Here is a 54331-nt window from a genome sequence, read left to right on the forward strand (position 1 = left end):
TGGCCCGCGAAATGCATAACCATTGTTGCACTGGCCGCGGGGTGCTGGAGCAAGACGAACGTGACCAACTGGATCGATTCCGGCGGCGATGAGCCGCGTCTGTACGGTGCGCGTCCCACGAATTGCAAAAGCGAACAACGGCGGATTGGCGATGCGATACGCCGGGCAAACCTCACGAGGCTGGCGCCCGCGTTGGCTTTGATCGCGCTCGCAGCCCCCTCGGGGCACGCGCGCGACCGCGGGCAGTTCGCCAACACCAATCCCGAATTGAAGGCTTGGTTCGACAGTCTGCGCAGCGGCGAGGGGCCCTGCTGTTCCGATGCCGACGGTTCGGCGCTCTCGGACTCCGACTGGGACAGCAAGGACGGGCATTATCGCGTCCGCGTCCCGCGCTATGGCTATGCGCTCGATGGCCAGCAGCAGGAGCTCGTCTGGGTCGACGTGCCCGCGGAGGCCGTGATCTCGGAGCCGAACCGGGTGGGACGCACCATGGTCTGGCCGATCTACGGCTACATGGGTGTCACCATCCGCTGCTTTATGCCCGGTAGCATGACTTAGCCTTCGGGCGTGACGTCGTCGCCGGCTCGGTGCCTGGACGGCGGGGCGCCCCGTCGCGTCAGGTATATTTCTTGTCGCGCTCGAGCAGCTCGATCGAGATGCCTTCGGGCCCGCGGATGAAGCAGATGCGTACGCCGGGACGAATGGTCGTCGGCTCGCGCGTGAACGTGACACCCTTGGCCTTGATCTCGGCGGCGACCGCGTCGATGTCCTTCACCGTCAAGCCGAAATGGTCGAGGCCCTGATGCGGGTGCGGAGGTGGCGGGCTGACGGCGCTGTCGCCCTCGAGTGGCGCGATGAAGATCCTGGCTCCGCCGAGGTTCACGTCGATTCGTCCCGGCGCGCGCACGATCTCGCCACCAAGGATGTCCTGCAGCCAGGCCGCGGTGGCCTCCGGATCGGGGCTGCGCAGATGGACGTGATCCCAAGCGACGGCGAACGGCATTTCATAATCTCCCAACGGGTCTTTTCGATGCTATGGCGCATGCTAGCAGTATCGCCGGTGGCCACCACCGCCGTTGCCGACTCGCATGACGTTGGGGGAACCTTAGTTCGTCGCCCGAATTAAGGTAAGCTGTGACTAAATCCATCTTCGATGGTGCTGCGGTCGCGATCGGTGTGCAACCATGAATGCGAGGCTCGACCGACTCGGATTGGGGCGCTTGGCCGGCACCGGCGAACGACTGGCGCGGGCGGTGACGATTGCGAGCGTCTCATTTGGCCGAAGCCTTCTATGGCTGCTGGCGGCAATCATCGTCGGTTGCGGCATTTGGATGCTGCTACCTCTCTCCAAGGGCAACAGTGCTGAGCCGGTGAGGCCTGAGCTGGCGGCTGTTGAAGCGCCTCCCTCCGGCGATGCGTCCAAAGTAGCCTCGCCAGTGTCCGAAGCTCAGGTGCCGGCGACAGCAGAACTTGGTCGTCTCAGGATTTCATCACAGACCTGGCGTCGCGGCGGCCTCGGCTCCAAAGCCCTGGTGACGTTCACGCTGCGAAACGACAACGACTATGCCGTAAAGGATGTCGAGATCGTCTGCGCCTTCACGCGGCGCGATGGAAGTCATCTGACCGACCGCAGCCGCGTGCTGGCGGATCCGGTCAGCATGAAGAGCCGCAAGACCTTTGTGCGTATCCCGATCGGCTTCGTTAACGTGAATGCCGATCAGGCAAAATGTTCCCCGGTTGCAGCACGCCGTGCTTGAAGGCGACTTGTCCCGGTAGCTGAAAAGTTACCTTCTGCGGTCCTTGGCCGAAAACTATGCATCACCATTTGAACCGAACGGCTGGGCCAGGAACCAATTGGAAGATCGCCTGTTGAGGCGAGCAGAGCCCACGCGGGGATGCGGGGGGCGGAGCGCGGCCAATGCCCATCTTTAGGTATTTCATCTTTGTCGGTGGAGCTTTGCTCACACTGCTGTTCGCGGCGGATTTCGTTTTCCCGGCGACGCCCGTAGCGCAGGCCGTCGCGACCGCAAGCAACGACCAGCCGCTGATCCGAATCCGGTCCGACCGCCATCTGCCTGAGCGCGTCGTCCTCGACACCAGCCAGCCGACGATTGTCGCACCCGCGGTTCAGACTGCCGCAGTTGCGGCTCCCCAGCCACCGGTACAGGAGAGCCTGTCGCCGGCTTTGGCCGAGATGTCTGCCAAGACGCGGGTGCGCGAGACCTTCGCCCAGTTCACGCCAGAGCCGAGGGCCGGGACCGCCGCAGCGAGGAAGTCCGACGCGGGCCAGCCCCAGACGTTCCAGGCCCAAGCGTCTCCTGTCCAGGCTCAGCCCAAGCGTAAGATCGTCAGGACGCAACCGGCGCATCAGCCGGGCCGCCCCATGATGCTGGTCGCTCAGCAGCCGCATTTCGGCCTCTTCAACACGACCTGGTAACAGCGCCTTCGGCTGCCTCGATCGAGGTGGGAAGGGCTTTTTATTGGCCGGCCTCTCTGCTAATTCGAACCAATCCGACCGCCGTCGGGTGTACTGGCTCCTCGCCAGTGCCGGCCGGCGGATCTCGGTGGCCCGCTACTCGGGCCAGGGCGCTCGTAGCTCAGCTGGATAGAGCATCGGATTTCGATTCCGAGGGTCGGAGGTTCGAATCCTTCCGAGCGCGCCAGTCCTCTTTGTTCCATATATGTTCTAAAGCGGCGAGGATGCCGGGTCACCGCCGCGAGGGCTTGCGGCGTCCATCAGCCTGCCGGGACACCACTTTGCCGGCCGCGTGCCAGCGTGTCGGAGGGCGCCTCGTGGAAGATCGCGCGGTAGGCTGCGGCAAATTCGCCGAGATGATGGAAGCCCTGGGCACGTGCGCAGGTGGCCACGGTGACGCCGCCCTTGAGGAGGCGGGCGCGGGTCGCCCACAGCCTCTTCAGGCGAATGTACTGGTGCAGGCTCATGCCCCGCACCTTGCTGACGGCGCCGCCGAGCGTACGGATCGAGACGTCGAACTCGCGGGCGAGATCGGCTGTATAGATCGGTGCGGTCGGATATGTAGCGACGTAGTCGTCGATGCGCTGCACGAGCTTGATCGCCCGCTCGCTGTGGACCGAGGTGCTCCGATCCGACGTCGAATCGATTCGAAACAAATCGTCGAGCGCGAGCAGCAGGCCTTCCTGCAGATGGGCCGCAATCTCGGTCGTCTCGAACAGGTCTGGCTGCACTGACGCGGTGCGCAGGATATCGAGCAGGAGCTGTCGGGTGTGGAGCAGGGCGGGCCGGTTCGCGACATGGGCGCGCAAATGGTCGGCGCGGTCGAACCAGCCCCGGTCTCTCAGCTCGGGGGAGAAGATGATCATGGCGTGATGATTGGTCCGGGGCTCGACGAAATGGCACTCATCGTTGCCGTGGAGGGCAGCGAAGAAGCGGGCGTCGAGATCCACACCTTTGAAGTTGACCTGAAGATCGTCGCTCATCGACAGGATCACCATCCCGCTCGGCATGCGATAAGCGGTATCTAGGATCCGCGCGAACGATCTCATCACGATGATGCGGCACGCCGGCAGGGAGACGATGGCTCGGGCCGCCGCGAAGTTCGGGATGTCGAGCGGAATGCTCCTCGCATCCTCCATCGTCTCAATCGGCCGAAACGCATCGACATCGGAGAAGCCGATCAGTTGAAGCGCAGAGGAGGGAGCGAGGTCGTCGAACAACATGATTCTGGCCGGCCGCTGAAATGAGACAATCAAAGGAACATCGCTGCATCATCAATGGCGAAGCATCGAGTTTCAGTAAACCGAATTTCAGGGCCGTAGTATTGCGGACATCATGCCATGAGGTACGTTGGATCATCGCCGTTTCTCAACGCTCTGCACCTTCATGTTGACAGCACCGAAACACGATCGGTTAAATCGTCATAAGTGACCTTTTCGGCTGATCTCATCTTTGATCTAGATCAAACATGAACGGCTTGGGGCCAGTGATCCACTGCGCAAGACATGATCTCGCAAAAGCGAAGGGGCCCGAAGGCCCCTTCAAACGTCACCAGCGGCGATAGCCGTAGTACCCATAATGGCGCGGCCCGTAATAGCGCGGCGGCCCATAGTACCGCGGGCCGTAATAATATGGCCGCGGCCTGTAGTAGTAGCCATAATAGTTCGGCCGCCACCAGCACCGTCCCCAGGCGTCGCAGACCATGCGGACCTGCTCGACGCCGGAGACCTGCGGTGTCGCAGGTGCAGGCGCGATGGGCATGGCGGATGCCGTCGACGATGCAACGAGGGCGCCGAACAGGAACGCGGCCAATCGGCCAGTCGTGAGGTTCATGATGTCTTCCTTCGCTTACGCGATGCAGGATATCGAGGTTGTTCTGATCAAATTGTGGCCGAACCGAAATGTAATACAGATGAACAGGCGAGCTGACCCTTACGTCACGGCTCGGCAGCGGGCCGTAGGCCGGGCAGGCCGTGTCGTGACTTGAGCTTGATCCTGCGCAATTCGCAAGTTTGCCTTGGCTCTTACTGTCGCCGTCATGGCAGCGGCGTGGTGCCTGCTGCCGGGCAAGGTGAGCTGAATGCGAGTCATTCCAGATCTGTCGATCTCGCCGGAGAAGGTGTTCTTCGTCATCTCGAAATCGCGCCGGTCCGACAGCGAAGCGGGCGGGGGTGGCGTCATCCTGGACTTCGGCGACGACGACATGAGCTACGGCCGCGGTGGGCGCGGCGAAACAACCGACCGTGCCGAGCTCGCGGGCTTCATCCGCGCTCTCAATGTTGACGAGCAGATCGATCTCGTGGCGCTGACCTGGCTTGGCCGCGGCGACGGTGATCTCTCCGATTGGCGTCAACTGCGCGCCCAGGCCGCCCAGGCGCACAACCAGCGTACCGCCTCCTATCTGATCGGTACGCCAATGCTCGCCGACTATCTGGAGGAGGCGATGACGCAATTCGGCAAGTCCTTCGAGGAATTCGAAGAACAGCTCTGATGCCGGATGCGGCGTCTGCAAGTGAAGGAGAAGTTGCGATGGACAAGATGAGAATGGACAAGGGTGACTGGCTGGTCGTGTGCGACGGGCGCAAGGCGCTCATTCTGGAAAACCTCGGCGACGAGATGTTTCCGAACCTCCACACCAGGGAGGTGCACGAGCAGCCCAATCCCGCGACCGCCGCTCAGGGGGCCGACGCGCCGGGCCGGTTGCATGGCGCGGTCGGCGGCGCACGCAGCTCGGTCGAGCAGACCGATTGGCACGACGAGGCCGAGCGCGCCTTTCTGCGGAGCCTAGCCGGCCGGCTCGATGCCGCCGTCAGCTCCGGTGAGACGACGGCCCTGACCATGGTGGCCTCGCCACGTGCGCTCGGCATGATCCGCGCCGACTATTCGGACGGGCTGCGCAAGGCGCTTCAGGGGGAGGTCGGCAAGGACCTCGTCAAGCTGCCGGTCTACGAGATCGAGAAGCAATTGCTGCGGTCGGGCGCCGCCAAATAGAGGAGCCGCAGCGGCCGCGGCGCCTCAGTAGCAGGGGTGCCGCCGGCCGTCCTGACCAATATAAGCGGCCGCGCTGCGGTAGCAGTGGTTGGTCGCCGGGCCGTCATAGTAGGCGAAGGTGCCGGGGGTGATACCCGGGCCGTAATTGTGCAGGTAGCTGATCGGGTAGGGCAGCGGGCTCGCGTAGGAGCGGTGGTACCGGTGGCGGCCGTTCGCCTCCGCGAGGGCGGGGGCCAGGACCGCAGCCGTCAAGGCCGCAACCGCGGCGACACGCGTCAACTTGCTCATCTCGATTCTCCGGAACCCGCTCGAATGGGTCAGCCTGTTATAGCAATTTCGAGCGGCCAAGCATCGCTCCGGAGGCCAGAAATCAAGGCCAATCCCGCAGATTTCCGGGTGGGTGTGACAGAATTGCCGGACATGCGGCCAAAGCTGCCCATTTTTGGCCTTTTCGGGATGCTTAACGAATTCCCCACACAAGTATGACCAAAGACTATTCGGTTCAGAATTCTGCCGCCGGCCCCGGGGGGCATTTGCCGGCCCCTCGAGTCCGGTACATTCCTGAAGGCCTTCGCCGTCATCTCGCCATGCGCATCACGCTTCCGAGTCTGCTGTTGCTCTGCCTCGCCGCCGCCACGCCCGCGCGCGCCGAGCTGCACATCACGCGCGACCACGGCGGCTATGTCGAGGAGTACAAGGCCAAGTACAAGCGGGTGCGCGAAAAGGGCGAGCGGGTCATCATCGACGGCATCTGCAATTCGGCCTGCACGCTCGTGCTCGGCATCGTGCCGATGAACAAGATCTGCGTGACGCCGCGCGCGAGCCTCGGCTTCCACCAGGCCTATTACGACAAGGCGTTCACCTTCGGCATCAAGGTCACCAGCGCTGAGGGTACCTCCGATCTCATGTCCTACTACCCCGACACGGTGAAGGACTGGATTCGCCGCAATGGCGGGCTCACCACGGACATGAAGAAGATCAAGAACGGGGTCGAGCTCTGGAAGATCGTCAATCCCTGCCCGGACGAATGGTGAGCGGCTGAGACGGACCGCGATCCTCCGTCGCAGCGCAGCATATCGTCACCACGAAATTCGCATTGCCGCATGGCCGAGGGTCGGGCAATGAGGGCGGCAATGAACCATAATCAAGAAACCCTGGCCGCCCGCGCCGCGCCGATCCTGTTCGTGCTGCTCTGGAGCACCGGATTCATTGGGACCAAATACGTCGTCAACAATGCCGATCCCCTGACCTATCTCGCCATCCGCATGGCGATCGTGGTCGGGCTGATGGCAATCATCGCAGGAATCGCCCGGCCGAAATGGCCTGATAGCGCCGGCATCGCGCACAGCGCGGTCGCCGGAATCCTCGTCCACGGCTTCTATCTCGGCGGCACCGCGATCGCGATCGCGCATTCGATTCCGGCCGGCCTTTCCGCGCTGATTCCGGGCCTGCAGCCGATCCTGACCTCGACCATCGCCAACCGTTGGCTCGGTGAGAAGGTGACGCCGCTACAATGGGCCGGGCTCGTGCTCGGCCTCGGTGGGGTGGTGCTGATCCTGCACAATCGTCCGATGACCGGCGAAGCCGGGCTCGGCTGGCTCGCCTCGGTGGTCTCGCTGGTCAGCATCACGCTCGGCACGCTCTATCAGCGCCGCTATTGCAATCACATCGACTGGCGCGCCGGCAATCTCGTGCAGTACGTGGCGGTCACCATCTTCTTCGCGGTCGGCGCCTTCCTGTTCGAGGATCGCGTGGTGCACTGGACGCGGGAGTTTGTGCTTGCGCTCGCCTGGCTCGCGGTCGCGCTCTCGATCGGATCGATCGGGCTGTTGTACTGGCTGATCCGCCACGCCGCGGCGACCTCGGTCGCGAGCCTGTTCTATTTGGTTCCGGCCGTCACGGCCCTGATGGCCTATCTGCTGTTCGGAGAAAAGCTGGATGCGATTGCCATTGCTGGCATGGCGCTCTGCGCCGCGGCGGTCTTTGTGGTCAATTGGCGGTCCTGACGGCACGCAGTTCGGCTCGCCGGAAACGCGGAAGTGCTTCAACGCCGAGCAAGCGGCGAGGATAGATGCGGGCTGTCTCCGGGCGCGCCCGCACCCGGAGACGTCTTCCGGTGCGATCAGCGCTTGGCCTTCTTGGCCTTCTTCTTCGACTTGCCGGCTTTCTTGGTCGCCTTTTTCGCCGCCTTCTTGGACGACTTCTTTGCGGCCTTCTTCGTCGTCTTCTTCGCAGCCTTCTTGGCTTTCTTCTTGGCCGCCTTCTTCGGCGCTACTTTCTTCGCGACCTTCTTGGCGGCTTTCTTCACCTGCTTGACTGCGGTGACTGCCGCGTCCTTGGTCGTTTCCACGGCGCTGGTGATCGTCTCCATCGCCTGTTCGGTGATCGGCTTCTCGTCGTCCATATCGTCCCCCACGGTTTGCATGGAGCGATGACGATAGCGGGTTTCGAAATTGTGTCAAAGCGACGCTCAACCTTTGCGGATCTTTGCGTAGGCGGCGAGCGCGCGTTCGCGTGCCCTGGCATGATCGACGATCGGTTGCGGATAGGTCTTGCCGATCGTGATGCCCGCGCTCGCAAGCTCGATCGGCGTTGCCTGCCAGGGCCGGTGGATCAGCTTGGCGGGCAGGGCCTTCAGCTCCGGAACCCAGCGTCGAACATAAGCGCCGTCAGGATCGAATTTCTCGCCCTGGAGCTGCGGATTGAATACGCGGAAATAGGGCGCAGCGTCGGCACCGCAGCCGGCGACCCATTGCCAGTTGGCGGGATTGCTGCCGGCGTCCGCGTCGACCAGCGTGTCCCAGAACCAGGCCTCGCCCTCGCGCCAGTCGATCAGGAGGTGCTTGACGAGGAAGGAGGCCACCACCATCCGCACCCGGTTGTGCATCACGCCGGTGCGCCAGAGCTCGCGCAGGCCGGCATCGACGATGGGATATCCGGTGCGCCCGCGCTGCCAGGCGGTGAGCGCTTCATTGTCGGGCTGCCAAGGGAAGCCATCGAAGTTCGTCTGCAGGTTTTGGGTGGCGAACTGGGGATGATCGTGGAGCAGGTGGCGGCAGAATTCGCGCCAGCCGAGCTCGCTCAGGAATTTATCCACACCCTGCCCCCGTGCCGGATCTTCCGCCGCGGCAAACCGGGCGGCGTGCCAGACCTGACGCGGGCTGAGCTCGCCGAAGCGCAGATGCGGCGACAGAAGTGAGGTGCCCTCTCGGTCCGGACGGTCGCGGTGGCCGGCATACATGCGAACTTTGTGCTTGAGGAAGTCGCGCAGGCGCAGCCGGGCGGACGCGGCGCCGGGGGTCCATGCCTCGCGCAGGCCACCCGCCCAATCGGGCGTGGTCGGCTCGAGCTTCCAGCTCTCCAGTCGATCGCTTGCGATGCTCGGTGCAGCGCGAAGCTGCTTCGGCGCGGGCAGGGGCTTTGGCGGGTCGCCGAGTGCCAGTACGCGGCGCCAGAACGGGGTGAACACGCGCAGGCCCCGGCCGTCCTTGGTGCGGATCGCCGCAGGCGGGACCAGCAAGTCGCCCGGAAAGCTTTGCGCGTGCATGCCGAGCTTCGCAAGGGCCGCTTGGAGCTGTCGCTCAACCGCCTGATGAGGCGCCTGCGCGATCTCGTTCCAGTAGACGGCGCGGGCACCGCTCTGTCGCACCACCTCAGGGATCACCTTGGCCGCCGGTCCTCTGCGCAGGACGAGCGAGCCGCCGCGCGCGGCGATCTCGGCTCCGAGCGCCCGCAGCGACTGCGCCAGCCACCAGCGTGCCGCACCGCCCGGCGCTCGCCCCGCCGCCTCGTCCAGGACGTAGAGGCAAAGCACCGGCGCTCCGGACTTGGCGGCGGCGTGGAGGGCGGGGTGGTCGGACAGGCGGAGATCGTCGCGAAACCAGACGATGACGGGCGGGGTCAGGGAAGGCCTCGTTTACCAATTGGAAACCGTACGGCGTGCGGCGGTGGGAACCCGTCGTTAATGCGGCTGTAAGTCAATTGCACCAATATGCAGGAATTACGGGGGTCATTCCATCCATGTCCAATCTTCTAACGGCGAAGTTCCTGCCGCGGTTCAAGCTCGGCACCAAAGCGGTCCTGTGCGCGGTGCTGCTGATCGCAATGAACACGGCGCTCGTGGTCGGCGCCGGCTATTGGTCACTGACATCCGCCTTCACTGACCGCGCCCTGCGCGACATCGAGGTCAATCTGCGCACGCTGGGGCTGGCCTTTGCGGAGACCGTTCCCGAAGCCAAGATCACGATCCGAGACGGCGCGGTGGTCCGCGCCGAGATCCCCAAAATGCCCGACTTCAGGGATCACGCCATCGTCGACCGGGCGGTGTCCTATGTCGGCGGCAACGCGACCCTGTTCGTGTTCGACGCGGCGAGCGGACAGTTCATCCGCCGCTCGACCAACGTGAAAAAGGAAAACGGCGACCGCGCCGTCGGGACCCAGCTGGCCGCCGATCATCCGGGGCAGGCCCCGCTGCGCCGTGGCGAGGCCTATAAGGGGCCGGCCACGCTGTTCGGCAAGACGTTCATGACCGCCTATTTCCCGATCGCCGATGGCACCGGCAAGGTCGCCGGCATTCTCTATGTCGGCATCCCCATGGTGCAGTTCGAGGGCATGCTGTCCCAGGCGATGGAGAGCATGGCGGCCGCTGCCGGGCTTGCCGCGCTTCTGGTGCTGGTCCTGACCCTGCTGGTCGTCCGGCGCATCACCCGGCCCCTGACCTCGGTGACGCATTCGCTCACCGCGCTTGCCAACGGTCAGAGCGACGTCGCGATCGAATGCGAGGACCGTGCCGACGAGATCGGCGAAATCGCCCGCACGGTCGCGGTGTTCAAGAGCAACTCGCAGGAGCGGGCGCGCCTGCGCACTGAGCAGGCAGCGGCAACCGCTGCCGCAGCCGAGCAGCGCAAGGCCGAGCTGCGCAACTTCGTCGAGGGGTTCCGCGGCAGCGTCGGCGGCATTCTCGACAAAGTGCTGGCATCGTCCGGCGAGTTCGAGCGCGCCGCGCGACAACTCACCGACGCCGCGCGCTCCACGGCAGATCTGTCGGCGCAGTCGGCGGGAGCTTCCGAAAGCGCCTCCGAGCATGTGCGTTCGGCGGCGTCCGCTTCCGACGAGCTGTCTCAATCCATCTCCGAGATCACCCGCCGGGTGCAGGAATCGAACGAGATCTCCGCCGAGGCGGTGCGGCAGGCCGAAGCGACGGACCAGCGCATCGCGCAGCTCTCGGAGGCCGGCTCGCGCATCGGCGACGTCGTCAAGCTGATCACCTCGATCGCCGAGCAGACCAATCTGCTGGCGCTGAATGCGACCATCGAGGCTGCACGCGCGGGCGATGCCGGCCGCGGCTTCGCGGTGGTGGCTCAGGAGGTCAAGACGCTCGCCGGCCAGACCGCGAAGGCGACCGACGAAATCTCGAACCAGATCGAGAGCATGCAGCTTGCGACCGAGGAATCGGTCGCAGCCATCAAGGCGATCAGCCAGACGATCGAGCGCATCAGCGGCATCGCAGGCTCGATCTCGGCGGCGGTCGAGCAACAGAAAAGCGCGACGCACAACATCGTGGCCAGCGTGCGCGCCGCGGTGTCAGGCACGGCCGATGTCGCGGTCAATGTCCGTCACGCCGCCAAGGGCGCCAGCGAGACGGGCGAAACGTCGAGCCGCATGTTTGCTTCCGCCCAGGCGCTGTCGGGCGAGAGCCTGCATCTGAAGGCCGAGGTCGAGAGCTTCCTCGACCGCGTGCACGCGGCGTGATTCTGGGTCATCATCCCGGGATGGTCCGAAGGACCAGCCCCGGGATCTCGAGATCTCGGGTTCGATGCTGACGCATCGCCCCGGGATGACTTTTTGGGGCCGCTATCCGCGACCGCCAAAAGTCATCTGGGCTGCGGGACGATGCGGATGTAGGGCTTCGGCTCCTTCCAGCCCTGCGGATAGATCGTCTTGGCCTCGTCGTTGGAGACCGAGCCCGCGATGATGACGTCGTCGCCCTGCGACCAGTCGGCCGGGGTGGCGACGCGATGCTTGGCGGTGAGCTGGAGCGAGTCGATGACGCGCAGGATCTCCTGGAAGTTCCGGCCCGTCGTCATCGGATAGACCAGCACCAGCTTGATCTTCTTGTCCGGGCCGATGATGAAGACGTTGCGGACGGTTTGGTTGTCGGCCGGCGTGCGGGTGAGGGGATCGCCAGAGGTCGAGGCTGGCAGCATGCCGTAGAGCTTGGAGACGTTGAAATCGGTGTCGCCGATCATCGGGTAGTTCGGCGCGGCGCCTTGGGTCTCCATGATGTCTTCCGACCATTTGGCATGACGGTCGACCGGATCGACCGAGAGGCCCATCAGCTTGACCCCGCGCTTGTCGAATTCCGGCTTCAGCTTGGCGAGGGCGCCGAGTTCGGTGGTGCAAACCGGCGTGAAATCCTTCGGGTGTGAGAACAAGAGGGCCCAGCTGTTGCCGATCCAGTCGTGGAATTTGATCTTCCCTTCGGTGGTTTCGGCTTCGAAGTCAGGGGCGGTGGCGCCGATCGGAAGTGTCATGATCTTACCTCATCTCATTGAATCTAATCGAGAATTCGTCTCCGGCCGTCACATCCATTATAAGGGCTTCGCCGGCCTAAGTGAACGCCAACTGAACCGGCTCAAGTAAAATGTGAATTCCTTCTTTGAAGAGCCGATTTTCTAGCAACTTATTGTTACAGCGGCAGCTGCGGCGAAACAGCTCCACCCGGGGTCACACGGTCTCGCTCGCCCCGATAATGCCTTTTATGACTTTCATCACGCTCGCCCGGCGCGTTCTAGAACCAGATTGGTCCTGATAGCGACCAATTGGCAACCATCTAGAAAAGTCGCGATCCCCGTATCGAATCGTTAACCACCCCTTTACGCCGGCATGGAAATGCTGGTCGATCAGAAGAAGTCTGGAAGTGAACTATGTCCGCCGCTGCGCCTAAGCCCACCGAGCCGTCGTCCCTCGTGCCGTCCTGCCGCGATACCGCAGCTCATGCCCTTTCCGTCGTGCGGGACGGCGTGATCACGGGCGAAGGCCCGACCACCAAGGGACGGGTGCATTTCTCCCGTTCGCTCGACGCCGATGACACCGCCTGGTGCGTGCGCATCCTCACCGCCACCGCCGTCAACGACCAGCCGGTCAGCCGCGCCGAGGCCGAAGTTCTGTTCGAGATCAACGAGGCCGCGACGGAGCGCACCGATGGCGGCCGGTTCGACGACCTGCTTGCCAAGGCGGTCGCCCATTATGCCGCGAGCGCCTCGGGCCTGAAGGTGCCGCCGCGCAGCGTCGCGCTGTCGGCCGACACCGAGATCGAGAGCTGGGCGCCGTCCTATGCCTCCAAGGTCAACAGCGAGATGCTGGAGTGGATCGCCGGCCAGATGCGTGGCAAGCGCCAGAACAACCGTCGCCTGATGGCGATGGTGGCGACCTTCCTCGGCGCCACCGCACTGCCTCTGGCAGGCCAATTGCCGAACGTGTTCGACATCGGGATGTAAGGCAAATGGGCCGCGGTCGCGGCTCGCAGCGTCGTTCGGTTTCCTCCTGTCCCGGACGCGGCGCAGCGCGTAAGCGGTGTGGCGCAGAGCCGGGACCCAGGACACCGCGCGGTTCGCTGTGACATGGGCCCCGGCTCTGCAGCGCATCGTCCAAGAGACGCCGCGCTGCGTCCCGGGCACGAGACCTGAGTTTCAGGCAAACAACTGTCTCAACAGCGTCATTGCGAGCGCAGCGAAGCAATCCAGAATCTTTCCGCGGATACATTTCTGGATTGCTTCGCTGCGCTCGCAATGACGGGGCAAGTTGCGACACCGCGTCTCTCCAATTCGCGTGACTCGCAGGCACGCTTCCGCATCCTCGCGGCTCATTTCGCCCGAGCTTTGCCTGTCGTCCGACCCTCAATTGAAAGAGGGCGCAGGGAAGACCGGGTGCCGGCCGGGCACCCACGGTCCACTGTGCGAAAGGTGGCAACGAAGAATTTGCACAGCGGCATACAGGTGAAGCCAAACATCCGGCCTTCCCTGCGCAGTGGCTTTACGGCTTATGTCGTGCTCTCCTCGGGGAGCGATGCACTATTGCCCCCGTCGCCCCGCGGATGGCTGATGCGCTTGCCCGGTGGGGCCGCAACATCACCGCAAGACTTGACGCACAGACCCCGGGCGTCAGGACCACACGATTTTGCCGTACGCCGATGACACCGGTCGCATGCGCGAGGTCTTTGCTCACGGCTCTCCGCCCTGCAAACCCTTTCGCGCCAACGCCATCAGCGTCCACCGCCCCCCGGCCCGCGTTCGTGACGATCGCGATACGCCCCTCTTCCTTGGGCCGGGTTGCGCGACACATAGGCGATTTCCGAATTTCGGTAAAGCGGAATATTTTGGGCCGCGTGCGTTGACCCATAGATTGGATGTTTTGCCCGTCGGGCAACGCAAGGGATGGTAGCTGCAACCATTCAATCCGGCGCGGTCTGCGCCGTCGGTGGATTCGGTGCAAGCGCCTGCGCCGGCTTCGTCGCGGCCGGATAGAGCTCGGTCTTGGCGAGATCGCGGCGGAGCGACGATGGCGCCGCGTGCAGGGCAAAGGCGATCGCGATCTGCGTTCTGTTCTGAAGCCGGTACTTGCGCATGATGTTGCCGATATGCGCCCGCACCGTGTTCTCCGAGATGTTGAGCTCGTAGGCGATGTTCTTGTTCTGCATTCCCCGCGCGATCAGCGTCATCAGCTCCCGTTCGCGCGGCGTCGGTGCGATCAAGTCCTTCGGATCCGAGCTCATGGCTGATGCCTCCCTGGCCTTTGCGAACATCCCGGCATGCTCTCACTCCGTCTTGAGCGCCTCGATCGGGCTCAGCTTGGACGCCTTGTGGGCTGGATAGAAACCAAAGACGAGGCCGGTCGCGATCGAGAAGACGAGAGACAGGCCGATCGCCTGGCCGTCGATCGAGGTGACCCAACCGGCCATGCGGGCGACCGTCATCGAGAGCGTGATGCCGCCGGCGACGCCGATGGCGCCGCCGAGCAGGCAGAGGACGAGCGCTTCGCAGAGAAACTGCAGACGGATGTCGCGCATTCGCCCGCCGAGCGCCCGGCGGATGCCGATCTCCCGCGTGCGCTCGGTGACCGACACGATCATGACATTCATGATGCTGATGCCGCCGACGAGCAGCGAAACCGAGGCGATGGCGACGAGCAGCAGCGCGACGGTGCGGATCGCGCCCTGCTGCGCCTCCATGGCGGCGGCGGGATCCTGGACCTTGAAGTCGTCGTCCTGGCCGGCGGGGATGCGGTGGCGCTGCCGCAGCAGGTTCGCGATCTCCGCGCGCGCGCCCGCCATCTGACCGTCTGCGGCCACCTTGGCGATGATGTAGGCGACCGCGTCGCGGTTGATCTTGCTGGCGCTGCCGAGGAAGCGGAGCTTGGCCGTGGTGAGCGGCACGAAGGCGACGTCGTCCTGAGCCGGTCCCTTGCGGTCGAGCACGCCGACCACCTCGAGCGGGACCTTCATGATCCTGATCTGCGCGCCGATCGGATCGTCGCCGGGTGCGAACAGCTCGCGCGCGACCGTGCTTCCGAGGATCACGACCTTGCCGGCGCCGGCTTCCTCGGTGGCGGAGAAATAGCGCCCGGCCGCGAGCTGCCAGTCGCGCACCATGAAGTGGCCGGTGGTCGTGCCGTTGATCGTCGTGTTCCAGTTCTTGCCCTCGTGGATGACCTGCGCCGTTCCCGCGATGGAGCCGGCTGCGGCCTGGATTTCCGGGATCTGCTCGATAATGGCCTGCACGTCGCTCTCGGTCATCGTCAGCTTGCTGCCGTCCTTGAGACGCACACCGCCCTGGTAGACCGCGCCGGGGGTGATCATCAGCACGTTGGCCCCGATCGAACGGATCTGCTCCTGGAGGCGGAGCTGCGCGCCGGCCCCGATCGCGAACACCGTCACGATCGAGGCGACGCCGATCACGATGCCGAGCATGGTGAGGAAGCTGCGCAGCGGATTGAGGCGCAGGGCGTGCAACGCGATCTGAAAGCCCTGCAGCATCGTCATGACACAGCGCTCCGTTTCGCCAGAGCAGGGGTCTGCGTTTCGTCGCCGACGAGCTCGCCGTCATGCAGGTGGATCGTGCGCCGGCACTGGGCCGCGATGCCGGGATCATGGGTGATCATGACGATGGTCTGGCCGATCCGGTTGAGCGCGGCGAACAGGGACAGGATCTCGGCACCGGTGCGGCTGTCGAGCGCGCCGGTCGGCTCGTCGGCGAGCACGATCAGGGGGGAGGCGATCAGTGCGCGCGCGATCGCGACGCGCTGCTGCTCGCCGCCGGAGAGCTGCCGCGGGAAGTGATGGGCTCGGTGCAGCATGCCGACCGCCTGAAGGCTCGCTTCCGCGCGCGCCATGCGTTCCTTGCGCGCGATGCCGCAATAGACCAGCGGCAATGCGACGTTCTCGATGGCATCGTGGCGGGCGAGCAGATTGTAGGATTGGAACACGAAGCCGATGCGGCGAGCGCGCAGGGACGAGCGGCGATCTTCCGTGAGATCGGCAACGTTGGCGCCCTGAAGATAGACCGCGCCCTCGCTCGGCAGGTCGAGCAATCCGATCATGTTCATCAGCGTCGACTTGCCGGAGCCGGACGGTCCCATCACGGCGACGATCTCGCCTTGCGCGATGTCGAAACTGACATTGCGCACCGCGGCCACCGCGACGCGCTCGGTGCGATAGGTCCTGCTGACCGACTGGAGGCTGATGAGGGGCGCAGCGGCGGTCATGACCCGAACCTGATTCCGAGTATTTCCATGCCCGCCGGGCGGATGGCTTGGCCGACCGCGACCTCGCTGCCCTCGACGAGGTCTCCGCTCCGGAGCGCGACCTGCTCGGTGCCGGCGGCGCCGACCGTGACGGCGACGCGCTGCAGCGCGCCGCTGGCGGTGCGCACCCACACGCCGCTGCGTCCGGTGTCCGGCCGCGTGCCGGTCGGCTGGAATCGCAGCGCTGCAAGCGGCACTTTCAGCACGTCGTCCTGGCGTTCGATGACGATCTTCACCAGGGCAGTCATTCCCGGCAGCAGCGCGCCGTCGAGGTTGGCGGTCGCCAGCACCACGGTGTAGGTGACGACGTTCTGCTGGGTCTGCGGCGCCTTGCGCACCTGGCGCACCACGGCCTCGAAGCGGCGGTCCGGGTAGGCGTCGACGGTGAAATGCGCGTGCTGCACGGGCGCGATGCGGCCGATATCGGCTTCATCGACCTGCGCGTGAATCTCCATGTCCTCCAGGCGGTGCGCCACCATGAAGGTGGTGCGCGCTTCAAGTCCGACCGCGAGCGTCTGCCCCTCGTTGACGAACCTGCCGACCACGACGCCGTCGATCGGCGAACGGATCATGGTGCGGTCGAGATCGGCCTGGGCTGCGGCGAGGACGGCGGCTTTCTCCGGCACCGCCATGCGAGCCTGCTGCAGCTCCGCCTCGATGCGGCGGACGTCGGCCTGCGCACCCTCCACCGAATAGGAGTTGAGGGACATCAGGATCTCGGCTTCGCGTTCCTGGGCGAGGCGCGCGGTGAATTCGGTCTGTGCGTCGTCGACCGCGGTCGTCGCCACCACGTTCTGCGACTGCAGCGCCAGCTTGCGCTGCAGCGTCTTCTGAGCCGAGGACTTCACCGCCTGCGCGCTCTCGAGCTTGGCCGCGAGCACGTCGCGGCTGCCCCTCGCATTCTGCAGATCGATCCTGGCCCGGTCGAGCTTGGCCCTGGCGATGTCGACCAGGGCATTGGCGACGGCCAGCGACGCCCGGGCCTCGTCGACCTTGGCCGCAAAGCTGCGCGGATCGATCAGAGCAAGCGGCTGATCCCTGGTGACGGTGTCGTTGAAGTCGACATAGACGCGGGCGAGCTGCCCCGACAGTTGCGATCCAACCTCGATCGTCTTGACCGGCTGCAGGGCGCCGGTGACGGTGACGGTCTGCTCGATGCTGCCACGCTGGATCGAGGCATAGCGGAACAAGGGGGCATCCGATCCGATGGTCGGCGCTTCGCGGCCGCCGGGCACGAGCAGCCGCCTGGTCTGCTCATAGGCGCGAGCGGCCGTGTCCGCCGCGCTCCCGGCAGCGCCGGCGATCGTGCCCGGACCGGCGTAGAGGATCGCAGCGAGGCCGCATGAAGCTCCGAGCAAGGCAAATGCTGGCACAAATCGCATATCAAAACTCGCCGATTGAATTAATTTCGGGGAATCAGGAAAAAGTGGCAAGCTCGCTATGGTTGTAAAACGTCTAAGGTTGTATCGAATGTCAGTATGTCGTCCTCGCCGGGCTGACGGTCGGGCGTGGCGCATCATCCAGTGGTAAAGCAGGTGGGATGCTACTTTTCGTGATTTGATCAGGATGCATACGGAGCGTATCGATATGAGGCGCGCGGTATCGATCTCGATAAGCTGACTGAACGTCCCGTCTGATCCGGCCGGAGCGGCCAGCAGCTGGCGTCGAGCCGACACATGGGTGGCGATGCCATGATGCAGCCGGCGAGACCACGACGCAGCATTGCCGCATTCTCGATGTCGGTGCGCCCCGATGCCGCCGGCGGTAAGATCGACGTCCTCCCATCACGAAGCCCGATATGTGAACGCCTTCACTCGCCTCCGGAGCGTGTTGGCCCTATGACATCGAACCGGCAGACCGGCGCGCTCGGCTCGATCTGCGCGAATCATCCAAGCACCTTGATCTCGCTTGCAAGAAGAATGGATAGCTCGTTGCCTTTTCATCGAGCCCCAAGCCGGGGAGCCCATTGCCATGAATTCGGACCAAGCCACAGTTTATGTCGTTGACGACGAAGCCCAGATTCGAGCCGCGATCGGAAGTCTCTGCGAGGAGACCGGGCATCAGGTGAAGTTGTTCGCCTCGACCGACGAGTTCCTCACCGAGACCGTTTCGCCCGGGCCGTCATGCCTCGTGCTCGACGTGAGGTTTCCCGGCACGTCGCCGACCGGGCTCGAGCTTCAGCGCCGGCTGGCCGAGACGGGCGTGTCCATTCCGATCGTCTTCATCAGCGGCTACTCCGACGTCCGCGTCTCGGTCGAGGCGATGAAGCGCGGCGCGGTCGAGTTTCTGCCAAAGCCGTTTCGCGAGCAGGAGATCCTCGATGCGATCAGGCACGGCATCGAGCGCGACCGCAGGCGGCTGCAACGCGAAGACAGCGTCCGTGAAGCCCGCCAACGCGTCGAGACGCTGACGGCCAGAGAGCGCGAGATCATGCTGCTGATGGCCGAAGGGCTCGTCGCCAAGCAGATCGCCGCACGACTCGGCGTGAGCGAAGTGACCGCGAAGGTCCATCGCGCCAGGATGATGCGAAAGCTGCAGCTGCGTACGCCGATCGAGGTGGTGCGCCTGGTCGACAGCATGGGGCGCCAAGCCGAGACGACACGCAGCGTCTAGTCCGTAGCGACTAGCATGAACTGCAGTCTGTCGCGCCGGCCAGGATCGGTTCAGTCTCACCCCTACGATGTCGGCCTCTTTCCGGGAAGGCATCCGAAACCAGTCAGACAACTTGGCCAGAAAGGGATACTCCATGCGTAAATTGTTTTTTGCTTCCGTTGCCGTGTTCGCTCTGTCCTCCGCAGCTCAGGCCGCCAACACCTCCACCACGGTGCAGGTCGGCGTCGTGAACTCTTCGAGCGTTTCGCAGCAGGGCCTCACCAACTCTACCTCGTCGACCAGCCAGCTCGGCATCATCAACGGTGCGACGACGATGCAGGGCACCAGTGCTGCCTCGCTCAACAACGGCAGCACCGTGAACCAGATCGGCGTGCAGAACACGGCGGCCACCGGCCAGGTGGCGCTCGGCAACAACGGCAGCGCGATCACCCAGAACTCGTTCGGGCCTGCCGCGCTCCAGAACAACTCCGCCGCCGTCGGCCAGCTCAGCGTGTTCGGCATCAACGGCAGCACCGTCTCGCAGACGGCGAACTGAGGCACGGTTGGTTTAGGTCGGACGCACCCAGGTTGGTGCGTCCGGGCCACTCTCTAGAGCACCGCTACCGGGCAGGACGGTCAATTGCGACGCCGGCTCATTCTCGCGGAGGACAGGACATGCGGATCACCTATTTCATTGCAACTCTCGCAGCATTCGGTGCACTGACGGCAGCCGATGCCCGGGCCGGCAACTCGGCCAGCGTGCTGCAATTCGGCACGACCAACTCTTCGTTCATTTCGCAGAGCGGCGGCACCAGCAACAGCGCCACCACGATGCAGTTCGGCGCCACCAATGCCGCGACGACCTTGCAGACGGGCTCGCTGCTCACCGTCAACACCTCCGTGATCGGGCAGGGCGGCACCACTGCGACCGCAACCAATACCGCGCTGACCGGCCAGGTTGGCGGCTCCAATTCGAGCCTGATCGGCCAGATCGGCGCGAACAACACCGCCGGCGTCGGACAGCTCGGGATCCTGAACGGATCGACTGTCCTCCAGCAGGTTCCGTGAGCAGATCCGAAGTGGTGAGGCATGTCATGAAACGTCATCTCGGCGGCGCATGTGCCGCAACGCTCGCTCTATACCTGGCCGGCGCCCTTTCGGCGCAAGCGCAGACGGCCGACATCAAGACCATCGTGTCGGTCGGCGGGCCGCCCGTGGTGCTGAACCAGAACAGCCAGCTCAACATGGCGGGCGTGTTCATGATCGGGGGCACGACCAGCGCGACGGTCACCCAGAACGGCACCAACAACGCCACCGGCGTGCTGCAGTTCGGCGGAACGAATTCCGCATCGATCGGGCAGGCCGGCGTCAACAACTTCGCCTATGTCGGCCAGGCCGGCCAGTCGGCGACCAGCCTGATATCGCAGCTCGGCGCGATGAATGCGGGCACGGTGGCGCAGTTCGGCAAGTCAACGCCTCGACCATCGTCCAGACCGGTCCCTGACGCGCGAGCGATCTCGCCAGTGTCGACAACGAACGGGGAAGCGCGATGCGAGGTGGCAGACAGGTGCTGAGGCGGGCTTTGGCCCTGGCGGCGATGCTCGCCGCCGTCGGTGCGGCGACGCCGGCAAGCGCGGGGACCGTCCAGCGCAGCGTGACCAACCGGAACGTAAGCATCCAAACGGTCGTGCAGTTCGGCGACAATGTTCAGCCTGTCACGATCGAGGAGAACAGCCGCATCAACATCGCGCGGGTGATCCAGATCGGCGGGACCGGCACGGTGGACGCGACCATCATCCAGAACGGCACGCACAACTATGCCAATGTGATCCAGGTCGGCGGCACCACCAATGCGGCGATCGGTCAATCCGGGGTGAGCAACACCGCCGAGATCACCCAGATCGGCAATTCCACCAACGCGCTCCTGCTCCAGATCGGCGACATGAACACGGGAGCGGTGAGGCAGTTCGGGCGTTTCAACTGGCTGGCGATCTTCCAGTTCGGCCGATGATGGAGGTGTAACATGAAGCTGCTTCTGCTCGCATCCGGACTGGGATTCATGAGCGTGGTTGCAATGGCGCCGGCCGGCGCCGGCGACGGTCACACCACCGTGGTCCAGGACGAGAACGGCACGTCGGTGATCACGCAGAGCGGTGATCCGGCGGAGGCCGAGGTCACGATCGACAAGGAGCCCGGGCGCACGACGGTCACCCGCCGCAGCGGCGGCAACACCGCGATCGTGACACAGGGCAGCGCAAGCCCGCAGGACATGCTCGACTGGCTGCGCAAGCTGAAGGGCCACTGACGCGTGAAGCCATTGAAATAAGAGAGGAATTCCGGGCGTTCTGCCGCACCTTGTTCCCGGCTATTCGCGTGCCTTAACCAATAATTAATTATACGTTTGCGGGTGGGCGACAGCCCGGCCTAGCCTCCTTTCGGGGGGCCGCTATCGCGAAGCCAAACGAGTGTGGTGCGTATCATGATTGCCAGATCATATGGGGCGTTGTTCGCCTCGCTCAGCGCAGCTGCGCTGCTGCTTAGCTCCAGTGACAGTCCTGCCAGAGCTGCTGGCGCCACAGCGTCCGGCGTCGCCGCAGTTGCTGCCCCGCCGGCTGCGGCACGTCCGCCGATCGGGCCGGGCGCCAGGTTCCATCGCCGCAGCGCTCCCTGGGTCTATTGGCCGGGCGGCGGCAGCTACTTCTACGACGGCGCCGGCTACAGCCAGCCCTTCGCCGATGTGAACCAATCGCTCTCCGCCGATGTGCGCTACACCTACACCTATGATGTGCCCTGGGACTGGACGCATCGCTATCCGCCGAACGTCGTGCCGTCCAATCGGCCCTACGTGCCGAGCTGCCCGACGGAGCAGGTGACGGTGCCCGGCCGTGGCGGCAGCGAGCACACCGTCAACATCATGCGCTGCTATTGAGCTAGCCGAGTTCGAAGCTGGTGACGCCGAAGACGCGGTCGATGCGCAGCGGCGCGATCGGCCCCGTATACATCCGCGCCGTCTCGAACACCGGCTCGAGGCCGAGCTCCTCGGCGAGCGCGATCGCGACGGGATTGACGGCGGGGACGTCGAGGAAGACCTCGCCGGCGCCCGCGCTTCCGAGCAGCGCCTGCACGACTTGATCCGCGGCGGCGCGATCGTCGGCGACGAGCGGGCCGATCTTGTAGCCCGTCCGGCAGGTCCGGATCACACCCCATGCAGCGAGCCTGCCCTCGCGCAGCAACGCGCGGCCGACATGACCTCGCGTGTTGATCCAGGCGCGCAGGAAGGCGCTACGCGCGGCGGGGAATACACGGGCGTCATCGGCGTCCACCAGCGCAAACGGGACCTTGTCGAGCGCAACGACATCGGCAGACGGCTTGACGGATCCCGCAACGGTGCCGCCATAGCGGATATTGGCGTAAGCGAGCTGGAAACCCGACTTCTTGTAATTCTCCTGCTGCGCCACGACGCCGTCGAGGCCGATCACGCGCGCGCCTGCATGCGCGATCGCGGCATTCCAGATGCGCAGGCCATGGCCCGCGCCGCGAAAGCGCTCGCGCACGATGTAGAAGCCAAGGAAGGCGAAGCGGTCGTCGTAATTGACGCAGGAGACGGTCGCGACCGGCTCGCCGTCGATCTCGCCGACGAAGAAGCCTCGGGCATCGGGGATCGCGAAGCAGGCGGCATCCGCCAGCCCCGGATTCCAGCCCTCTGCAGCGGCCCAGTCGACGGCGAGGGCGATTTCGTCGGGGCGCAAATTGCGGATCTGCAGATCACTCATTTCAAGCGCCTCATGATGGATGTCTTCGGCCATGGACCTCCCGACGGGTCTGGCTGTAGAAGGCCTCATGATAGGCCGAGCCTGCGGCTCGCCTCAACTGAAGGGATCATCGGATCATGGCAGTAGAGAAGGTTGCGCTCGTCACCGCCGGCGGCAGCGGCATGGGGGCGGGGGCTGCGCGGCGGCTGGCGGCGGACGGGTTTGGCGTCGCGATCCTGTCGTCCTCGGGCAAGGGCGAGGCGCTGGCGGCCGAGCTCGGCGGGCTCGGCGTTACCGGCTCGAACCAGTCGAACGACGACCTGAAGCGCCTCGTCGAGGCTGCGATGGCGAAGTGGGGACGGATCGACGTTCTCGTCAACAGCGCGGGGCACGGGCCGCGTGCCCCCATCGCCGAGATCACCGACGAGCAGTGGCACACCGGCCTCGACACTTATCTCTTGAACGTGATCCGTCCGACCCGACTGGTGACGCCGCTGATGCAGGCGCAGAAGGGCGGCGCCATCATCAACATCTCGACCGCCTGGGCGTTCGAGCCCAGCGCGATGTTCCCGACCTCGGCGGTGTTCCGCGCAGGGCTCGCCGCCTTCACCAAGATCTTCACCGACGCTTACGCGGCCGACAATGTCCGCATGAACAACGTGCTGCCGGGCTGGATCGACAGCCTGCCGCAACAGGACGCGCGGCGCGACAGCGTGCCGATGAAGCGCTACGGCAAGGTCGAAGAGGTCGCGGCGACAATCTCGTTCCTGGCCTCCGACGGCGCCGCCTACATCACCGGCCAGAACATCCGCGTCGACGGCGGGCTGATGCGCTCGGTCTGAGCGGCGGCCTCAATGTGAGGCGATGAGCCGCGCCAGCTCCGGCAGGATCTTGTAGCGGGCGATCTCGTGCGGATACTCGCCGCGATTGGCCAGCAGGACGATGCCGATCCGCCGCGCCGGCACCAGGCCGATATAGCCGGAGGCGTTGTTGAGTCCGCCGGGCTTGTCGACGATGGTGACGCCTGGAACGCGCACGGTCTCCCAGGCCAGGCCCTGTCCGAATCTTTCGTCGACGCGGAAGGCCTCGCGCTGCGTCAGCCGCAACGCCTCGCGCAAATGCGGGTCGATCGCGCGGCCGTCGACGCAGGCGGCCGCGAAGGCGGCAAGGTCGCGGGCGGAGGCGAACATCTGGCCCGTGCCGGGAAAATCAAAGTAGCTCTGCTGGTTGCCGATCGGCCCGATCGCCATGCCCTGGTCGGAATAGCCCTGGACCACGCGCTGCATCGCCGCCGCGTCCATGACGGCGCGATGGTCCGGACCGCGCTCGGGGAGGAAGGTGGAGCCCATGGCGAGGGGGCGGAGAATGCGGTGCTGGATCAGCGCATGGATCGGCTTGCCGTAGCAACGCTCGAGCACGAGCTGAAGCAGCACATAGCCGGCATGGGTGTAGACGCGTTGCCGGCCAGGTGCGATGCCGGGTGCCGGCGTGAAGGCGTTCAGCAGGGCGATGAACTGCTCGCGCGTAAACTCTTCGTTCGGCCAGGGCGGATGGTCGGTCGGCAGCAGCAGGCCCGACGTGTGCGTCGCCAACTGGCCCACAGTGACGTTGCGGATGTAGTTGCCGCTCAGCTCGGGCAGGTATTTCGGCAGACGATCGTCGAGCCGCAGCTCGCCGCGCAGCACGCCGAGCGCCACGAGCGCGGCCTCGAACGGCTTTCGCAACGAGGCGAGGTTGAACAGCGTGTCGGGCGTCACCTTCCGTCCGGTCGCATCATCGGCGAACCCGTAGCTGAAGAACTCGATATGGCGGCCGGCATAGAGCGCTGCGGCGAGGCCGCCCGCATGGTCCGCCGTCGCGGTCGGCGCCAGCGCGCTGGCGACGATGTCGCGCATTTGCGCAATCATGTCGGAATCGGCCGAGGCGCGGCGCGGGCAAAGCGCCATCGCCATCGCAATGGACGCGGCCTGGGCGAAGCCTCGCCGGGTGATCGGGGATGAGATGACAACGGGCGGCACGTGCTCTGATCGATCATGCTGATGCGCCCCGGACATGGTTTAGCGAGAAGACCGCGAGGTCCCAATTCACGATTGCGCGTTGTGGGTTCCCGTCATTCCGGGCTGCGAAACTGAGCCGTCAGGCTAACAATTGTTGACGGCCGCGACCCCGGCGTGTATAGTTAGCTTCATGGCTAACCAATTATCCAATCTCGACCAGATATTCGCCGCGCTCGCCGATCCGACGCGGCGGGCGATCGTGATGCGGCTGTGCGCGGGCGAGGCGTCGGTCGGCGAGCTCGCCGATCCCTTCGACATGGCGCTGCCGAGCTTCATGAAGCACATCCACGTGCTCGAGACGAGCGGGCTCGTTCAGTCCGAGAAATCGGGACGCGTGCGCACCTGCCGTCTGAGCGCGGATGCGCTTGTCGGCGCCGAGGATTGGTTCCAGCAGCAGCGCGCGGTCTGGGAAGCGCGGCTCGACCGCTTCGAGGCCTATGTGATGAAGCTCAAGAAAGAAAGGGCGGCCGTCAAGCGGCCGTCCCGAACAACCAAACGGAAAGGTTCCTGACAATGACTGGTTCTGCCAACCCCGCTCTGTCGCAATGGTCGCTCGACCGCGAGATCGTGATGTCGCGCGTGATCGACGCGCCGCGCGATCTGGTGTTCGAGGCATGGTCCGACCCGAAGCATCTGCCGCAATGGTTCGGCCCGAAGGGCTTCAAGGTCGAGACCTTCGAGATCGACGTGCGCGTCGGCGGCGTCTGGCGCTTCAACATGATCGGGCCCGACGGTACGGTCTATCCGAACCGGATGCGCTTCCGCCGCATCGAGCGGCCGTCGCTGATGGAGATGGATCACGGTGCAGACCAGGATGACGATCCCCGCATGTTCCGCTTCACCGTCACCTTTGCCGAGCAGAGCAACGGCAAGACCGTGCTGATGATGCGGCAGCTGGCCTCGAGCACCGAGCAGCGCGATGGCATGATCGGTTTCGGCGCCGTCGAATACGGCTACCAGACGCTCGACAAGCTCGCGGCCTATGTGGCGGGCATGAAGCGGTGAAGGCAGCCCCGCCATTCCCGGGCCCTGAGATGGCGAGCCGGGAATGACGGCGTGCGCGAACGCATTCTGATCAAGCCGCCGTCGAAATGGCGGCTTGCCTCGTACAGGTCAGGTCAGCGCGTTGGTGACCGGCGGCTCCTGCATCTGCTCCACTTGCGCGGCGCTGTCGGGACGTGCGGGTCCAAGCACGGGCTCGTCGCCGAGCGGCTCGAAGGCGGGGCGGAAGCTGAATTCGCCGCGGCCGTCGAGCGAGGGACCTTCATTGTAGCGGCCCGGCTGGAGCGGCGCTCCGTTGCGCTCGGTACCCATGAACATGTAGCTGAACTCGGTCGCTTCCTTGCTCCGGTCGAAGCTGTTCGGAATCGGCAGCGCGGCATCTCCGCCCAGCTCCTCGATCACGGCGAGCCATTGCTGTTGATGCATGGTGTCGCGCGCGATCAGGTAGCTGAGCATGTCCTGCATGCCCGGATCGCTCGTGGAGTTGAAGAGGCGCACCGCCAGCGTTCGGCCGGTGGCTTCGGCGGCCACGTTGCAATACATGTCGGCAGCGAGATTGCCGCTGGCATAGATATGCGAGCAATCGAACGGGACACCGTCGGCATTGGCCGGGAAGGCCGCCATGCCCGTCGACAGGATATGCCGATGCAGCATGCCCTCGATCACGTGTCGCGGCCGCTCGCCGCCGGACATCACCGCGCCGACGATCGGATTGCCCTGCATGCTGCTCTCCTGCATCGTCGCCGGTGCATTTTCCAGGTTCAGGGCGACCGCGGTCGAAAGCATCTCGATGTGGCTGATCTCCTCGGTTGCGGTGTTGAGCAACACGTCGCGATATTTGGCCGGACCGCGCGCGCCCCAGGCCTGGAAGAAATATTGCAGGCAGACGCGGATCTCGCCCTCCACGCCGCCGATCGCCTGCTGCAGCTGGCGGGCGAAGATCGGATCGGGCTTCTCGACCCTGACCGGGTATTGCAGTCGCTTGTCGAAATAGTACATGCGCAACTCCTTTTTGTTCTGTCGTATTGGCGCAATGAAGCCCGTGGGGTTGCGTTCCTAATCATCTGCAATCGCAGTTCAGATCGCTTCGAAATTCGCGGACCGCAAAGCCGAAATTGACGCGGTCCCCCACCACCACTTCTATGCGCGTCGATGGGAAGGTACGGCGACCTCGTCGAACAACTCGGCCAGAGCATCGAGCGCAACGCGCATCGCCGGTCCTTGCATCGCCGCGCCATGGCCGGTCACGACGATCTCGGGAGCAAGCGCGGCAAGTTCGCGCACCGAGGTTTTTGCGCTGGCCCAATCCGGCGTGAAATACATCGGCGGCCCGTGCATCTCTGGCGTTTGCGTCATTGCCGCGTAAACTGACTCCTGCCGGGTGGTGATGAAGGCGTCGCCGGCGATCAGGACGCGGTCGCGCTCACGCCAGAGCGAGACATGACCGGGCGTGTGGCCGGGCGTCGGGATCCACCGCCAGTCTTGCATGAAGGGCACGCTGTGGTCCGAGGGCAGATCATAAAGGCGGGATGCGACGTTGACGGGTCTTGTCGGAAACAGCGGAGAGAGCAGGGCGAGCAAGCCGCCACCGACACTCGGATCGGCTGGCGGATAGGATTGCGTGCCGTCGAGATAGGGATGCTCGGCGTGATGCGCATAAACCGGGACGTCCCACTCGTTCGCCAGCGTCTCGAGCACACCGACGTGATCGAAATGAGCGTGTGTCATGATGATGCAGGCCGGGCGGCCGTGGCCGCCGAACCGAGCCTTGGCGGCGGAGCGAATCGCCGGTGCCGCTCCGGGGATGCCGGCGTCGACCAGTACCCAGTTGCCGTCGCCAGCACCTTCGCGGCCGACAAAGATCACGTTGACGATGGCAAGCTGCCGGTAAGCAACGTCGGCCACGATCTGTCGTGTGTTGTCGTTTCGCTCGAGGTCGAATTCGGGGTTTTCCGCCTCGGCCGCCGGGGAAAGAGGAATTTGCGTCTTGCCGGTCCGTGTCGACCCAGTCTGATGTGTCATCGTTCTATCGTGCCCATCCGCCGGATTTTCTTCTGGAGCAGCATCACGCCGTAGAGCAGCGCTTCCGCGGTCGGCGGGCAGCCGGGGACGTAGATGTCGACCGGCACCACGCGGTCGCAGCCGCGCACGACGGAATAGGAGTAATGGTAATAGCCGCCGCCGTTGGCGCAGGATCCCATCGAGATCACGTAACGCGGCTCGGGCATCTGGTCGTAGACCTTGCGGAAGGCCGGGGCCATCTTGTTGGTCAAGGTGCCTGCCACGATGATCACGTCGGATTGACGCGGTGAGGCCCGCGGCGCAAAGCCGAACCGCTCGGCGTCATAGCGCGGCATCGACATCTGCATCATCTCGACGGCGCAGCAGGCGAGTCCAAACGTCATCCACATCAGCGATCCCGTCCGCGCCCAGGTGATCAAATCCTCGGCGGTGGCGGTGAAGAAGCCCTTGTCCGCGAGGTCATCGCGGATCTGCATGAAATAGGGATCTGAGGCGTTGTCCGGCTGCCCCTGGCCCGGACGCGGCACCGGGAAATTGCTGGCGGGTGAAGGACTGTCGGTCATTAGATCATCATTGTCGCTGGGGTGAGGGCGCAACGTCGCGCTGTGACCACGCGCTGCTGTGAACGGCGGGGCGCAGCCGGCGTTCCCGCGGTCGAAGACCACGTTTGCGTTTGGCTATCGCAGGTTAGCGCTGGGTCCTTCGGCCGGAACAGGCAACGAAGACATGGTCTCTCCTGCGGCAATCAGCGGCCGTGTTAGGAACAATCGCCCGTGCTTCCCGGTTGCGCGAACGACGCCAGTCAAATGGAGAACAGGAAAATGGCCAATGCAGCCCGCGATACGTTCGTGGTGGGACTACGCAATGCGCATGCGATGGAAGTGCAGGCGCGAGAGTTGATGGAGCGCCAGTCGGAGCGGCTGGACGAATATCCCGAGGTCAAGGCGAAGATCACGGCGCACCTTCAGGAGACCAATGAGCAGCTGCGTCGCCTCGAAAAGTGCCTGGAAGCCTGTGGCGAGAGCACGTCGAGCCTGAAGGATACGGCGCAGTCGGTGATGGCCAACATGATGGCCATGGCGCATTCGGTTGCCGGCGACGAGATTCTGAAGAACACTTTCGCGAACAACGCCTTCGAGAATTTCGAGATCGCCGCCTACAAGTCGCTGCTCGCGCTGTGCGGCGCGGCCGGCATGCCGGAGGCGAAGGAGCCGCTCGAGACGTCTCTGAAGGAGGAGCAGCGCATGGCGGCCTGGATCGATTCCAATGTCGAGAAGGTCACCATGGAGTACCTCACGCATCAGCGCCAGGCCGCGTAGTTCTTCGCGTTCCTCGCTGACAGCGAACCACCGGCGCGCCCCGCGGCCGGTGGTTTTTTCGCGCCGCCGGGTTCCCTGCCATCTGCGCGTGAGCCTAGGAACGATCGCTGCGATCAGGCTTTGGCAGTGATGACGCACATCATCTTCAGCGATTACCGCAATCCCGCGGCGGAGCAGGCCTACGAGATCGCCTGGGACTTTCTTACGCGAACGGGCGCCATCAGCGACGAATTCGACGCCTGCGTGTTCCTGGCGCAGCGCATCACCGTGATGGTCGAGGAGGGACACACGAATCGGATCCGCATGGCCAACCGCGCGATCTCCGAATACCAGCGCCATGCCGCGGAACGCGACGATCTCATCCGTGGCGGCGGCCGTTACGCCGAAAGGCGTTGAGCGCCGGCGAAGCGGGTTCACTCCCTGGCTTCGTCCGTGACGATGTCGCCGAGCTTCTGCCAGCGCTGGCCGTCGAACTGCACCATCTGGAACTGCTTGTTGACGCGATAGTCCGTCGGCGTGGTCGTGACCGAGATCCCCGGGAGCGTCAGGTCGAGCTCGACGTTCTTGAGGTTGGCCGCCTGTCGCATCACGTTCTCGCGGGTCAGATCGTCGCCGCATTGCTTCAGCACTTGCACCAGGAGCTGCGCGGTGATGTAGCCGTAGACGTTCAGGTTCGAATCCTTGTCGCCCTCAGGATAGTACTTGGCCATGAAGGCGAGGTAGCGCTTCATGCCCGGGTCGTCCTTCCATTCGGGATCCGCGGCATCCTTGACGTATCCGACGCTGATGATGCCCTTGGAATTGTCGAGCCCGGCGGGCTTGAGCACGGCGCTGAGCGAGGAGGCGTTGATGTCGATGATGTGCAGCGCCTTCCAGCCGATCTCGGCGACCTTCTTGATGGCCTGCGCGGCCTGCTTCGGCGTGGTCGCGCTGAACAGCACGTCGGCGCCCGCATCCTTCAACCGCAGGATCTGCGAGTCGATCGTCGGCTCGTTGATCTCGTAGGAGGTCTCGGCGACGACCATGCTCGCCTTGTTGCCGAGGCCCGCCTTGAGGCCGGCGAGATAATCCTTGCCGAGATCGTCGTTCTGGTAGAGCACGCCGATTTTGGCGTTCGGATGGTTCTTCAGGAGGTATTGCGCATAGATCCGGCCCTCGACGAGGTAAGAGGGGTTGAAGCCCATGGTCCAGGGGAAGTTCTTTGGATCGGTGAAGCGTGCGGCGCCGGTGGCGGCGAAGAGCTGCGGGATCTTCTTGGCGTTGAGATATTTCTGCACGGCGACGTTCGGGGCGGTGCCGATGATCTGGAAGGTCAAAAGCACTTCGTCGCTTTCGACGAGCTTGCGGACCTGCTCCACCGTCTTCGGCGGCGAATAGGCATCGTCATACTGGATCAGCTCGACCTTGCGGCCGTTCACGCCGCCCTGGTCGTTGATCATCCTCAGATAGGCGGCCTGGGTCTTGCCGATCACCGCGTAGGCCGAGGCCGGGCCGCTGAGCGGCACGGTCTGGCCCACCTTGATCGCGGTGTCGGACGCGCCGGGATCGTATTTCTTTTGTGCCTGCGCTGCCGCGACCGAGAGGAGAAGGGCGGAGGTGGCGATGAATTTGGTGACGACGTTTTTCATGTCGGTTTCCTCCAGCAATCCTCATTCGCCCTTGAGGCCGGCGTCGCGGATCAGCTTGGTCCATTTCTGCGTTTCGGCGTCGATGAACTTGCTGAACTCGGCGGCGGTGCCTGGGCGCACTTCGAGGCCCTGCGCGGTCAGCTTGTCCTTGATCGCAGGCTCGGCGAGCGCCCGCAGAACCTCGGCCTGGAATTTGTCCACGATGGCGCGCGGCGTCGTGGACGGCACCATGAAGCCGTACCAGCCGGCCGCAGCCACATTGGGAAAGCCCTGCTCGCGCAGCGTCGGTGCCTGCGGATACAGCGCGCTGCGCTCGGCCGAGGCGACGCCGAGCACGGTGAACTTGCCGCTCTGGATGTAGGGCAAGGCCGTCGGCAGCGCGGTCAGTGTGGCGTCGACGCGTCCGGCGAGCAGCTCGGTGTAGGAGGCCGCATCGCCCCGGAACGGGATGTTCAAACCCTTGACGCCGGCGTCGCGGAACAGGAGCTCTCCGGCAAGATGCGGCTGCGAGCCGGCGCCTGGGGAGGCGAAGGTGAGGCCGTCGGGCTTGGATTTGCCGTAGGCGATCAGGTCGGGAAGCGTCTTGAACGGCGCGTCGGCGCTGATGATGAGGAACAGCGGCGCGATCACCACCATCGCCACCGGCGCCAGATCCTTGCGCTCATAGGTCAGCTTGCCGAACAGCGCCTCGGCGGTGGCGTAGGGCGCCGCGACATAGAGGATGGTGTAGCCGTCGCCCGGCGCATGGGCGACCATGTCGTTGGCGATGCGCGTGCCGGCGCCCGGCTTGTTCTCGACAATAAACTGCTGACGCAGGCTGCGGCCGAACTCTTCGGCGAGCAGACGCAGCGAGATGTCGTTGGACCCGCCGGGCCCGTAAGGCGAGATCAGACGGACCATGCGCGAGGGCCAGGCGTCCTCGGCATGTGCCCTCATGCCTGAGCCGGCCGCGAGCCCGCCCGCGATCGTGCCCAGCAGAGCTCGCCGCGTCACCTTGAACGATGCCACTGTTGTCTTCCTCCCTGTATTTGTTTCTCTTTTATCTGCCGCTCTTACGACCTCAGATCACCTTTCGTTGGGTGAGCTGCTCGATCCTGGCGTCCGAGAGCCCGAGCCAATCCCGGTAGACCTCGTCATTGTCCTGGCCGACGTCGCCCGCGGCATGGCGCAGGCGCGCGGGATCGACGGTGAAACGCGGCACGACATTGGTCATGGCGACCGTGCCGAAATCCCGGTCGGCAACGCGCGTGATCACCTCGCGCGCCTTCACCTGCGGGTCGTCGGCGATCTGATCTATCGAATAGATCGGGGCGAGCGTTCCCTGCGGGGCGTTGAAGCTCGCGAGGACCTCGTCGAGGGGGTGCGCGGCGCACCAGGCCGCAAAGATGTCGTTGAGCTCGGCGGCGTGCTGGACGCGCTGCTCATTGCCGGCAAAGCGCGGATCCGCGATCAGATCGGGGCGGCCGATCGCCCGGCAGTTCGCTGCAAAGAGCGCGTTGGTCGAACCTGCGAGCGTGACCCAGTGACCGTCGCGGGTGCGAAACACCGCGGCCGGTGCTGAATAACCATTGGCGTTGCCGATGCGGCTGCGAACGGTGCCGAGCTGGTCGTGCTCGATGGCGAGGACGTCGAGCAGGCGGAAGGTGGCTTCGGTCAGCGCGAGATCGATCTCCTCGCCCGGCGCATCCGGGTCGCGCGCCCGCTTCCACAGCGCTGCCAGCACGCCGACGGCGCCGAACAGGCCGCCGATCGAATCCCCGATCGGGTATCCGGGATGGGTCGGTTCGCCGCCGCTCTCGCCGGTGATGTAAGTCAGTCCGCCCATGGCCTCGAAGATGCGGGCGAAGCCGGGGCGCTCCCGATAGGGACCATCCTGCCCGAAGGCGGTGGCGCGCAGAATCACGAGACGCGGCTGGATCGACCACAGCACCTCCTTGGGAAGCCCCCAGCGATCCAGCGTTCCCGGACGAAAATTCTCGATCAGCACGTCGAAGCGTGGAAGCAGCTGCTTGAACAGCGCAAGCCCTTCCGGCGTGCGCAGATCGAGCGTGGCAAACTTCTTGTTGCGGTTGGCGGCCTTCCACCACAGCGGCTTGCCGTTCTTGAACGGCGGAAACGACCGCACGCCGTCGCCGTGCCCGGGCATCTCGATCTTGAGCACGTCCGCGCCGTAGTCGGCCAGCAGCGTGGCGGCGAACGGCGCGGCGATGATCGTCGCGATGTCGAGAACCTTCAATCCTTCGAGCGGTCCAGCCATATCATGTTCCGGCGCTTGTGATTTTCTTGGTTTTGCGCGGCGGCGGCTTGAGCTCGGCCTGCCCGACCATGGCCCGGATGCTATCGGCGAGCGCCGCGATGCGCGGACCGATTTCGCCCTCGAGCTGCCCGGGCTGCAGCCGGAAGGCGGGGATGCCGCAATTGATCGAGAATGATTGTTTCGCTTCGCCGATATGAAACAGCGGCGCGGCGACGGCATGGATCGAGGCCATGTACTCGCCCCAGCAGGTGCAGAAGCCGCGGCTTTTGCATTGCGCGATGCCGGCGCGGTATTTGTCGCGGAGCGCCGACCACAATCCGGCATCCTCGGCGGCGAGATTGCGTTCCAGCCGGTCTGCATCGGCCGGCGGCAAGGTCGCCGCCGCGGCGCGGCCCATGGCGGTCATCACGACGGGAATGGGCATGCCGATGTCGGGCACGTGCGGGCCGACATCGCCGGAGCGCGCGGTCTCGACATAGATCATCGACGTCGCATCGAGCAGGCCGATCGACACCGTGCCGCGGACGCTGTGCGCCAGCTCCTGCATCATCGGCCGCGCAACTTGGCGGAATTGCATTCCAGCGAGCAGGGGATGCGCCATCCGCAGCGCCCGTGCACCGACGCGGTACTTCGACCGCTCGGCGTCGTAGCGGAGATAGCCGAGCTCGGCCAAGGTATGGGTCAGCCTCGCCACCGTCGGGCGCGGGATGCCGGTCAGCGTCGACAGCTCCATGTTGCCCAGCAGCGTGCTCCCGGCCTTGAACGCCTCGAGCACGACGAGCCCCTTGGCCAGAGTGGTGGCGAAAGCGGCGTCATCCGCGCTCTCGGCCAGCACGGCTGCGGCAGAGGAGAGCGGGCGCTGCGGCTTGGGTGAGTCAGTCGGAGCCATCCCCGAATATCAGACGGACGGATTTCAAATGTCCAATAGATTCGCCATCCATGGGAAAATTGTCCGATATGTGGACACTCGGCTCAGCGCTTCTTGCGCCTTCCGGGCACCGCTGGAACGACCGGGCACACAGATTTTTGTCGTGATTGCCTGTCGTTCCGTGACAGGATTATTACGACGACGTGTCAGATCGATAATTTTTGCGGAGCGGTTCATGTTGCAGTGGCAGGCGCGGTCAAATCCCCTGGCGTGGTGGTGGGGATCCCTCACGCTTGTGAGCAGCGCCAATATCCTCGTCTGGTTCATGCTCTATCGTGAGTTCTATCCGACGCCTTCGGCCAGCCTCGGTGGCGGCTCGGACATCGGGCTGATGTTCCTGCTGTGCGCCGGCTATGTGTTCGGCTGCGCCTTCCGTTCGGTGCTGCCGCGCGCCGACGTGCAGCGCATCTGCCTGTTCGACACCTGGCTCTCCAGCGTCGCCGTCGGCCGGACGGTGGCGACGGTGGCCGAGCTCTGCTTCGCCGCGCAATGGGCCATCATCCTGCATCAGCTCGGCAAGATGACGGGCGCGGAGACCGCGGTGAACATCGCGCTCGTGATCGTGCCGATCATAATCATCGCGGAATGCTTCTCCTGGTACGCGGTGGTGACGACCAACTTCCTCTACAACGCGATCGAGAATTCGCTGTGGGCTGTGACCTTCTTCCTGGCCGGCATCGCGCTGTGCCGCCTGATGCCGGAATTCCAGGGCGTGGTGCGCTGGGCGCTGATGTCAGGCATCGTCGGCATCGCCTGCTTCCTCGCCTTCCTCATCACCGTCGATGTGCCGATGTATCTCAGCCGCTGGCGGGCAGGGCATGAAGAGGGCAACACATTCCTCGGCTTCCTCGAAGGACTGCATGACGTCTCGACGCGCTGGGTGGTGACCCATGACATCGCGCACTGGAAGGGCGAGCTGACCTGGATGTTCCTGTATTTCAGCGCCGCGGTGTGGTCGAGCCTCGCGCTCTGCGCGCTCTACGCGATGGAAGGCTATCTGACGCGCTATCTCGCCTGACGGTCAGATTCCAACTTGACGCGTTCTCTGAAGCGAAGCGGTATCCACTTCGCTTCAGAGGCTTTATTTGCCGACCAGGCTGCATTTGCTGCGATCGAGCGGGCGGAAGGCCTGGTCGGGCGGGATCGTCGCGACCAGCTTGACGAAGTCCCACGGGCCCTTGGATTCCTCCGGTGTCTTGACCTGCACCAGATAGAGATCGTGCACCATGCGTTGGTCCTCGCGAATGCGGCCGTTGGGGGTGTAGGCGTCCGACACCGGCGTCGCCTTCATTTTGGCCATCACGACGGCGCCCTCATCGGAACCGGTGTCCTTCACGGCCTGCAGATAGTGGCGCACGGCGGAATAGACGCCGGCCTGAATCTGCGAGGGCATCGCCTTGCGGCGAGCATAGAACGCATCGGAGAATTTCCGGGCTGCCGGCGAGACATCCTCGAAGAAGGAGGTGACGATGAGATCACCGCGCGTCGCTTTGAGCCCAACCGCCTCGATGTCGACGTTCTGGAACGACATCGGCACGATCTTCATGCCTTGGCTGGCGAGGCCGAACTCCTCGGCCTGCTTGATCGCGGTCGCGTTGTCGCCGGCAACGTTGATGGCCAGGATCTTGGCGCCCGACGACTGCGCCTGGAGCAGGAATGAGCTGTAATCGGGCGTGCCGAGCTGCGCCTTGACGCTGCCGGCGACCTTGCCGCCGAGTGCGGCGATGCGCTCGCGTGCGGTCACCTCGATCGAATGGCCGAAGGCGTAGTCGCCGGTGATGAAGAACCAGGGCTCCTTGCTGGTCTGCATGATGCCCGAGACCACGGCGGTCGCGGTGGAATAGGCGTCCTGGGTCCATTGCACGCTGGTTGGCGCGCACGCTTCATCGGTCAGCTGGTTCGCGCCGGCGCCGGAGATGAGGAATATCTTGCCGTTGCCGCGCACCAGCTCCTGCACCGCCAGCGCTGCGCCGGAGCTGCCGCCATCGGCGACGGCCTGGACCCCGTCGCTGAACCATTTTCGCGCCAGCGATGCGGCGAGATCCGGCTTGTTCTGGTGATCGGCCTGCAAGATCTCGATCGGCTTGCCGTCGATCTTGCCGCCGAACTCCTCGGCGGCCATTCGCGCCGCTTCGACCGAGCCCGGACCCATGGCGGTCGCGAACACGCCGTTCATGTCGGTGAGGACGCCGATGCGGATGGCCTCGCCCTTGATCTCGGCCCGCGCGGGGAGGGGCGCGAGCGCAAGTGCGATCAGGAGGGTGGCGGCGGAGGTGGTGCGGGTCGTGCCCATGGCGTTTCCTTGATGTTATCGTTGATTGATCGATGTTGACGGTCAGGCCTGTTCGGCGATCACCGAGTTGCGCAAGGTGCCGATGCCGGAAATCTCGACCTCGACGGTGTCGCCGGGGCGCATCCACAGCGGCGGCGTGCGCTTGGCGCCGACACCGCCCGGCGTGCCCGTGACGATGACGTCGCCGGGCACGAGCGGGCAGATGGTGGAGATGTAGGCGATCAGCTCGGGGATGGCGGTGATCAGGAGATCCGTCGTGGTGTCCTGCACGACATTGCCGTTCAGCCTTGTCTGCAAGGTGAGCTTTGACGGATCCGGAATCTCGTCGGTCGTCACCAGCCACGGACCGAAACTGCCGCTCTCGGCAAAGGTCTTGCCGGCGAGGAATTGGCTGGTGTGGCGCTGCCAGTCGCGGATGCTGCCCTCGTTGTAGCAGGAATAGCCGGCGACGTGGTCGAGCGCGCGGCCGGGGGGAATGTGACGGCCCGCCGTGCCGATGACGAGCGCGAGCTCGCCTTCATAGTCGAAGTCGTCGCTCACCCCAGGTTTGACGATGGGCTGGAGATGGCCGACCTGGCTACAGGCAAAGCGCGCAAACAGCGCCGGCTTTTCGGTGACGGTGCGGCCGGTCTCGGCGACGTGGTCGCGATAGTTGAGGCCGACGCAGATGATCTTGCCGGGATCGGGAATCACGGGCGCGAAGTTGATCTTGTCGAGCGGATGATCAGGGGCCGCGGAGGCGGCCAGCCTTGCCGCCTCGGCGAGCTGACCGGCTTCGAGCAGCTCCCGCAGCGTGGTGCACGCCGCCATCCGCGCGCCGAGATCGACGACGCCGTTGTCCTTGACGGCGCCGAAGGAGGGGCGTCCGTCCACACTGAATGAGAGCAGCTTCATGAAATGTCCTTGACAGGGTTCGGTCAGGCCGCGGAGGGCGCTTGGGCTGAAGGAATTCGGGTTGCAGGGGCGATTGCGGCGATGAGGCGGTCGAGCTCGGCCTCGTTGCGGGCGGAGCCGCGGATGTAACGGTCGGGACGAACCAGTGCGGCGATGATGCCGTGCTCGCGCAGCCAGGGCCCAAGATCGTTGGCATCGTCGCTGGTCAGGATCTTGATCCCTGCCTGCGACAGCGCGAGACGCGATGAGAGTGCCGCCGCCGTCTCGACGAGCAGCACGTGGTTGTAGCCGGTCCGGTCATCGCTGCGGCTGGCGTCGGTCAACGTGAACTGCGGCGCGAGATGTCCGGCGAGCGGCAGGTCGCCGAACACTAGTCCGGGGCCGAGCAGGGGCTTCTTCACATCCAGCTTGACCGGCGCGTTCTCGCGCGCTTCGCCGGCGGCAAGGCCGGCCTCGATCGCCTTGGTGTTGATGACACCGCCGAGGCGAATGGCGAGCTCGATGAACGCGCGCACATGCGGCAGCCGTTCGCTCTGATAGGTGTCGAGCAGATCGGGCGCGGCGCCTTCGCGGATCACGCTCGCCAGCTTCCAGGCGAGGTTGGCGGCATCGCGAATGCCGGCGCACATGCCCTGGCCGAGGAACGGCGGGGTCTGGTGCGCAGAATCGCCCGCGAGCAGCAATCGCCCGTTCCGCCATTGCTGCGCGATGACCGAATGGAACGTGTAGACCGCGGCGCGCTCGATCTCGGCATCGGCGGGCGTGATCCAGCGCGACAGCAGCTCCCAGACCTTCGCGGGTTGCGCAACGTTCTGCGAATCCTCGTCCGGGAGAACCGTGATCTCCCAGCGGCGCCGCGTGCCGGTGCCGCGCACGTAAGTCGCGGGCCGGCTGGGATCGCAGTGCTGAAGGCTGTAATCACCGAGGTCGTCGCGCGCGCGCTTGAGCAGGACGTCGATCACGAGCCAGCGCTCGTGGAAGCCGAGGTCGTCCATGCCCGAACCGATGAAGCGGCGCACTAGGGAGCGGGCGCCGTCGCAGCCGATCACGTAGGCGGTTCGGACCTCGCTGAGCCTCCCGTTAGAGAGGTCTTCGCAGCGGACGCGCACGCCGTGCTCGTCCTGATCGAGCGCGAACACCTCGCAGCGGTTGCGCAAGGTGACGTGCGGCCAGCGGGCGAGGCCACCGATCAACGCGTCCTCCAGATCCGGCTGGTGGAAGCGGTAGCTGAGATGCCAGCCCATCGGCGTCAGCGTTTGCGGACGGGACCAGTCCAGCAGCATGCGGCCGGCTGCATCGAGAAACAGCATGCCGGGACTGAGAATGACGTGCGGCAGGATCGCCTCGGCAAGCCCGATGGTCTGGAACACGCGCATGCATTCATCGTCGAAATGCACCGCGCGCGGCAGATGATAGGTCCGCGCCTCGCGCTCCAGCACCAGAGTCCGCACGCCGCACAGGCCGAGCAGGTTGGCGAGCGTGGCGCCCACCGGCCCGCGGCCGACGATCACGACGTCAAACTCTTCCGGGGTGGATTTATCTTGCATGGGGTATCTCTTCCCCAAGCAGGGCCGGCGCATCAACGCCGGCGCGGCAAGTGTCCGCCCAGCGGACGGCCTCTATTCCGCAACAGGAATGGCCGACGCCGTTTCCAGCAGCTGGCTCGCAAACTGCGCGACCGCTTCCTCGATCCCCAGCGCCGAGCGGATCCAGATGATCGAGATGCAGCCGAATACGGCGCCGTCCCGCACGATGGCAACGGCAATCGAAGCCGTCTTGGGATTGTATTCGCCCTCGGTTCGGATCGCGTAACCTCGCGCCGCGGTCTCGGCGATCATGCGGTCGAGCCGGCCCTGGTCGAGGAAGGGGCGGTCGTCGGCCTCATCGATGCGGCGGAGATGATTGATGATGAGATCGCGTTCGCGCGCAGGGCAGGCGGCGAGATAGGCGCGGCCCGCAGACGTGCGCAGCATCGGCAGGCGCTTGCCGATCATGCCGCGGTCGATCGAGAGCGGGCTGCGAGAGTGGGTGGTCTCCTGCACCACCATCGCCGCGTTCTCGTAAGTCGAGAGATCGACCGGCCAGACCAGCTTCTTGCTGAGATCGGCGAGATAAGGCGCCGCCGCCTGGCAGATCACCACGCCGGGATCGTAGCCGTCGCCGAGGCTTAGGGCACGCCGGGTGACCCGAAATCGGTCGTCGCTGGCGCTGCGGGCGATATAGCCGAGCTCCTCCAGGGTTTCGAGGAGGCGGTAGACGGTGGGTCGGGGCAGGTCGAGCGCGCGGGCGACGTCGCCGGCGCGGATGCCGCCGGAGCGGTTGACCTCGTGCAGCACGTCGAGCCCGCGCTTGAAGGCACGGACGCCCTCAGACTGCCGAGGCTGGCCGTTCCGCGTCCGCTCCTTGGACACTTCCTATTTCCTCCCTTGTGGCACATCGCGGCGCGCTTATTGTCGCCTGCGAACGCGAGGCGATTGCGGAACGCCACCGTAGGATCGCGCGCGGCCGGTATCAAGCTCGCCGCAACACGGCGACCGCGATGCCTTCGGGAGGAGTTCGATGGAAATCGCAGCGCTCGGCTATATCGGAATCAGCTCATCACAGCTCGAGCAGTGGAGCCGGATGGCGACCGGGCTGCTCGGCATGCAGCAGGTCGATCGCGGCGGCAAGATGCGGGCCTTTCGCATGGACGACCGCAAGCAGCGGCTGATCGTCGACGGCGGCAGCGATGCCGGCCTTGCGGTGATGGGATGGGAAGTTCCTTCGACCGCCGAACTGGATAAGCTGGCAGGACGGCTCGAAAGCCATGGCATCAGGGTGGTCCGAGGTTCGCGCGCACTCGCTGACGAGCGGCATGTCGCCGAGCTGATCGCGTTCACTGACCCCGCCGGCAACCGGCTGGAGGCCTTTTGCAAGCCGGAGCTTGCGAGCGAGCCGTTCAGGCCGGGTCGCCCGATCTCGGGCTTCCGCACCGGCGCGCTCGGCATGGGGCATGTCGTGCTCAATGTGGAGGACGTCGAGCCGCTGTTGCCGTTCTATCGCGACGTGCTCGGCTTTCACGTCTCCGATTTCGGGCTGAAGCCTTACGGGCTTTATTTCTTCCACGTCAACGGCCGCCACCACTCCTTTGCGATGGTCGGCTCGGGGCGAAAGGCGATGCATCACTTCATGGTCGAGCTCGGCTGCCTCGATGATGTCGGGCAGGGCTACGACCTCGCGCAGATGGACGAGGGGCGCATCGCCTACACGCTGGGCCGGCACACCAATGATCACATGACCTCGTTCTACGTGAATACGCCATCCGGCTTCTTCATCGAATATGGCTGGGGCGGACGCGTCATCGATCCCGAGACCTGGCAGCCGCACGAGACCTTTGATGGGCCCTCGCTGTGGGGCCACGAGCGGCTGCATATGCCGGAAGAGCAGCGCACGCGATTGCGCGACATGCGGCTCGACGCGGCTGCCCGCGGCGTGCGCGTCGCCGATCCGCGCGTGCCGCCGCTCAATTGCGCGTGGCTGGACTCGGTGGTCGCGCGTGAGTGACCTGCGGCGCCGCGATCAGGCTTCGCCGAGATCGACCTCGGTCAAGATGCCCTGGCGCAGCGCCAGCCGGACCAGCTCGATGTCGGAGCCGACGCCGAGCTTGTCCTTGATCAGCGAGTGCAGGTTCGCCACCGTCTTCGGGCTGACATGCAGCGTCTCGGCGATCTCCTCCGTCGTGTTCTCGGCGAGCAGCAACCGCAGCACCTCGAACTCGCGTGGCGTCAGCACGTCGGCGGCGGAGCTCTCGCCGCTGATGCGGCTGAGCGCAAGCTCGTGGTCGATGTCGGGGCTGATGGCAATCTTGCCGGCGAGCACGTCCTTGACCGCGCGCACCAAGGTCTCGGGCGGGCTGGTCTTGGTGACGTAGCCCCGTGCACCGGCGCGGATCGCCTGCACGGCAAATCCGGCGTTCTCGTGCATGGTGAAAACGAGAATCCGTGCCGCCTTGTCCCACTGCCTGATCCGCCTGACGGCCTCGATGCCGCCTATGCCGGGCATGCTGAGGTCCATGATGACGAGGTCGGGCGTCTCGGATTTGTAGAGGCGATAGGCTTCCGCTCCGTCGGCCGCCTCGGCGACAACGCGCAGGCCCGGCTGCTTCTGCAGCACCGAGCGATAGCCCTCACGGACGACGGAATGGTCGTCGACCAGCAGGATGGTCGCTTCCGCCGTGCTCATGCAGCGTGCTCCAGGGCCTCAGAGGCGGCAGCCGGGAGCGGAATGAATACGCGCAGCGAGGAGCCCTGAAGGCCGGTCTCGAAGCTGATCCGGCCGCGAAGCGCGGCGACGCGCTCGCGCATGCCCAGCAGGCCCATGCCCGATTTTGCGGAAGCCTCGTTCGGCCGGCCATCGTCCTCGACCACGAGAGCAATCTCGCTGTCGGCCATGGTCAGATGCAGGCTGACCTTCGTTGCACCGGCATGCTTGGCCGCGTTGGTGAGTGCCTCCTGCACGATCCGATAGAGGTTGGCACTGACGGAGGCGGGCACGCTGTCGAAGGCGCCGTCGAACCGGATCTCGAAGCGCGGCTGGCCGCGGCTGCGGCCGTTCCATCCCGAGACCAGGCCTTCGAGGCTAGCGACGAGGCCGAGCTCGTCGACATCGGGCGGCCGCAGCCGGAACAGCGCGCCGCGCAGCGTCTCCATCATGCCTGTCGCGGTGCGGGCGATGCTGTCGCATTCGCCGAGCAGGTCGGGACAGTCCTGTGCCGCAGTCTGGCGGGCGGATGCGGCCAGCGCGCGGATCGCGGCGAGGGACTGGCCGAATTCGTCGTGCAGTTCGCGGGCGAGATGGCGGCGCTCCTCGTCCTGGAGCGCGATCAGCTTCCGCGTCAGCTCGTTGCGCTCGGCAAGCGCAGTGTCGAGGCTTTCGGCGAGGTGGTTGAAGACGTCGCGGATGGCGGAGAGCTCGGCGAGATCGAACGGCGGCAGCCGCGTGGTGAGGTCGCCGGCGGCGATGCGTTCGAGGCCGCTGCCGATCATGCGGGTGGGGCGCAGGGCACGGGCCAGTGCGGCATAGACCAGCGCACAGAGCAGCGGCAGCGCGATCGCAAGCGCGATCATCAGGCGGCCGGCCTCGTGCCAGGCCTCCGCCGTCTGCACCGCCGGATCGATCGAGACCACGGTCTCGCCGAGCTTGGTTCCGCGCACGATCACGGGCCGCGCCGCCTCGCGGCCCGGGTCGAACAGGCTGCGATAGAAGGCGGAGAAGGCTTGCGGCGGCGGGCTCGCCGGGGCAGGCGCGCCGCTACAGAAGCGCTGCAGCATGTCGCCGCTCGCGCTGCGGAAGCCGAGGCAGAGGCCGGGCGTCATCACATGGGCCGACACCGGGTCGAGGTCCGGAAAGTCCGAGCGGGGGCTCGCCCCCCATTGCACCTTGCCTTGCTGCAGCTCGAGCGTCTTGGCCACGATGGCGGCGATCCCGTCGATCCGCGCATGCGCGGCGTTATCGGCGGCGACGAGGAAATAGGTCGAGATCACGGCGAAGCAGGCAGCCGAGATCGCGGCCACGCGCAGCGTCAGACGGACCTTGAGATCGAATCTCGGGCGATTCCACATCGGCTTGCACCTGGTGCGAACGGGCTTGTCGCGCCTCATTAAAGGGCAGAACGCCGGCGGCGGGAAGCGTTCCCGACTTGCCGCACCGCAATGTCGTGAAAATTTCCCGGCATTGGTCGGGATAGTGGCAGCTGCGGGGCCTGAGGCGGCCCGTCCAGATTTTCGTCCCATCCACGAGGTCCGTTCATGCACCGCTGCCGCCTGGTTCTCTCCGCCTGTCTCCTCTTCGTCCTCTCTTGCTCGCCCCTCGCTGCGCAGGCCGCCATCGGCGTCGCCATGGACGATTTCAGCTACACCGACACTTCGGGCGAGCCGACCGACCAGACCGCGGCCCACGAGCGGCGGCTGGCGGCGTTCATGGCCGCGCTTCGAAGGGACATCGAGGCAGACCAGCGCTACCGCTTGGTGCGATCCGTCCAAGACGGAGCGGTGTTCAAGGTGGTCGGCGGCATTCAGAAGACGAGCACGCTGGTGCAATGGGCCAAGGTCGCCGTGATCGACGTCGGCGCCAAGACGCTTGTGCTGGACAAGCTCTACAGCTTCCGCGGCGACAATGACGAGGCATGGGAGCGCGCCCAGATGTTCGTGTCTCGCGAGGTCATGGCCGCGCTCGGCACGCCTGCGCCGGTCGCGCTTGCCGTGTTCGATTTCGAGCTCGAGGACATGACGGCCGCCTCAGCGGGGACGTCCGGTGCGTCGGATGCGTCATATCTCGCGGAGGTCACTGGCGGTGTGCGCGAGGCGCTCGGCCAATCCGGCCGCTATCGCATCGTCGAGGTCGGCGCAGAGGCGGGGAAGGCCGGCGCTTTGCGGGATTGCGGCGGCTGCGAGGTCTCCATTGCGCGCAAGCTCGGCGCGGACCAATCACTGATCGGCGTGGTGCGCCGCGTCAGCCGCACCGAATACACGCTCGGCTTCCAGGTGCGCGATGCCAGGACCGGCGCGGTGCTGGCGCGTGGCGACAGCGGACTACGCATGGGCGCCGACTATTCCTGGAAGCGCGGGGCCGTGCGGCTGGTCACCGACCGGCTGATCGAGGGGCAACAGGCCAACGACGCGCCTAGAAGGTAAGCTGGACCTTCATCGACTGCGCGCGGTCGCTGGCGAGCTCGAAGGCCGCGGCCGCATTCTCGAACGGCATGGTGGCCGTGATCAACGGCTTGACGTCGATCAGGCCGTCGCCCATCAGGCGCACCGCGAGCTCGAATTCGGGATCGAAGCGGAACGTGCCGCGCAGCTGCAATTCCTTAGCGACGATCGTGTTGATCGGCAGCGTCATCTCGCCGCCGAGGCCGAGTTGCACCAGCGTCGCGCCGGGCCTCAGCACGTCGAGCGCGGTGCGGAGCGCGGCCTGGTTGCCGGAGGCCTCGAACAGCGTGTCGAACGCGCCCTTGCCGGCGCGCCAGGGATCGAGCGCAGTGGCATTGGTCGCGACGTTGATAGCATGCGTGGCGCCGAGCTTTTTCGCGACCGCGAGCGGGGCGTCGGCCACATCGGTGACAACAATCTCCGACGCGCCGCCGAAGCGCGAGACCAAAATCATCAGCGCGCCGATCGGACCGCAGCCGGTGATCAGCACGCGCTTGCCGAGCAGGGGACCGGCCTGCTTGCCGGCATGCAGGCACACCGCAAGCGGCTCGGCGACCGCGGCTTCCGCCAGCGACAGCTTGTCTGAGATCGGCACGGCCTGCGTCGCGTCGACCGTGATGAACTCGCGAAAGCCGCCCTGCACATGGGGAAAGCGCATCGCGCTGCCGAGGAAGCGCATGTCGAGGCACTGGTTGCGCATGCCTTCCTGGCAATGCAGGCAAGCCCCGCACGGTTTGCTCGGGTTGACCGCGACGCGCGTGCCCGGCCTGACATTGGCGAGGCCGTCACCGACGTCAGCGACGACGCCGGCGATCTCGTGACCCAGGGCCATCGGTTGCTGAATCCGCACGACACCGAAGCCGCCGTGATGATAGTAGTGCAGATCGGAGCCGCAGATTCCGCCATTGGCGATCTTGACGCGGACCTCGCCAGGGCCGGCGGCGGGATCGGCATAGTTGTCGATCCGCAGGTCCTTCGGGGCGTGGATGACGACGGCGCGCACGGCTTGCTCCTTCGTGGTCTTGGCGATCACATCGCGGCGATCATGCCGCCATCGACATAGATGATCTGGCCGTTGACGTAGGTCGACGCATCCGAGGCGAGGAAGATCGCGGCGCCCACCAGCTCATCCGGCTTGCCCCAGCGCTTGGAGGGGATGCGGCCCATCAGCCAATTGTTGAAATCGGCGTTGTTGACCAGTGCCTCGTTCATGTCGGTGAGCATGTAGCCGGGGCCGATCGCATTGGCCTGGATGCCGTGCTGGGCCCATTCCACCGCCATCGAACGGGTCAGGTTCTTGATGCCGCCCTTGGCCGCGGTGTAGGGCGCAATGGTCGGGCGGGCGAGCTCGCTGCCGAGCGAGCCGATATTGATGATCTTGCCGTGCTTGCGCGGGATCATGCGCTTGGCCGCCTCGCGGCCGATCACGAAGGCGCTGGTGAGGTTGGTCTCGATCACCTTGCGCCATTCGTCGGTGGTGAACTCGACCAGCGGCTTGCGGTGCTGGATGCCGGCATTGTTGACGAGGATGTCGACGGCGAGGCCTTGTCTGTCGAACTCGTTGAAGGCGGCGACGATTGCGGGCTCATCGGTGACGTTGAAGGCAGCGCCTTCGGCCTGATGGCCGGCGGCGCGAAACTCGGCGACGGCCTGCTCGACGCGCTTGGGATCGACGCCGTTGATGATGATCTTCGCGCCGGCCTTGGCCATGCCTTCGGCGATGGCACGGCCGAGACCGCGGGAGGAGCCGGTGACGAGCGCGGTGCGGCCGGAGAGATCGAAAAGGGAAGTGCTCATCTCAAGAATTCCTCAGACGTTAGAGCGGCGCACGGTGAGATCGGTGCGCTCGAAGACGGCAGGCAAGAGGTCGACGCCCAGGCCGGGGCCTTCCATCGGGAAGACATAGCCGTCCTTGATGGTGGGCATCGTGGTGACGAGCTCATTGTACCAGCCCTTGTAGAAGGCGCGCACGGATTCCTGGATCAGGGTGTTGGGCTGGCTGAAGGACATGTGGATAGCCGCGATGAAGCCGATCGGGCCAATACAGTCATGAGGAGCAAAAGGCCGGTGATAGGTCTCGGCCATTGCCGCGATCTTGCGGCCTTCGGTGAGACCGCCGGTCCAGCACAGATCGGCCATCACCACGTGCATGGCGTCGCGGTCGAGCATGTCCTTGTAGGGGAAGCGCGAGCCCAGCGTCTCGCTGGCGCAGACCCAGACGTCGGTCGAACGGGCATATTCGGCCAACGCCTGCGGCGAGTTCATCCGGATCGGGTCCTCGTACCAGGTCGGCTTGTAGGGCTCGAGCGCACGGGCGATCTGCTTGGCGGTCGGCAGATTCCAGAGCGAATGGAGCTCGACCATGATCTCCATCTTGTCGCCGACGGCTTTGCGGATCTTCTCGAACGGCTCAATCGCCTGCTTCATCTGTGCGGCGGTGATGTAGAGGCCCTTGTTCTCCTGCGCGGCGGGATCGAACGGCCAGATCTTCATCGCCGAGATGCCGCTTTCGAGCAGGCTTTCGGCGAGCGCATCGGCATGGTTCATGAAGCCGTCGAGATCTTCATAGGGCCCCTGGGAGGCGCCGAGATTCCAATTGGCCACCGGGCTGATATTGGTCGAGCGCACATATTGCGTGCCGGCGCAGGTGTTGTAGATGCGCTGCTTGTCGCGGCAGAGGCCCCCGAGCATCTGGTGCACCGGCTGACCGCAGACCTTGCCGAATAGATCCCACAGCGCGATGTCGATCGCTGATGCCGCGCGGTATTCGACGCCGGTCGAGGACTGCGCCATCGGCAGATTCAACATGTCGCGATGGATCGCTTCGATGTGCAGGGGATTGCGGCCGAGCAGGCGGCCGGCAAAGGTGTCGTGGATCTGCGCTTCGACCGCGCCGGCGCCATAGAAGGTTTCGCCGAGACCGATCAGACCAGTGTCGGTGTGGATGCGGACCCAGATGACGTTGGAAAATTCCTCGGTGCGCAATGTCTCGATCGACGTGATCTTCACGGCAAGTATCCTCCCATCGAACGGCGCTTCGCACCTGACGTCTCATTTTGCGCTGCAGCATGCTGCAGGTCGTGCCGACGTCTTACGCTTGCTTGTAATATATCACAACATGTTTTAAGGGTACCACGAACAAGGCGCCACCCAGCAACGAGAGCGCGGGCTGACGGGAGAGGACGGCATGGCACGGCGCAAGCGCGCACTCGCGGTGGTGAGACACGGCGACGGGGAGGGCAGGCCCTCCCGACGCAACCGTCTCAACTTCTTCGAGCTGGCTTATCAGAGGATCGAGGAGCTGCTCGTTCATTGCGAGCTCAAGCCCGGACAATTCATGACGATGCTGGAATTGCAGCAAATCACCGGTTTCGGCCGCACGCCGGTGCATCACGCCGTCAATCGTCTCTCCGCCGACACCCTCATCATCATCCGGCCGCGTCACGGCCTGCACATTGCGCCGATCGATCTGGCGCGCGAGCGCATGCTGCTGGCCTTACGCCGCGACATGGAGCGCTTCGTGATCCGCCTCGCGGCCGATCGTGCCAGCCTGTCGCATCGCAATCAGGCGCTGCACATCGAGCGCCTGCTGCGCGAGCGCCGCGCCAGCCTGACGCTCGACGAATTCAATCATATCGACCGCCGCATCGATGCGCTGGTGCTGGAGGCCGCCGGCGAGCCGTTCCTGGTGCATACGCTGCGGCCGCTGCACACGCTGTATCGGCGCATCGGCTACATCCATCATCGCTTCATGCCGGGGCAGGCGGATCTGTCAGGCACGATCGATCATCATCTCGCCATTCTTGCAGCCGTTGCCAACCGCCGCGTCGAGGAGGCGGTGAAGGCGAGCGACGCGTTGATCGACTACATGGGCGAGATGTTTACGGGCATGGAGGCGGGGATCGATCCGCGCCTGCTCGATTGCAGCATCGAGCCGCTGCTCGGCGCGTAGGGCTTGATCCGGAAAAATGTGAGGCGGTTCTCCGAAGAGATCATGCGCAAGACAACAAGCTAAAGCGCGAGGAGATCCTGATCTCATCGCGCTTCAGAGAGTTGTGACGAAAGGAAGAAGAATGTCAACGATGGCGATGCCACAGGCGACCGCGAGCGAAGCCGCGGTCCGCTACCTCATCACGAACTACAGTCCCAAAGGCAACAAGGTCGGTTGGCTGATGATGGCCTCGATCCTGGTCGAGGCCTGGGACCTCTATTCGATCGCCTTCGTGCTGATCTTCATCAAGGAGCAGTACAATCCCGATCCGCTGATGCTCGGCCTCGCCGCCGCGGGCACGCAGGGCGGTGCCTTGATCGGCGCGCTGCTCGGCGGCTGGCTGTCCGACAAGATCGGCCGCCGCGTGATGTTCCTGGTGACGATGGTGCTGTTCATCGTACTGGCGCTGGCGCAGGCCTTCGTACCCAGCGTCGGCTGGCTCGTCGTGATCCGCTTCCTGCTCGGCATTCCGCTCGGCTCCGACATCTCGACCGGCTACACCTACATCATGGAATCCATGGCCAAGGGCGAGCGCGAGGTCATGGGCAACCGCTGGCAGTTCATGTTCGCCGTCGGTGAAGTTCTCACCATCGGCGTGATCGTGATCTTCCTTCTGGTCGACATGAACCACGAGATGCTGTGGCGCGTGACGCTCGGTCTCGGTGCCGTGCCGGCACTGATCATCCTGATCATGCGCCACGACGTGCCGGAGACGGCGGTGTGGCTGGTGCAAAAGGGGCGCTACCGCGAGGCCAAGCAGGTCGCGCGCGAGATGTTCAACGACAATCTCGATATGCTGCCGGATCGGGACGTCGAGGTTCCCAAGACCAGCACGCGCGCATTCCTCGCTGACCTCAGGAAGGATCCGATTCGCTGGCGTGCCACCCTTTATGGCTGGATCGCCTGTTTCGCCCAGGCGAGCGAGTTCTCGACCTTCGCATTCTATCTGCCGGTGCTGTTTGTGATGGTCGGCGTATCGAGCGTGCTTGGCATCAATGTGGTGACGATGGCGCTGTTCTCTTTCGCCGCCCTGTCGGGCTGGGTCGGACCCTTGCTGACGCCGAAGATCGGCCATCGTGGCATCGCCATCGCCGGCTTCGGCATCGTGCTGGTTTCGCTGCTGGTCGCGGCCTTCGCGCTCTACACCGACAACAAGATCCTGCTGCCGTTCGCCGCCGCCGGCATGCTCTGGGGCCATTATTGGGATGCGTCGAACTGCATGACGATCCCGACCATGGTCGCCCGTCCGCGATATCGGGGCACCGCAAGCGGCTTCGCCTACATGTTCGTGAAGCTGCCGTCGTTCCTGGCGATCTTCCTGTTCCCAACGGTGTTTGCCGCGATCGGGCAGGCGAACGCCACGCTGATGGTCGCGATCTTCCCGCTGGTAGGCCTGCTTGCCGCGATCTTCATCCTGCCGGAAGTCTACGGCTACGAGAACGACTGACGATGAGCGCTATCTGATCGCGGCGGCTAACGCCGCGATCAGGGCCGGCGGCGTCACCAGCAGGCCGAGCTTGAGGAACGGCCAGGCGCCGACCTCGATTTTCTCGCGGCGGAGCGCGACCAGCCAGAGGATGGTGGCGAGCGAGCCGGTGACCGACAGATTTGGGCCGAGATCGACGCCGATCAGGATCGCGCTGACGACGGGCACCGGCAGATGATCGCCGGCGGCAACCGAGCCGGCGACGAGGCCGACCGGGAGATTGTTGGCGATGTTGTCGGCGAGCGCGGTGGCAATGCCCACGCTCCAGGCCGCCTGCGGGACTGATTGAGCTACCGCCTGGTGCAGCAACGCGTTGAGCTGCGCGATCACGCCGGTCTTGATCAACGCCTCCACCATGACGAAGAGCCCGCCGACGAGCGGCAACACGCTCCAGGACACCCCGCGCAGCACGGGCAAGGGTGATTGCCGGCTGAGCAGCAGCACGATCGCGGCCGTCACGCCGCCGCAGATAAAGGTCGGCAGGCCGAGCTGCTTGTCGAGCGCTGACGCCGTGACCAGCACGATGCCGATCGCGACGATGCCTATTGCGGTGAGCTTGCCGCCGCGGCCGAGCTTGGGATGCGGCACGCTGCGCGCGATCGTCTCTTCCTTCAGCGCGCGGTGCTGGGTCAGGCGCAGCACGATGTAGGTCAGCAGGATCGACGCCGCCGCGGGCAAGGCGAACAGGCGTAGCCATTCCGTCAGGTGCGGCATGCGCGCGCCGAACACGACGAGGTTGGCGGGGTTGGAGATCGGCAGGACGAAACTCGCGGCATTGGCGATGAAGGCGCAGACGAACAGATAAGGCAGCGGCTTGGCACCGGCCGCGCGCGTCGCGGCATAGACGGCCGGCGTCAGCACGATCGCGGTGGCATCGTTGGAAAGCAGCACGGTCACGAGCGTGCCGACGAGATAGATAAGAAGAAACAGCCGCTGCGGCGAGCCGCGTGCGTATTCCACCGCGAGCGCGGCGAGATAATCGAACAGGCCTTCGAGCCGCGCCAGCTCGGCGATCAGCATCATTCCGATCAGGAAGAGATAGACGTCGAGGCCTTTCTCGATGCCGACAAGCGCGTCCTGCCAAGGCAGCAAGCCTGATAGCACCAGGGCGCTCGCGCCGATCGCGGCCCAGATCGCCTCGGGCAGGCGAAACGGCCGGATGATGACGCAGGCGGTCGCGACGAAGATGATGCTCCAGGCCCAGATGGCGTCAGACGGCACGTTCAGTCCTTGAGGTTCGGTCAGTCATTCGGCATCGATAACCGATGCGGGAACGGCTGTCTTCCCCTAGAGTCTTGCCGCGGCAACGGACTGGAATTCGTGGCTGCTTCTCGCGAATGTGACACTCACCTTGCCACCGACAGCTTCTCCATGATCGCCTTGCGCAGGATGCGCGAGAGCGATTCCACCGAATAGGGCTTCTGGATCAGCTCGAAGCCGCGATGGGCGTTTTCGGCGAGCACGTTGCTGTAGCCGGACGTGAGCACCACGGGCAGGCCCGGATAGCGCTCGCGGACGATGCCGGCGAGCTCGACCCCGTTCATGCCGGGCATGATGACGTCGGAGAATACGAGGTCGACGGCAAATTCATTCTCGCCCAGGATCGCCAGCGCCGCGTTGGCATTGGCGACGCGGCGGACGACATAGCCGAGATCCTCCAGGAGCTCGGTGGAGAAGCGGCCGACCTCGTCGTCGTCCTCGACCACGAGCACGCGATAGCCACGCCCGGTCGTGGCCGCCTCGTGGCTCAGCGCCGCGGCTTCCTTCTCCGTGGTGGGGCTTTGCGCCTGCGGCAGGTAGATGGTGAAGGTGGCGCCTTCACCTTGCACGCTGGTCACCGCAATGTCGCCCTCGGACTGCTTGGCGAAGCCGAAGGCCTGGCTGAGCCCGAGGCCGGTGCCCTTGCCGACCTCCTTGGTGGTGAAGAACGGCTCGAAGATCTGTTCGAGATGTTCCGGCGCGATGCCGCTGCCGGAGTCGGTAACGGAGATCGCGACATAGTCGCCGCGGCGCGCCGATTGTGCGCGCAGGCTCGGTATTCCCGAGACCTTGCGCACGGCGATGGTGAGGCGGCCTTCGCCGTCCATGGCATCGCGGGCGTTGATGGCGAGATTGATCAGCGCGGTCTCGAACTGGGCGATGTCGGCCACCGTAAAGCAACCGGTGTCCCGAACCTCCACGGCGATCTCGATGCGGGCGCCGACCAGCGGCCGCACCAGCTGCGCCACGCCCTCGACCTGGCTGCCGACGTTGAAGATCTGCGGCTTCAGCGGTTGCCGGCGCGCGAAGGCCAGAAGCTGCGCGGTCAGCTTGGAGGCGCGCTCGACCGTGTCTGAGATGGCATCGACGTAGCGTCGGCGGCGCTCCTCCGGCAGCTCGCGGCGGCGCAGGAAATCGGTCGCAGAGCGGATGATGGTGAGAAGATTGTTGAAGTCGTGAGCGACGCCACCGGTGAGCTGGCCGATCGCCTCCATCTTCTGCGACTGCCGCAGCGCTTCCTCGCCGCGGCGCCGCTCGGTGATGTCCACCGCCTCGGGCACGGCGCCGGTGATGTTGCCCTGGCGGTCGAGCACGGGACGCATGCCGAAGTCGAAATCGCGCTCGCCGATCGGAAGGCGCAGGCGCATCTCCAGCCGCACGGGTTCGCCCTTGAGCACGGTGTCGAAGGCCTCGCGCACGGCGGCACTCATGCCCTCCGTGCCGGTGAACCAGGGTGTGTCCCAGAACGGCTTTCCGACCACGTCCGCGGAATTCGCCTTGATGCCGGCGAGCGCGGTCTTGTTGGCGTAGACCAGCTGGCCCTCGAGATTGACCAGGCCCTGATACTGATTGCTCGTCTCCAGGATCGCGCGCAGCCGCGCCTCGTTGGCTTCGAGCTCGGCGGTGCGCTCGGCGATGCGCTCTTCCAGCGTCTCGTTCAGCCGCCGGAGCTCGATCTCGGCCTGCTTGGCGACGGTGACGTCGTGGGCGACGCCGATGAAGCCGATATGCTTGCCGGTCGCATCCCAGCGCGGCTGCGATTCCGAGCGGAGCCAGCGCCATTCGCCGCTGGCGTTCTTGTAGCGCGCTTCCAGCACGAAGGGTTTGAGGGACGCTTCACCCTGGACGGATTGCTGCAGCACGTGCGGCAGGTCGTCGGGATGCAGCACCTTGCGCCAGTCGAAGTCGATGGCCTGGTCGTAGGGCAGGCCGACGAAATCGACATAGGCCTGGTTGGCGAAGGACCGCTTGCGGTCGAGCTTGGTGACCCAGATCGGCACCGGCGCGCTGTCGGCGATCAGCCGGAAGCGCTCCTCGCTTTCGCGCAGCGTCTCGCGCGCCAGCGCCTGATCGGTCATGTCGATATGAGCGCCGACGAGCCGGATGGCGCGGCCGTCCTTGTCGCGCTCGATCTTTGCGACGACACGGATCCAGCGGGTCTCGCTGTCGCTGGGGCGGATGATGCGGTATTCGGCGCTATAGTCCTCGCTCGCTCCGGCGAGCGCTTCGAAGAAATGCTTGACAGTGGCGTCGCGGTCGTCGGGATGGATACGGTTGACCCAATCCTCGTGCGACTCCTCGGCGGCTTCCGGCGGAAGGCCGTGGATCATCAGATATTCGGGCGAACGCCGGTTCTTGAAGCCTTCGCGGAAATCGACCTCGACGCCGCCGACCTTGCCGATGCGCTGGATGCGCGCCAGCTCGGCCTCGCGCTCCTGCAGCGCGCGATAGGCATTGTCGCGCTCGCGCGCGACGTCTTCGAGGTGCTGGCGCAGCCTTTCGGCGGCGATGGTCTCGGGCAAGGGTTCGTTCAAGGCATCGGCCGTTGTCATGCAGGTGCGCACGTGCCGGACCGATATTCACACAGACGGAGCGTGATGGCCATTGTTTAGAGGGCAGGTGGTGCCGGGAAATGGGGGCGCGCGCCTGAACGCAGAGAAGTACGCGGTGGTAACGTCCGGTCTGGCAATTTGTTCCGAATACTGGAACGATCGGCGGATTGAGGCGTCGTCGCGAGGTGCCAGCGCGCTCATAGGCTTTCCTTTCCCACGAGGCTAAATCTTGAAGCTCTTTATCTGCCAGGCCTGCGGCAACGTCCTCTATTTCGAGAACCGCGCCTGCGAACGCTGCGGCCATCGGATCGCCTTCCTGCCAGAGAAGGAGACGATGTCGGCGATCGAGGCCGACGGAGACGCCTGGACCATCCTCGCCGACAAGAGTGAGAGCCGGATGCTGTGCCGGAATGCCGAGTACGACGCCTGCAACTGGCTGACCGACGCAGGCGATAGCACCGGCTATTGCCGCGCCTGCCGCCACAACGGGACCGTGCCGAACCTTTCGGATCCGGCGCAGCTCGCCGGCTGGCGCGAGCTGGAGGTGGCCAAGCACCGGCTGTTCTATTCCCTGATCCGCTGGAAGCTGCCGCTCCAGACCCGCCAGGACAATCCCGAGCATGGCCTGATCTTCAACTTCCTCGCCGACGATCCGCACAGCGGCGAGAAGGTCATGACCGGCCATGACAACGGCCTGATCACGATCGCGCTGACCGAGGCCGACGACATCGAGCGCGAGCGGCGCCGGCTCGAGATGGGCGAGCCGTACCGGACGCTGCTTGGGCACTTTCGCCACGAGGTCGGACATTACTTCTGGGATGTGCTGGTGCGCGATGGCGGCAAGCTCGACCAGTGCCGCGCCGTCTTCGGCGACGATAGCGCCGATTACGGCCAGGCCCTGCAGCGCCATTATGCCGAGGGCGCGCCGCCGGACTGGCAGCAGAACTACGTCTCGGCCTATGCCACGACGCATCCGTGGGAGGATTTTGCCGAGACATGGGCGCATTACCTCCACATCGTCGATGCCCTGGAAATGGCCGCCGAGTTCGGCATGGAGGTGCGTCCCAAGGTCGACCGCGACGGGGAGCTGACGGCGCGCATCCGCTTCAACCCGTACGAGGCCAGGGATGTCGAGGTGCTGGTCAACGCATGGCTGCCCTTCACCTTCGCCATGAACAGCGTCAACCGCGCCATGGGCCTGCGCGACCTCTATCCCTTCATCCTGTCGCCCGCGGTGGTCGGCAAGCTGGGCTTCATTCATGACCTGGTCCGGGACGCGGCCAAGGCCGGAAAGTCCTAGGGATGCCGCACGGCAGGCGCGCCGGGCCCTTTCGGTCTTGCG

At 65.1% G+C, this 54331-nt stretch carries 58 protein-coding genes and 1 tRNA gene; 28 read left to right on the top strand and 31 right to left on the bottom strand.

The features are described 5' to 3' along the window. Positions 1–60 precede the first annotated feature (60 nt). Positions 61–558 carry a hypothetical protein gene (locus I6F24_RS06525; protein WP_036011156.1) on the top strand — a complete coding sequence of 166 codons (498 nt, stop codon included), beginning with the start codon at positions 61–63 and terminating at the stop codon, positions 556–558. Positions 559–616: 58 nt separating this feature from the next. On the opposite strand, the gene I6F24_RS06530 is transcribed toward I6F24_RS06525, so the two are convergent. Beyond that, a complete protein-coding gene (locus tag I6F24_RS06530) occupies positions 617–1003 on the bottom strand; it encodes a VOC family protein (protein WP_036011159.1) in 387 nt (128 codons plus the stop codon). A 181-nt stretch (positions 1004–1184) separates the two neighbouring features. Between I6F24_RS06530 and I6F24_RS06535 the strand changes: the two genes are divergently transcribed. The 3 genes from I6F24_RS06535 (at position 1185) to I6F24_RS06545 (ending at position 2663) form a co-directional block, all read left to right on the top strand. Further along, on the top strand, positions 1185–1757 hold the full coding sequence (locus tag I6F24_RS06535; RefSeq protein WP_036011161.1) for a hypothetical protein: 573 nt from the start codon (positions 1185–1187) through the stop codon (positions 1755–1757). A 161-nt stretch (positions 1758–1918) separates the two neighbouring features. Next, complete coding sequence (locus I6F24_RS06540; protein WP_225113207.1) at positions 1919–2437, top strand: hypothetical protein; 519 nt, start codon at positions 1919–1921, stop codon at positions 2435–2437. A 149-nt stretch (positions 2438–2586) separates the two neighbouring features. Continuing rightward, a tRNA-Arg gene (locus I6F24_RS06545) sits at positions 2587–2663 on the top strand. A 73-nt stretch (positions 2664–2736) separates the two neighbouring features. On the opposite strand, the gene I6F24_RS06550 is transcribed toward I6F24_RS06545, so the two are convergent. Both I6F24_RS06550 and I6F24_RS06555 read right to left on the bottom strand, forming a co-directional pair. Beyond that, entirely contained in the window at positions 2737–3699 is a 963-nt protein-coding gene (locus I6F24_RS06550; protein WP_225151432.1) for an AraC family transcriptional regulator, read from the bottom strand. 325 nt (positions 3700–4024) lie between these two features. Continuing rightward, positions 4025–4309 carry a hypothetical protein gene (locus tag I6F24_RS06555; RefSeq protein ID WP_036031624.1) on the bottom strand — a complete coding sequence of 95 codons (285 nt, stop codon included), beginning with the start codon at positions 4307–4309 and terminating at the stop codon, positions 4025–4027. Between the two features lie 247 nt (positions 4310–4556). Here I6F24_RS06555 and I6F24_RS06560 point away from each other — a divergent pair, with 247 nt between their 5' ends. Next, positions 4557–4967 (top strand): DUF3775 domain-containing protein, encoded by a 411-nt coding sequence (locus I6F24_RS06560; protein WP_225113205.1) that lies wholly within the window; start codon positions 4557–4559, stop codon positions 4965–4967. Between the two features lie 38 nt (positions 4968–5005). Continuing rightward, positions 5006–5467 carry a host attachment protein gene (locus tag I6F24_RS06565; protein ID WP_036011176.1) on the top strand — a complete coding sequence of 154 codons (462 nt, stop codon included), beginning with the start codon at positions 5006–5008 and terminating at the stop codon, positions 5465–5467. A gap of 24 nt (positions 5468–5491) precedes the next feature. Here I6F24_RS06565 and I6F24_RS06570 read toward each other — a convergent pair whose 3' ends face one another. Beyond that, a complete protein-coding gene (locus tag I6F24_RS06570; RefSeq protein WP_225113203.1) occupies positions 5492–5755 on the bottom strand; it encodes a hypothetical protein in 264 nt (87 codons plus the stop codon). Between the two features lie 299 nt (positions 5756–6054). On the opposite strand from I6F24_RS06570, the gene I6F24_RS06575 reads away from it, so the two are divergent. Next, a complete protein-coding gene (locus I6F24_RS06575) occupies positions 6055–6501 on the top strand; it encodes a hypothetical protein (protein WP_036011182.1) in 447 nt (148 codons plus the stop codon). A gap of 99 nt (positions 6502–6600) precedes the next feature. After that, complete coding sequence (locus I6F24_RS06580) at positions 6601–7473, top strand: DMT family transporter (RefSeq protein ID WP_225151434.1); 873 nt, start codon at positions 6601–6603, stop codon at positions 7471–7473. A gap of 116 nt (positions 7474–7589) precedes the next feature. Here I6F24_RS06580 and I6F24_RS06585 read toward each other — a convergent pair whose 3' ends face one another. Both I6F24_RS06585 and I6F24_RS06590 read right to left on the bottom strand, forming a co-directional pair. Then, the gene (locus tag I6F24_RS06585) at positions 7590–7871 is read right to left on the bottom strand and encodes a histone (protein ID WP_225151436.1); all 282 of its coding nucleotides are present in this window, start codon (positions 7869–7871) and stop codon (positions 7590–7592) included. A 66-nt stretch (positions 7872–7937) separates the two neighbouring features. After that, positions 7938–9329, bottom strand: coding sequence for a deoxyribodipyrimidine photo-lyase (locus I6F24_RS06590; RefSeq protein ID WP_249787239.1), 1392 nt, complete (start codon positions 9327–9329; stop codon positions 7938–7940). Positions 9330–9487: 158 nt separating this feature from the next. Between I6F24_RS06590 and I6F24_RS06595 the strand changes: the two genes are divergently transcribed. Further along, positions 9488–11218: a Cache 3/Cache 2 fusion domain-containing protein gene (locus tag I6F24_RS06595; RefSeq protein WP_036031599.1), complete on the top strand. Its 1731-nt coding sequence runs from the start codon at positions 9488–9490 to the stop codon at positions 11216–11218. Between the two features lie 122 nt (positions 11219–11340). On the opposite strand, the gene I6F24_RS06600 is transcribed toward I6F24_RS06595, so the two are convergent. Beyond that, positions 11341–12000, bottom strand: a complete 660-nt coding sequence (locus I6F24_RS06600) for a peroxiredoxin (RefSeq protein WP_036011192.1) — start codon at positions 11998–12000, stop codon at positions 11341–11343. A 393-nt stretch (positions 12001–12393) separates the two neighbouring features. On the opposite strand from I6F24_RS06600, the gene I6F24_RS06605 reads away from it, so the two are divergent. Then, entirely contained in the window at positions 12394–12966 is a 573-nt protein-coding gene (locus I6F24_RS06605; RefSeq protein ID WP_036011195.1) for a hypothetical protein, read from the top strand. Positions 12967–13919: 953 nt separating this feature from the next. Here the strand turns inward: I6F24_RS06605 and I6F24_RS06610 are convergent. From I6F24_RS06610 to I6F24_RS06625, 4 genes are read right to left on the bottom strand one after another with little or no spacing between them, the layout of a single operon-like run. Continuing rightward, a complete protein-coding gene (locus tag I6F24_RS06610; protein WP_036029207.1) occupies positions 13920–14240 on the bottom strand; it encodes a LuxR C-terminal-related transcriptional regulator in 321 nt (106 codons plus the stop codon). A gap of 42 nt (positions 14241–14282) precedes the next feature. Next, a complete protein-coding gene (locus I6F24_RS06615) occupies positions 14283–15506 on the bottom strand; it encodes an ABC transporter permease (protein WP_036029045.1) in 1224 nt (407 codons plus the stop codon). After that, positions 15503–16228 carry an ABC transporter ATP-binding protein gene (locus I6F24_RS06620; protein ID WP_036029051.1) on the bottom strand — a complete coding sequence of 242 codons (726 nt, stop codon included), beginning with the start codon at positions 16226–16228 and terminating at the stop codon, positions 15503–15505. Before I6F24_RS06620 ends, I6F24_RS06615 begins: the two co-directional genes overlap by 4 nt. Next, on the bottom strand, positions 16225–17649 hold the full coding sequence (locus I6F24_RS06625) for an efflux RND transporter periplasmic adaptor subunit (protein ID WP_036029053.1): 1425 nt from the start codon (positions 17647–17649) through the stop codon (positions 16225–16227). The genes I6F24_RS06620 and I6F24_RS06625 overlap by 4 nt, the downstream gene beginning before the upstream one ends. 589 nt (positions 17650–18238) lie before the next feature. Here I6F24_RS06625 and I6F24_RS06630 point away from each other — a divergent pair. From I6F24_RS06630 to I6F24_RS06660, 7 genes are all read left to right on the top strand, one after another. Continuing rightward, positions 18239–18880, top strand: a complete 642-nt coding sequence (locus tag I6F24_RS06630; RefSeq protein WP_036029055.1) for a response regulator — start codon at positions 18239–18241, stop codon at positions 18878–18880. A 133-nt stretch (positions 18881–19013) separates the two neighbouring features. Then, complete coding sequence (locus tag I6F24_RS06635) at positions 19014–19415, top strand: hypothetical protein (RefSeq protein WP_036029057.1); 402 nt, start codon at positions 19014–19016, stop codon at positions 19413–19415. 119 nt (positions 19416–19534) lie between these two features. After that, a complete protein-coding gene (locus I6F24_RS06640) occupies positions 19535–19927 on the top strand; it encodes a curlin (RefSeq protein WP_036029059.1) in 393 nt (130 codons plus the stop codon). Positions 19928–19953: 26 nt separating this feature from the next. Next, positions 19954–20433 carry a curlin gene (locus I6F24_RS06645; RefSeq protein ID WP_225151438.1) on the top strand — a complete coding sequence of 160 codons (480 nt, stop codon included), beginning with the start codon at positions 19954–19956 and terminating at the stop codon, positions 20431–20433. Beyond that, entirely contained in the window at positions 20409–20870 is a 462-nt protein-coding gene (locus tag I6F24_RS06650; RefSeq protein ID WP_036029066.1) for a minor curlin subunit, read from the top strand. The genes I6F24_RS06645 and I6F24_RS06650 overlap by 25 nt, the downstream gene beginning before the upstream one ends. Positions 20871–20882: 12 nt before the next feature. Further along, positions 20883–21164: a hypothetical protein gene (locus tag I6F24_RS06655; RefSeq protein WP_225151440.1), complete on the top strand. Its 282-nt coding sequence runs from the start codon at positions 20883–20885 to the stop codon at positions 21162–21164. Between the two features lie 174 nt (positions 21165–21338). After that, positions 21339–21788, top strand: a complete 450-nt coding sequence (locus tag I6F24_RS06660; RefSeq protein WP_036013475.1) for a hypothetical protein — start codon at positions 21339–21341, stop codon at positions 21786–21788. 1 nt (position 21789) lies between these two features. Here I6F24_RS06660 and I6F24_RS06665 read toward each other — a convergent pair whose 3' ends face one another. Beyond that, positions 21790–22632: a GNAT family N-acetyltransferase gene (locus tag I6F24_RS06665; RefSeq protein ID WP_225151532.1), complete on the bottom strand. Its 843-nt coding sequence runs from the start codon at positions 22630–22632 to the stop codon at positions 21790–21792. A gap of 116 nt (positions 22633–22748) precedes the next feature. On the opposite strand from I6F24_RS06665, the gene I6F24_RS06670 reads away from it, so the two are divergent. Beyond that, positions 22749–23453, top strand: a complete 705-nt coding sequence (locus I6F24_RS06670; protein WP_036029068.1) for an SDR family oxidoreductase — start codon at positions 22749–22751, stop codon at positions 23451–23453. A 9-nt stretch (positions 23454–23462) separates the two neighbouring features. Here I6F24_RS06670 and I6F24_RS06675 read toward each other — a convergent pair whose 3' ends face one another. Then, positions 23463–24518, bottom strand: coding sequence for a serine hydrolase (locus I6F24_RS06675; RefSeq protein WP_225151534.1), 1056 nt, complete (start codon positions 24516–24518; stop codon positions 23463–23465). A gap of 280 nt (positions 24519–24798) precedes the next feature. Between I6F24_RS06675 and I6F24_RS06680 the strand changes: the two genes are divergently transcribed. Then, on the top strand, positions 24799–25179 hold the full coding sequence (locus I6F24_RS06680; protein WP_225151443.1) for a metalloregulator ArsR/SmtB family transcription factor: 381 nt from the start codon (positions 24799–24801) through the stop codon (positions 25177–25179). 2 nt (positions 25180–25181) lie between these two features. Beyond that, entirely contained in the window at positions 25182–25673 is a 492-nt protein-coding gene (locus I6F24_RS06685) for an SRPBCC family protein (protein ID WP_225151445.1), read from the top strand. Positions 25674–25781: 108 nt separating this feature from the next. Here I6F24_RS06685 and I6F24_RS06690 read toward each other — a convergent pair whose 3' ends face one another. The 3 genes from I6F24_RS06690 to I6F24_RS06700 all read right to left on the bottom strand — a co-directional run bounded on the left by I6F24_RS06690 (position 25782) and on the right by I6F24_RS06700 (position 28255). Further along, a complete protein-coding gene (locus I6F24_RS06690; RefSeq protein ID WP_057029680.1) occupies positions 25782–26669 on the bottom strand; it encodes a manganese catalase family protein in 888 nt (295 codons plus the stop codon). Between the two features lie 141 nt (positions 26670–26810). After that, entirely contained in the window at positions 26811–27692 is an 882-nt protein-coding gene (locus I6F24_RS06695; protein ID WP_225124948.1) for an MBL fold metallo-hydrolase, read from the bottom strand. After that, the gene (locus tag I6F24_RS06700; protein WP_225124950.1) at positions 27689–28255 is read right to left on the bottom strand and encodes an NADH-quinone oxidoreductase subunit B; all 567 of its coding nucleotides are present in this window, start codon (positions 28253–28255) and stop codon (positions 27689–27691) included. The genes I6F24_RS06695 and I6F24_RS06700 overlap by 4 nt, the downstream gene beginning before the upstream one ends. Positions 28256–28513: 258 nt before the next feature. Here I6F24_RS06700 and I6F24_RS06705 point away from each other — a divergent pair, with 258 nt between their 5' ends. Continuing rightward, the gene (locus I6F24_RS06705; RefSeq protein ID WP_036013491.1) at positions 28514–29011 is read left to right on the top strand and encodes a ferritin-like domain-containing protein; all 498 of its coding nucleotides are present in this window, start codon (positions 28514–28516) and stop codon (positions 29009–29011) included. 129 nt (positions 29012–29140) lie between these two features. Next, on the top strand, positions 29141–29407 hold the full coding sequence (locus I6F24_RS06710; protein ID WP_081493004.1) for a hypothetical protein: 267 nt from the start codon (positions 29141–29143) through the stop codon (positions 29405–29407). A 17-nt stretch (positions 29408–29424) separates the two neighbouring features. Here I6F24_RS06710 and I6F24_RS06715 read toward each other — a convergent pair whose 3' ends face one another. From I6F24_RS06715 to I6F24_RS06730, 4 genes are read right to left on the bottom strand one after another with little or no spacing between them, the layout of a single operon-like run. Next, positions 29425–30639 (bottom strand): ABC transporter substrate-binding protein, encoded by a 1215-nt coding sequence (locus tag I6F24_RS06715; protein ID WP_225151447.1) that lies wholly within the window; start codon positions 30637–30639, stop codon positions 29425–29427. Positions 30640–30660: 21 nt separating this feature from the next. Next, complete coding sequence (locus tag I6F24_RS06720) at positions 30661–31647, bottom strand: tripartite tricarboxylate transporter substrate binding protein (RefSeq protein ID WP_036013495.1); 987 nt, start codon at positions 31645–31647, stop codon at positions 30661–30663. Positions 31648–31699: 52 nt separating this feature from the next. Continuing rightward, positions 31700–32896 (bottom strand): CaiB/BaiF CoA-transferase family protein, encoded by a 1197-nt coding sequence (locus I6F24_RS06725; protein ID WP_225151449.1) that lies wholly within the window; start codon positions 32894–32896, stop codon positions 31700–31702. Position 32897: 1 nt separating this feature from the next. Continuing rightward, positions 32898–33785 carry an IclR family transcriptional regulator gene (locus I6F24_RS06730; protein WP_036029094.1) on the bottom strand — a complete coding sequence of 296 codons (888 nt, stop codon included), beginning with the start codon at positions 33783–33785 and terminating at the stop codon, positions 32898–32900. Between the two features lie 214 nt (positions 33786–33999). On the opposite strand from I6F24_RS06730, the gene I6F24_RS06735 reads away from it, so the two are divergent. Next, a complete protein-coding gene (locus I6F24_RS06735; protein ID WP_036013504.1) occupies positions 34000–34842 on the top strand; it encodes a hypothetical protein in 843 nt (280 codons plus the stop codon). A gap of 63 nt (positions 34843–34905) precedes the next feature. On the opposite strand, the gene I6F24_RS06740 is transcribed toward I6F24_RS06735, so the two are convergent. The 4 genes from I6F24_RS06740 to I6F24_RS06755 form a co-directional block, all read right to left on the bottom strand. Further along, positions 34906–36117 (bottom strand): ABC transporter substrate-binding protein, encoded by a 1212-nt coding sequence (locus I6F24_RS06740; RefSeq protein WP_225147644.1) that lies wholly within the window; start codon positions 36115–36117, stop codon positions 34906–34908. Positions 36118–36159: 42 nt separating this feature from the next. Next, positions 36160–37011 (bottom strand): fumarylacetoacetate hydrolase family protein, encoded by an 852-nt coding sequence (locus I6F24_RS06745; protein ID WP_225147643.1) that lies wholly within the window; start codon positions 37009–37011, stop codon positions 36160–36162. A 23-nt stretch (positions 37012–37034) separates the two neighbouring features. After that, on the bottom strand, positions 37035–38558 hold the full coding sequence (locus tag I6F24_RS06750; protein ID WP_225151451.1) for a bifunctional 3-(3-hydroxy-phenyl)propionate/3-hydroxycinnamic acid hydroxylase: 1524 nt from the start codon (positions 38556–38558) through the stop codon (positions 37035–37037). Between the two features lie 72 nt (positions 38559–38630). Further along, entirely contained in the window at positions 38631–39422 is a 792-nt protein-coding gene (locus tag I6F24_RS06755; RefSeq protein ID WP_036029106.1) for a DNA-binding transcriptional regulator, read from the bottom strand. Between the two features lie 148 nt (positions 39423–39570). Here I6F24_RS06755 and I6F24_RS06760 point away from each other — a divergent pair, with 148 nt between their 5' ends. Next, positions 39571–40554 (top strand): VOC family protein, encoded by a 984-nt coding sequence (locus I6F24_RS06760; protein ID WP_225151453.1) that lies wholly within the window; start codon positions 39571–39573, stop codon positions 40552–40554. A gap of 15 nt (positions 40555–40569) precedes the next feature. On the opposite strand, the gene I6F24_RS06765 is transcribed toward I6F24_RS06760, so the two are convergent. Then, on the bottom strand, positions 40570–41232 hold the full coding sequence (locus I6F24_RS06765; protein WP_036029111.1) for a response regulator transcription factor: 663 nt from the start codon (positions 41230–41232) through the stop codon (positions 40570–40572). After that, positions 41229–42611: a histidine kinase gene (locus tag I6F24_RS06770; RefSeq protein WP_225151455.1), complete on the bottom strand. Its 1383-nt coding sequence runs from the start codon at positions 42609–42611 to the stop codon at positions 41229–41231. Before I6F24_RS06770 ends, I6F24_RS06765 begins: the two co-directional genes overlap by 4 nt. A gap of 186 nt (positions 42612–42797) precedes the next feature. Here I6F24_RS06770 and I6F24_RS06775 point away from each other — a divergent pair, with 186 nt between their 5' ends. Continuing rightward, positions 42798–43682, top strand: a complete 885-nt coding sequence (locus I6F24_RS06775) for a DUF3280 domain-containing protein (RefSeq protein WP_225151457.1) — start codon at positions 42798–42800, stop codon at positions 43680–43682. Here the strand turns inward: I6F24_RS06775 and I6F24_RS06780 are convergent. The 3 genes from I6F24_RS06780 to I6F24_RS06790 are packed head-to-tail and all read right to left on the bottom strand — an operon-like array spanning position 43672 to position 46709. Next, positions 43672–44703 (bottom strand): L-idonate 5-dehydrogenase, encoded by a 1032-nt coding sequence (locus tag I6F24_RS06780; protein ID WP_225151459.1) that lies wholly within the window; start codon positions 44701–44703, stop codon positions 43672–43674. The two genes, I6F24_RS06775 and I6F24_RS06780, sit on opposite strands and share 11 nt — an antisense overlap. A gap of 26 nt (positions 44704–44729) precedes the next feature. Next, complete coding sequence (locus I6F24_RS06785) at positions 44730–45497, bottom strand: glucose 1-dehydrogenase (RefSeq protein WP_225132552.1); 768 nt, start codon at positions 45495–45497, stop codon at positions 44730–44732. 12 nt (positions 45498–45509) lie between these two features. After that, positions 45510–46709 carry a mandelate racemase/muconate lactonizing enzyme family protein gene (locus I6F24_RS06790; RefSeq protein WP_225151461.1) on the bottom strand — a complete coding sequence of 400 codons (1200 nt, stop codon included), beginning with the start codon at positions 46707–46709 and terminating at the stop codon, positions 45510–45512. 178 nt (positions 46710–46887) lie between these two features. Between I6F24_RS06790 and I6F24_RS06795 the strand changes: the two genes are divergently transcribed. Together I6F24_RS06795 and I6F24_RS06800 are read left to right on the top strand one after the other, a co-directional pair. After that, on the top strand, positions 46888–47652 hold the full coding sequence (locus I6F24_RS06795; protein ID WP_225142868.1) for a GntR family transcriptional regulator: 765 nt from the start codon (positions 46888–46890) through the stop codon (positions 47650–47652). 121 nt (positions 47653–47773) lie between these two features. After that, on the top strand, positions 47774–49138 hold the full coding sequence (locus I6F24_RS06800; protein ID WP_057029694.1) for an MFS transporter: 1365 nt from the start codon (positions 47774–47776) through the stop codon (positions 49136–49138). A gap of 9 nt (positions 49139–49147) precedes the next feature. Here the strand turns inward: I6F24_RS06800 and I6F24_RS06805 are convergent, their stop codons facing one another. Both I6F24_RS06805 and I6F24_RS06810 read right to left on the bottom strand, forming a co-directional pair. Continuing rightward, positions 49148–50398, bottom strand: coding sequence for an arsenic transporter (locus tag I6F24_RS06805; protein WP_225151463.1), 1251 nt, complete (start codon positions 50396–50398; stop codon positions 49148–49150). A gap of 125 nt (positions 50399–50523) precedes the next feature. Beyond that, positions 50524–53001 (bottom strand): PAS domain S-box protein, encoded by a 2478-nt coding sequence (locus I6F24_RS06810; RefSeq protein ID WP_225151465.1) that lies wholly within the window; start codon positions 52999–53001, stop codon positions 50524–50526. A gap of 217 nt (positions 53002–53218) precedes the next feature. On the opposite strand from I6F24_RS06810, the gene I6F24_RS06815 reads away from it, so the two are divergent. Beyond that, positions 53219–54289 (top strand): putative zinc-binding peptidase, encoded by a 1071-nt coding sequence (locus tag I6F24_RS06815; RefSeq protein ID WP_036029125.1) that lies wholly within the window; start codon positions 53219–53221, stop codon positions 54287–54289. The last annotated feature ends 42 nt before the right edge of the window (positions 54290–54331 follow it).

Source organism: Bradyrhizobium sp. BRP23 (genome assembly GCF_020194135.1).
Lineage (GTDB): Bacteria > Pseudomonadota > Alphaproteobacteria > Rhizobiales > Xanthobacteraceae > Bradyrhizobium > Bradyrhizobium yuanmingense.

Excerpts from the sequence above, each read along its gene's own strand:
- I6F24_RS06670 (WP_036029068.1), top strand. The coding sequence starts at position 22,749 with ATGGCAGTAGAGAAGGTTGCGCTCGTCACCGCCGGCGGCAGCGGCATG.
- I6F24_RS06625 (WP_036029053.1), bottom strand. The coding sequence starts at position 17,649 with ATGCGATTTGTGCCAGCATTTGCCTTGCTCGGAGCTTCATGCGGCCTC.
- I6F24_RS06770 (WP_225151455.1), bottom strand. The coding sequence starts at position 42,611 with ATGTGGAATCGCCCGAGATTCGATCTCAAGGTCCGTCTGACGCTGCGC.
- I6F24_RS06725 (WP_225151449.1), bottom strand. The coding sequence starts at position 32,896 with ATGGCTGGACCGCTCGAAGGATTGAAGGTTCTCGACATCGCGACGATC.
- I6F24_RS06645 (WP_225151438.1), top strand. The coding sequence starts at position 19,954 with ATGAAACGTCATCTCGGCGGCGCATGTGCCGCAACGCTCGCTCTATAC.
- I6F24_RS06575 (WP_036011182.1), top strand. The coding sequence starts at position 6,055 with ATGCGCATCACGCTTCCGAGTCTGCTGTTGCTCTGCCTCGCCGCCGCC.
- I6F24_RS06650 (WP_036029066.1), top strand. The coding sequence starts at position 20,409 with ATGCGAGGTGGCAGACAGGTGCTGAGGCGGGCTTTGGCCCTGGCGGCG.
- I6F24_RS06535 (WP_036011161.1), top strand. The coding sequence starts at position 1,185 with ATGAATGCGAGGCTCGACCGACTCGGATTGGGGCGCTTGGCCGGCACC.
- I6F24_RS06580 (WP_225151434.1), top strand. The coding sequence starts at position 6,601 with ATGAACCATAATCAAGAAACCCTGGCCGCCCGCGCCGCGCCGATCCTG.
- I6F24_RS06690 (WP_057029680.1), bottom strand. The coding sequence starts at position 26,669 with ATGTACTATTTCGACAAGCGACTGCAATACCCGGTCAGGGTCGAGAAG.
- I6F24_RS06745 (WP_225147643.1), bottom strand. The coding sequence starts at position 37,011 with ATGAAGCTGCTCTCATTCAGTGTGGACGGACGCCCCTCCTTCGGCGCC.
- I6F24_RS06630 (WP_036029055.1), top strand. The coding sequence starts at position 18,239 with ATGAATTCGGACCAAGCCACAGTTTATGTCGTTGACGACGAAGCCCAG.
- I6F24_RS06665 (WP_225151532.1), bottom strand. The coding sequence starts at position 22,632 with ATGAGTGATCTGCAGATCCGCAATTTGCGCCCCGACGAAATCGCCCTC.
- I6F24_RS06730 (WP_036029094.1), bottom strand. The coding sequence starts at position 33,785 with ATGGCTCCGACTGACTCACCCAAGCCGCAGCGCCCGCTCTCCTCTGCC.
- I6F24_RS06800 (WP_057029694.1), top strand. The coding sequence starts at position 47,774 with ATGTCAACGATGGCGATGCCACAGGCGACCGCGAGCGAAGCCGCGGTC.
- I6F24_RS06555 (WP_036031624.1), bottom strand. The coding sequence starts at position 4,309 with ATGAACCTCACGACTGGCCGATTGGCCGCGTTCCTGTTCGGCGCCCTC.
- I6F24_RS06705 (WP_036013491.1), top strand. The coding sequence starts at position 28,514 with ATGGCCAATGCAGCCCGCGATACGTTCGTGGTGGGACTACGCAATGCG.
- I6F24_RS06740 (WP_225147644.1), bottom strand. The coding sequence starts at position 36,117 with ATGGGCACGACCCGCACCACCTCCGCCGCCACCCTCCTGATCGCACTT.
- I6F24_RS06660 (WP_036013475.1), top strand. The coding sequence starts at position 21,339 with ATGATTGCCAGATCATATGGGGCGTTGTTCGCCTCGCTCAGCGCAGCT.
- I6F24_RS06620 (WP_036029051.1), bottom strand. The coding sequence starts at position 16,228 with ATGACCGCCGCTGCGCCCCTCATCAGCCTCCAGTCGGTCAGCAGGACC.
- I6F24_RS06775 (WP_225151457.1), top strand. The coding sequence starts at position 42,798 with ATGCACCGCTGCCGCCTGGTTCTCTCCGCCTGTCTCCTCTTCGTCCTC.
- I6F24_RS06615 (WP_036029045.1), bottom strand. The coding sequence starts at position 15,506 with ATGACGATGCTGCAGGGCTTTCAGATCGCGTTGCACGCCCTGCGCCTC.
- I6F24_RS06550 (WP_225151432.1), bottom strand. The coding sequence starts at position 3,699 with ATGTTGTTCGACGACCTCGCTCCCTCCTCTGCGCTTCAACTGATCGGC.
- I6F24_RS06595 (WP_036031599.1), top strand. The coding sequence starts at position 9,488 with ATGTCCAATCTTCTAACGGCGAAGTTCCTGCCGCGGTTCAAGCTCGGC.
- I6F24_RS06600 (WP_036011192.1), bottom strand. The coding sequence starts at position 12,000 with ATGACACTTCCGATCGGCGCCACCGCCCCTGACTTCGAAGCCGAAACC.
- I6F24_RS06710 (WP_081493004.1), top strand. The coding sequence starts at position 29,141 with ATGACGCACATCATCTTCAGCGATTACCGCAATCCCGCGGCGGAGCAG.
- I6F24_RS06735 (WP_036013504.1), top strand. The coding sequence starts at position 34,000 with ATGTTGCAGTGGCAGGCGCGGTCAAATCCCCTGGCGTGGTGGTGGGGA.
- I6F24_RS06760 (WP_225151453.1), top strand. The coding sequence starts at position 39,571 with ATGGAAATCGCAGCGCTCGGCTATATCGGAATCAGCTCATCACAGCTC.
- I6F24_RS06565 (WP_036011176.1), top strand. The coding sequence starts at position 5,006 with ATGGACAAGATGAGAATGGACAAGGGTGACTGGCTGGTCGTGTGCGAC.
- I6F24_RS06655 (WP_225151440.1), top strand. The coding sequence starts at position 20,883 with ATGAAGCTGCTTCTGCTCGCATCCGGACTGGGATTCATGAGCGTGGTT.
- I6F24_RS06680 (WP_225151443.1), top strand. The coding sequence starts at position 24,799 with ATGGCTAACCAATTATCCAATCTCGACCAGATATTCGCCGCGCTCGCC.
- I6F24_RS06715 (WP_225151447.1), bottom strand. The coding sequence starts at position 30,639 with ATGAAAAACGTCGTCACCAAATTCATCGCCACCTCCGCCCTTCTCCTC.
- I6F24_RS06560 (WP_225113205.1), top strand. The coding sequence starts at position 4,557 with ATGCGAGTCATTCCAGATCTGTCGATCTCGCCGGAGAAGGTGTTCTTC.
- I6F24_RS06605 (WP_036011195.1), top strand. The coding sequence starts at position 12,394 with ATGTCCGCCGCTGCGCCTAAGCCCACCGAGCCGTCGTCCCTCGTGCCG.
- I6F24_RS06540 (WP_225113207.1), top strand. The coding sequence starts at position 1,919 with ATGCCCATCTTTAGGTATTTCATCTTTGTCGGTGGAGCTTTGCTCACA.
- I6F24_RS06675 (WP_225151534.1), bottom strand. The coding sequence starts at position 24,518 with ATGATTGCGCAAATGCGCGACATCGTCGCCAGCGCGCTGGCGCCGACC.
- I6F24_RS06750 (WP_225151451.1), bottom strand. The coding sequence starts at position 38,558 with ATGCAAGATAAATCCACCCCGGAAGAGTTTGACGTCGTGATCGTCGGC.
- I6F24_RS06795 (WP_225142868.1), top strand. The coding sequence starts at position 46,888 with ATGGCACGGCGCAAGCGCGCACTCGCGGTGGTGAGACACGGCGACGGG.
- I6F24_RS06785 (WP_225132552.1), bottom strand. The coding sequence starts at position 45,497 with ATGAGCACTTCCCTTTTCGATCTCTCCGGCCGCACCGCGCTCGTCACC.
- I6F24_RS06585 (WP_225151436.1), bottom strand. The coding sequence starts at position 7,871 with ATGGACGACGAGAAGCCGATCACCGAACAGGCGATGGAGACGATCACC.
- I6F24_RS06610 (WP_036029207.1), bottom strand. The coding sequence starts at position 14,240 with ATGAGCTCGGATCCGAAGGACTTGATCGCACCGACGCCGCGCGAACGG.
- I6F24_RS06635 (WP_036029057.1), top strand. The coding sequence starts at position 19,014 with ATGCGTAAATTGTTTTTTGCTTCCGTTGCCGTGTTCGCTCTGTCCTCC.
- I6F24_RS06530 (WP_036011159.1), bottom strand. The coding sequence starts at position 1,003 with ATGCCGTTCGCCGTCGCTTGGGATCACGTCCATCTGCGCAGCCCCGAT.
- I6F24_RS06700 (WP_225124950.1), bottom strand. The coding sequence starts at position 28,255 with ATGACCGACAGTCCTTCACCCGCCAGCAATTTCCCGGTGCCGCGTCCG.
- I6F24_RS06695 (WP_225124948.1), bottom strand. The coding sequence starts at position 27,692 with ATGACACATCAGACTGGGTCGACACGGACCGGCAAGACGCAAATTCCT.
- I6F24_RS06640 (WP_036029059.1), top strand. The coding sequence starts at position 19,535 with ATGCGGATCACCTATTTCATTGCAACTCTCGCAGCATTCGGTGCACTG.
- I6F24_RS06685 (WP_225151445.1), top strand. The coding sequence starts at position 25,182 with ATGACTGGTTCTGCCAACCCCGCTCTGTCGCAATGGTCGCTCGACCGC.
- I6F24_RS06570 (WP_225113203.1), bottom strand. The coding sequence starts at position 5,755 with ATGAGCAAGTTGACGCGTGTCGCCGCGGTTGCGGCCTTGACGGCTGCG.
- I6F24_RS06765 (WP_036029111.1), bottom strand. The coding sequence starts at position 41,232 with ATGAGCACGGCGGAAGCGACCATCCTGCTGGTCGACGACCATTCCGTC.